Source organism: Carboxylicivirga sediminis (assembly GCF_018156225.1).
GTDB classification, from domain to species: Bacteria; Bacteroidota; Bacteroidia; order Bacteroidales; family Marinilabiliaceae; genus Carboxylicivirga; species Carboxylicivirga sediminis.
This window is the reverse complement of the sequence record NZ_JAGTAR010000001.1, coordinates 115,344-173,014: the sequence shown is the minus strand read 5'-3', so window position 1 is coordinate 173,014 and position 57,671 is coordinate 115,344. Positions and strand designations below refer to the sequence as shown.

At 40.3% G+C, this 57,671-nt stretch carries 42 protein-coding genes (2 of these 42 cut by a window edge); 37 read left to right on the top strand and 5 right to left on the bottom strand.

Annotation, left to right across the window (positions count from 1 at the left end; all coding sequences use genetic code 11):
* From KDU71_RS00680 to KDU71_RS00650, 7 genes are all read left to right on the top strand, one after another.
* Positions 1-791: the final stretch of an IPT/TIG domain-containing protein gene (locus KDU71_RS00680; RefSeq protein ID WP_212187965.1), read on the top strand. Its footprint begins 1,498 nt before the window's first position; only the last 791 of its 2,289 coding nucleotides appear in the window; the start codon falls outside the window, past its left edge; the stop codon is at positions 789-791.
* Positions 792-970: 179 nt separating this feature from the next.
* Positions 971-2,377, top strand: a complete 1,407-nt coding sequence (locus tag KDU71_RS00675) for a glycosyl hydrolase (RefSeq protein ID WP_212187964.1) — start codon at positions 971-973, stop codon at positions 2,375-2,377.
* Between the two features lie 26 nt (positions 2,378-2,403).
* Positions 2,404-3,804: a sialate O-acetylesterase gene (locus tag KDU71_RS00670; protein WP_212187963.1), complete on the top strand. Its 1,401-nt coding sequence runs from the start codon at positions 2,404-2,406 to the stop codon at positions 3,802-3,804.
* Positions 3,805-3,817: 13 nt separating this feature from the next.
* Positions 3,818-5,020 carry an AGE family epimerase/isomerase gene (locus tag KDU71_RS00665; protein WP_212187962.1) on the top strand — a complete coding sequence of 401 codons (1,203 nt, stop codon included), beginning with the start codon at positions 3,818-3,820 and terminating at the stop codon, positions 5,018-5,020.
* 10 nt (positions 5,021-5,030) lie between these two features.
* Complete coding sequence (locus tag KDU71_RS00660) at positions 5,031-6,245, top strand: glycoside hydrolase family 27 protein (RefSeq protein ID WP_212187961.1); 1,215 nt, start codon at positions 5,031-5,033, stop codon at positions 6,243-6,245.
* Positions 6,245-7,249 (top strand): cellulase family glycosylhydrolase, encoded by a 1,005-nt coding sequence (locus tag KDU71_RS00655; RefSeq protein ID WP_212187960.1) that lies wholly within the window; start codon positions 6,245-6,247, stop codon positions 7,247-7,249. The genes KDU71_RS00660 and KDU71_RS00655 overlap by 1 nt, the downstream gene beginning before the upstream one ends.
* 172 nt (positions 7,250-7,421) lie before the next feature.
* Positions 7,422-8,798 carry a cellulase family glycosylhydrolase gene (locus KDU71_RS00650; RefSeq protein ID WP_212187959.1) on the top strand — a complete coding sequence of 459 codons (1,377 nt, stop codon included), beginning with the start codon at positions 7,422-7,424 and terminating at the stop codon, positions 8,796-8,798.
* A gap of 975 nt (positions 8,799-9,773) precedes the next feature.
* On the opposite strand, the gene KDU71_RS00645 is transcribed toward KDU71_RS00650, so the two are convergent.
* Complete coding sequence (locus KDU71_RS00645) at positions 9,774-9,977, bottom strand: hypothetical protein (RefSeq protein WP_212187958.1); 204 nt, start codon at positions 9,975-9,977, stop codon at positions 9,774-9,776.
* A 333-nt stretch (positions 9,978-10,310) separates the two neighbouring features.
* On the opposite strand from KDU71_RS00645, the gene KDU71_RS00640 reads away from it, so the two are divergent.
* The 8 genes from KDU71_RS00640 to KDU71_RS00605 all read left to right on the top strand — a co-directional run bounded on the left by KDU71_RS00640 (position 10,311) and on the right by KDU71_RS00605 (position 17,888).
* A complete protein-coding gene (locus KDU71_RS00640) occupies positions 10,311-11,066 on the top strand; it encodes a hypothetical protein (RefSeq protein WP_212187957.1) in 756 nt (251 codons plus the stop codon).
* A gap of 87 nt (positions 11,067-11,153) precedes the next feature.
* Positions 11,154-11,348 carry a hypothetical protein gene (locus KDU71_RS00635; RefSeq protein WP_212187956.1) on the top strand — a complete coding sequence of 65 codons (195 nt, stop codon included), beginning with the start codon at positions 11,154-11,156 and terminating at the stop codon, positions 11,346-11,348.
* A gap of 386 nt (positions 11,349-11,734) precedes the next feature.
* Positions 11,735-12,208, top strand: coding sequence for a hypothetical protein (locus KDU71_RS00630; RefSeq protein WP_212187955.1), 474 nt, complete (start codon positions 11,735-11,737; stop codon positions 12,206-12,208).
* 292 nt (positions 12,209-12,500) lie between these two features.
* Entirely contained in the window at positions 12,501-12,956 is a 456-nt protein-coding gene (locus KDU71_RS00625; RefSeq protein WP_212187954.1) for a DUF5675 family protein, read from the top strand.
* A 386-nt stretch (positions 12,957-13,342) separates the two neighbouring features.
* Positions 13,343-13,564 (top strand): helix-turn-helix domain-containing protein, encoded by a 222-nt coding sequence (locus KDU71_RS00620; RefSeq protein ID WP_244828026.1) that lies wholly within the window; start codon positions 13,343-13,345, stop codon positions 13,562-13,564.
* Positions 13,561-13,887: a HipA N-terminal domain-containing protein gene (locus tag KDU71_RS00615; RefSeq protein ID WP_212187953.1), complete on the top strand. Its 327-nt coding sequence runs from the start codon at positions 13,561-13,563 to the stop codon at positions 13,885-13,887. The genes KDU71_RS00620 and KDU71_RS00615 overlap by 4 nt, the downstream gene beginning before the upstream one ends.
* 191 nt (positions 13,888-14,078) lie before the next feature.
* Entirely contained in the window at positions 14,079-15,065 is a 987-nt protein-coding gene (locus KDU71_RS00610) for a type II toxin-antitoxin system HipA family toxin (RefSeq protein ID WP_212187952.1), read from the top strand.
* Between the two features lie 1,608 nt (positions 15,066-16,673).
* Complete coding sequence (locus KDU71_RS00605) at positions 16,674-17,888, top strand: glycoside hydrolase family 117 protein (protein WP_212187951.1); 1,215 nt, start codon at positions 16,674-16,676, stop codon at positions 17,886-17,888.
* A gap of 160 nt (positions 17,889-18,048) precedes the next feature.
* Here KDU71_RS00605 and KDU71_RS00600 read toward each other — a convergent pair whose 3' ends face one another.
* Entirely contained in the window at positions 18,049-22,173 is a 4,125-nt protein-coding gene (locus KDU71_RS00600; protein ID WP_212187950.1) for a two-component regulator propeller domain-containing protein, read from the bottom strand.
* 292 nt (positions 22,174-22,465) lie between these two features.
* On the opposite strand from KDU71_RS00600, the gene KDU71_RS00595 reads away from it, so the two are divergent.
* From KDU71_RS00595 to KDU71_RS00535, 13 genes are all read left to right on the top strand, one after another.
* Entirely contained in the window at positions 22,466-25,552 is a 3,087-nt protein-coding gene (locus tag KDU71_RS00595; RefSeq protein WP_212187949.1) for a SusC/RagA family TonB-linked outer membrane protein, read from the top strand.
* An 18-nt stretch (positions 25,553-25,570) separates the two neighbouring features.
* A complete protein-coding gene (locus KDU71_RS00590) occupies positions 25,571-27,397 on the top strand; it encodes a RagB/SusD family nutrient uptake outer membrane protein (RefSeq protein ID WP_212187948.1) in 1,827 nt (608 codons plus the stop codon).
* A gap of 19 nt (positions 27,398-27,416) precedes the next feature.
* A complete protein-coding gene (locus KDU71_RS00585) occupies positions 27,417-28,985 on the top strand; it encodes a hypothetical protein (protein ID WP_212187947.1) in 1,569 nt (522 codons plus the stop codon).
* 64 nt (positions 28,986-29,049) lie between these two features.
* On the top strand, positions 29,050-31,257 hold the full coding sequence (locus KDU71_RS00580; protein ID WP_212187946.1) for a T9SS type A sorting domain-containing protein: 2,208 nt from the start codon (positions 29,050-29,052) through the stop codon (positions 31,255-31,257).
* Between the two features lie 12 nt (positions 31,258-31,269).
* Positions 31,270-31,995 (top strand): hypothetical protein, encoded by a 726-nt coding sequence (locus tag KDU71_RS00575; RefSeq protein WP_212187945.1) that lies wholly within the window; start codon positions 31,270-31,272, stop codon positions 31,993-31,995.
* A 163-nt stretch (positions 31,996-32,158) separates the two neighbouring features.
* Positions 32,159-33,172, top strand: a complete 1,014-nt coding sequence (locus KDU71_RS00570) for a zinc-dependent alcohol dehydrogenase (protein ID WP_212187944.1) — start codon at positions 32,159-32,161, stop codon at positions 33,170-33,172.
* A gap of 82 nt (positions 33,173-33,254) precedes the next feature.
* Positions 33,255-34,019 (top strand): SDR family NAD(P)-dependent oxidoreductase, encoded by a 765-nt coding sequence (locus KDU71_RS00565; protein ID WP_212188175.1) that lies wholly within the window; start codon positions 33,255-33,257, stop codon positions 34,017-34,019.
* Positions 34,020-34,114: 95 nt separating this feature from the next.
* A complete protein-coding gene (gene aldA / locus KDU71_RS00560) occupies positions 34,115-35,572 on the top strand; it encodes an aldehyde dehydrogenase (protein ID WP_212187943.1) in 1,458 nt (485 codons plus the stop codon).
* Positions 35,573-35,672: 100 nt separating this feature from the next.
* Entirely contained in the window at positions 35,673-36,764 is a 1,092-nt protein-coding gene (locus KDU71_RS00555) for a mandelate racemase/muconate lactonizing enzyme family protein (RefSeq protein WP_212187942.1), read from the top strand.
* A 70-nt stretch (positions 36,765-36,834) separates the two neighbouring features.
* Positions 36,835-37,881 carry an aldose epimerase family protein gene (locus KDU71_RS00550; RefSeq protein ID WP_212187941.1) on the top strand — a complete coding sequence of 349 codons (1,047 nt, stop codon included), beginning with the start codon at positions 36,835-36,837 and terminating at the stop codon, positions 37,879-37,881.
* A 93-nt stretch (positions 37,882-37,974) separates the two neighbouring features.
* Positions 37,975-38,976 carry an L-rhamnose/proton symporter RhaT gene (locus tag KDU71_RS00545; protein ID WP_212187940.1) on the top strand — a complete coding sequence of 334 codons (1,002 nt, stop codon included), beginning with the start codon at positions 37,975-37,977 and terminating at the stop codon, positions 38,974-38,976.
* Between the two features lie 54 nt (positions 38,977-39,030).
* Positions 39,031-40,131 (top strand): sugar kinase, encoded by a 1,101-nt coding sequence (locus KDU71_RS00540; RefSeq protein ID WP_212187939.1) that lies wholly within the window; start codon positions 39,031-39,033, stop codon positions 40,129-40,131.
* A gap of 82 nt (positions 40,132-40,213) precedes the next feature.
* Positions 40,214-40,885 carry a bifunctional 4-hydroxy-2-oxoglutarate aldolase/2-dehydro-3-deoxy-phosphogluconate aldolase gene (locus KDU71_RS00535; protein WP_212187938.1) on the top strand — a complete coding sequence of 224 codons (672 nt, stop codon included), beginning with the start codon at positions 40,214-40,216 and terminating at the stop codon, positions 40,883-40,885.
* A gap of 968 nt (positions 40,886-41,853) precedes the next feature.
* Here the strand turns inward: KDU71_RS00535 and KDU71_RS00530 are convergent.
* A complete protein-coding gene (locus KDU71_RS00530) occupies positions 41,854-42,675 on the bottom strand; it encodes an AraC family transcriptional regulator (protein ID WP_212187937.1) in 822 nt (273 codons plus the stop codon).
* A 178-nt stretch (positions 42,676-42,853) separates the two neighbouring features.
* Here KDU71_RS00530 and galK point away from each other — a divergent pair, with 178 nt between their 5' ends.
* The 9 genes from galK to KDU71_RS00485 all read left to right on the top strand — a co-directional run bounded on the left by galK (position 42,854) and on the right by KDU71_RS00485 (position 56,376).
* Complete coding sequence (gene galK, locus KDU71_RS00525; protein WP_212187936.1) at positions 42,854-44,020, top strand: galactokinase; 1,167 nt, start codon at positions 42,854-42,856, stop codon at positions 44,018-44,020.
* 16 nt (positions 44,021-44,036) lie between these two features.
* Entirely contained in the window at positions 44,037-45,050 is a 1,014-nt protein-coding gene (locus tag KDU71_RS00520; protein ID WP_212187935.1) for a uroporphyrinogen decarboxylase family protein, read from the top strand.
* Between the two features lie 45 nt (positions 45,051-45,095).
* Entirely contained in the window at positions 45,096-45,764 is a 669-nt protein-coding gene (locus tag KDU71_RS00515; protein WP_212187934.1) for a cobalamin B12-binding domain-containing protein, read from the top strand.
* Position 45,765: 1 nt separating this feature from the next.
* Positions 45,766-47,124, top strand: coding sequence for a uroporphyrinogen decarboxylase family protein (locus KDU71_RS00510; RefSeq protein ID WP_212187933.1), 1,359 nt, complete (start codon positions 45,766-45,768; stop codon positions 47,122-47,124).
* Positions 47,125-47,176: 52 nt separating this feature from the next.
* Positions 47,177-48,091 (top strand): CobW family GTP-binding protein, encoded by a 915-nt coding sequence (locus tag KDU71_RS00505; protein WP_212187932.1) that lies wholly within the window; start codon positions 47,177-47,179, stop codon positions 48,089-48,091.
* The gene (locus KDU71_RS00500; RefSeq protein WP_212187931.1) at positions 48,091-48,813 is read left to right on the top strand and encodes a vitamin B12 dependent-methionine synthase activation domain-containing protein; all 723 of its coding nucleotides are present in this window, start codon (positions 48,091-48,093) and stop codon (positions 48,811-48,813) included. Before KDU71_RS00505 ends, KDU71_RS00500 begins: the two co-directional genes overlap by 1 nt.
* A 166-nt stretch (positions 48,814-48,979) precedes the next feature.
* Complete coding sequence (locus KDU71_RS00495; protein WP_212187930.1) at positions 48,980-50,362, top strand: T9SS type A sorting domain-containing protein; 1,383 nt, start codon at positions 48,980-48,982, stop codon at positions 50,360-50,362.
* A 185-nt stretch (positions 50,363-50,547) separates the two neighbouring features.
* Positions 50,548-53,061 (top strand): glycoside hydrolase family 2 protein, encoded by a 2,514-nt coding sequence (locus KDU71_RS00490; RefSeq protein WP_212187929.1) that lies wholly within the window; start codon positions 50,548-50,550, stop codon positions 53,059-53,061.
* Positions 53,062-53,394: 333 nt separating this feature from the next.
* Positions 53,395-56,376, top strand: coding sequence for an FG-GAP-like repeat-containing protein (locus tag KDU71_RS00485; protein ID WP_212187928.1), 2,982 nt, complete (start codon positions 53,395-53,397; stop codon positions 56,374-56,376).
* A 79-nt stretch (positions 56,377-56,455) separates the two neighbouring features.
* Here KDU71_RS00485 and KDU71_RS00480 read toward each other — a convergent pair whose 3' ends face one another.
* Both KDU71_RS00480 and KDU71_RS00475 read right to left on the bottom strand, forming a co-directional pair.
* A complete protein-coding gene (locus KDU71_RS00480; protein ID WP_212187927.1) occupies positions 56,456-57,514 on the bottom strand; it encodes a glycoside hydrolase family protein in 1,059 nt (352 codons plus the stop codon).
* 3 nt (positions 57,515-57,517) lie between these two features.
* Positions 57,518-57,671: the final stretch of a glycoside hydrolase family 2 TIM barrel-domain containing protein gene (locus KDU71_RS00475; RefSeq protein WP_212187926.1), read on the bottom strand. 2,390 nt of this gene lie beyond the right edge of the window; the window shows 154 of its 2,544 coding nt (coding positions 2,391-2,544); its start codon lies beyond the right edge, outside the window; it ends in the stop codon at positions 57,518-57,520.

Sequence of the window (57,671 nt, the reverse complement as noted above, 5' to 3'; positions counted from 1 at the left end):
CAGTAGGTACAGATGTTGGCGATAATAAATTAACCTTGGTATCAGGTACTACCAATGTGGATTACACCATCAAAGTAGAAGCATCTGGTTTAGTTGAAACCGTATTGTACAACACGCCTGTTGAGCTGGCCAACTGGAGTGCTAACTACGAGTTGAATGTTGACTTTTCGAGTGCACCTGCTGATTCATATGTGCGCATTCGATACACCAAAACCAACGACGAACCGAAGATGAAGGCGTTTAATGGTCATTGGGAACAGGTATATGATGGAGCTGACAATGCAGATAATGCAGCAATCATAGCTGCTTCTGATTATATCGATTTGCCAGTTTCGTTATTCCCATATAGCGATTGGGGTTATTCAATTATCCTTCAGGGTGACGGTATGATTATTTCATCTATCTCATGGGTGAAGGATTTCTCGCCGCCAACACCTATTTGGGAAGGTTCGGCTCAAGTATCGGGTTGGAGCACGTCTTTTACTGCCTTAACCTGGGGAGGATACGATTTCAGCGGATTACAAGTAGGACAAACAATGTATGTATACTATACATCTGAAGCTGGAGGCGATATGCGTTTGGGTAACGGCAATTGGGCCGCTTTACCATCAACCATTGCCATTGCCACTGATTCGGGCGACGATTCTGGCGAAGGTAATATCAAGATAACTGGTGGTTCTTCGGTTGTATCGTTTAAACTCACAGCCGACGATATTGCTTCTATTCATAACAATGGTGGTTTTGGAGCTTATGGCGGTGACTATACTGTTACTAAAGTGGCTCTTAAATAAGTGGCTAGTTTTCTAATAGCTAAAATAACAAGGGAGGGTAATACCTCCCTTTATAAAATTTTACACAGAAGATTCGCTAAGAATATTATTTAAATAAAGATGAGGGTGTTCGAAAACGTTGTTTGCTCTTTAAGAGTGCAGCTTATGTTTTGGATACTCCTAGCTATAAAAGAGGTTTCATGAAGAGATTATGGATAGGTCTATTGGGATTTATATTAACCATTGGTGCTTGTAGTGAGAGTGAAGATAGTGGAGTTGTGGATACCATTCCGCCGGAATTTGTAAGTTGCAGCTTTCAAAATGCAACAGAAGTAGAGAAAGGAGAAGCAAGTGTAGAAATTATCTATAATCAAAACCTTATCCTGCTTAAACCGCATGGAATCACATTGAATGATCTCCCTGTTAACGATGCTTCAGCTGCTTATACAAAACTAATGGTCAGGCTTACCCTTGAAGAAGCGACAGAATACAATTTAAAGATTCCCGCCGGTGTTATTCAGGGACCTGATGGCAGCACAGCCGATGAAGTTGTTATTTCGTTTAAAACGGAAGCGCCTGTTTTGGTGAGTATTGATGCTGATTTGGTGGTTGATAATCCATCACCACAGGTGGTCAAAGTATACAACTTCCTGAAAAACAACTATGGTATTAAGATATTGTCCTCAACAATGAGTAATGGTGCAGTGGATACCAATGAAGCAGAATGGGTCAAGCAACATACGGGTAAATACCCGGCTATGATTGGTATTGACTATATCTTTTTAAACTGGTCGCCTGCTAACTGGATTGATTACAATAATATTGACGTACAAAAAAACTGGTGGGCTAATAACGGCCTGATTAATGCTACCTGGCATTGGAATATTCCGCCCAACGAAACCATTACTGACCATACAAAATTTACCTTTCGACTCGAAAACGAAGATGGTGTTAAAGTAAACTTCCAACCGTCGAATGTGCCCATAGACGGAACTTGGGAAAATGAGGTGGCCAAAGCTGATTTTGATGAACTGATTGCCTACATCAAATTGCTTCAGGACGAAAATATACCATTGATTTGGCGCCCTCTACACGAAGCAGCTGGTAATATTTATGAGTACAACAATGGGCAAGCTTGGTTTTGGTGGGGTATGGAAGGTGGAGATGCTTATGTTGAGCTTTGGCGGTTTATGTTTGACTACTTTCAATCAAAAGGCGTTAATAACCTTATTTGGGTGTGGACTACTCAAACCAAGGATGATGATTTTTATCCGGGCGATGCTTATGTTGATATTATAGGAAAAGATGTCTATAATAATACCAATATTGATGAATTAGCTGAGTTATTTTCATCGCTTCAGCAAAAATATCCTACTAAAATGATAACACTCAGCGAATGTGGAAATGTTACTGATGTTTCCAAGCAATGGAATAAAGGTGGAAAATGGTCGTGGTTTATGCCCTGGTGCGATCACGAACGCACCAACGATGTGAATGAAGCTGACTTTACATCAACAGAGCATGAATTTGCCAATGCAAACTGGTGGATAGACGCCATCAACCACGATGATGTGATAACGCTCGATGAAATGCCTGATTTAAAATAATGATTCTCAAAATGAAAAAACGGACAATGAGACCAGCGAAACGCCTCCTTACTTTTTTAAGCTTTATATTCATTATAGGTACAGCTAAAGCCAATGTTTCACTACCTGAGTTTTTTAGTAGCCACATGGTGCTGCAGCAAAACTCTGAAGTAAAACTATGGGGCTGGGGCAATCCTACCGAAAAAGTGGCGGTGACTACCTCGTGGAGCACTGATACATTGCACACTGTGGCCAGTAATCAATGTAAATGGTCAGTGGTGCTTTCTACCCCTTGCGGCAGCCAACAAGCGCATACCATTACCATACAGGGTTATAACACCATCATTCTTGATGATATTTTAATGGGTGAAGTCTGGTTGCTTTCTGGTCAGTCAAATATGGAATGGTGTGCTCGCTGGGGCTTTAATAATGCCGATGAAGTGGTGAACAATGCCAATCGCCCTAATATTCGATTGTTTACGGTTTCTAGACGTACAGCCGAAAACCCCATTATGGACTTAAAAGGGAACTGGAAAGCTTGTTCGCCGGAGACGGTACTCGATTTCAGCGCCATTGGTTATATTTTTGGTCGAACACTGCAAGATTCACTTGATAACGTGCCTGTTGGTTTAATTAATACGGCCTGGGGGGGATCGCCAATTGAAATTTGGGTGCCGGAAGAAGAAATTACTCAAGATGAATATTTACTTGAGGAATCGAAAAAATTAGAGGACATGGCCTGGACTGCCCGCGAACCTGGTCGTGCGTACAATGCTATGATTGCACCTTTAATGCCGCTTAATATCGCCGGGGTGTTATGGTACCAGGGTGAAACCAATGCAGCTAATCCTTTGGCTTATGCTGAAATGTTGCAAAATCTGGTTGAGTCATGGCGCGAAGGTTTTCAAAAAGATTTTCCGTTTTATTATGCGCAGATAGCCCCGTGGAACGGCTATGGACCTGCAGCAGGTGCACAGGTTAGGGAGTCGCAACGTAGAGCATTGGACCTGATCCCTGATGCAGGTATGGTTGTGGTCAGTGACATTGGTGATACTGTAGATATTCATCCGCGTAATAAAATTGATGCCGGTATTCGGTTTGCTAATTTGGCATTGAATAAAACCTACGGCAAAGAGGAACTGCCTACCTCAGGTCCTTTGTATCAATTTTACTCAGTTGCAGATAAGAAAGTGACCGTAACTTTTGAGCATGGCGAAGGCTTGTACGCCGACGGACCAGCTCTTTCACAATTTGAAGTAAGGGATAGTACCGGAACCTGGTATCCGGCCAAGGCAAAAATTAAGAAGAACACTGTTGAGGTTTATTCAAAAGCAGTGAAAAACCCAAAAGGTGTGCGCTTTGCATGGAGTAGTACGGCAACGCCTGGGTTATTCAATAAAGACCATTTGCCGGCATCGTGTTTCACTACTTCCGAAGATATGAAATAACAGCTTTTAACGAATGACAAACGAAAATATACAGCCATCATTAACCAACGAACTGGAGCATGAACTGAAAGCTATTTTGGATTTCTGGATGAACCAAACGCCTGACAGTACATATGGAGGTTTTATTGGTGAGATGGAGCAGGAAGGAAACAAGAATAATACAGCTGATAAAGGCGGTGTGTTAACAGCACGCATACTTTGGACCTTTTCGGCTGCATACATTTTTTTTAAGGAGCCGGGTTATTTAGAAGTTGCGCATAGGGCTTATCATTACCTCATTAAGCATTTTTGGGATGATAAAAATGGAGGCTTGTATTGGGCTGTGAATTACAAGGGTGAGGCCGTTAATGTTCGAAAGCAGGCTTATGCACAAGGTTTCGGAATATACGGGTTATCCGAATATTACAAAGCTTCAGATAATCAGGAAAGTCTCAATTATGCCATTAAGTTGTTTGGACTGATTGAACAGCATTATAAAGATGAGCAGTATGGTGGCTACATCGAAGCTTTGGCCGATAACTGGCAGCCTCTCGAAGATATGCGCCTGAGTGAAAAGGATGCCAATGAGCCCAAGTCGATGAATACGCATCTGCACATTATCGAGCCTTATACTAACCTGTATTGTGTTTGGCCCGATGAAACTTTACGTTCCCGTATTCAGCATCTGATTACCATTTTCAGAGATCGCATTATTGACCCGCAAACTTTTCATTTTAATCTGTTTTTTGATATGGATTGGTCGCCTAAATCTGATATTATCTCATATGGTCACGACATTGAAGGCGCCTGGTTGTTGACTGAAGCGGCTCATTTTATCCATGATGAAGAGTTGCTTGCTCAGATGCAGAAGATGGCTGTTAAAATGGTAGATGCGACTATAGCTGATGGCTTCGATAAGGATGGAAGCTTGTTTTATGAGCAGGAAAATGGCCACCTGGATTCCGATAAACATTGGTGGCCGCAAGCCGAAGGTATGGTCGGGCTGATGGAAGTTTATCAAATTACAGGTAACGAAAAATACTTTACAGCCATGATGAACCTGTGGGAGTTTATTAAAGGTAACATCATAGATAAGAAATATGGCGAATGGTACTGGAAAGTGGATAGAAATGGATGCCCTGATTCAGTCCCTCCTAAAGTGGGCTTTTGGAAATGTCCTTATCATAATTCAAGAGCATTAATGGAACTTATAACTCGAATAAAATCAATTAACTAAATACACAAACATGAAATTAGGAATAAGTTTAGTTCTAGGCTTGTTGCTGTCCTTTTCTGTGATGGCACAGAAGGCTCAAAACCTGGCATTGACACCTCCAATGGGGTGGAACAGCTGGAATACTTTCGGAACAGATATTAATGAGCAGTTGGTAAAAGATATTGCCGATGCATTTGTGAAACTGGGTTTAAAAGATGCCGGTTACGAGTACATTGTTTTGGATGATGGCTGGATGGCTATGGAGCGTGATGATAATTACAACCTGGTGCCGCATCCCGATAAGTTTCCCAACGGCATGAAGGAGGTTGTTGATTATGTGCACAGTAAAGGTCTGAAATTTGGCATTTATAATTGCGCCGGTGCCACCACTTGTGCTGGTTATCCGGGTAGTCGCGGTTTTGAATACATCGATGCTAAATTATATGCCGAGTGGGGAGTTGACTTTCTTAAATATGACTGGTGCGATACCGAAAACCTGAATGCGAAAGGAGCTTACCAAACAATGCGTGATGCATTGCAAGCCTCCGGTCGCCCTATTCTTTTCAGTATTTGTGAGTGGGGCGATAATGAGCCATGGAAATGGGGTGAAGAAATGGGACATATGTGGCGTGTGACCGGTGATATTATTAACTGTTGGGATTGCACTGTGGGGCATGGCACCTGGGCCTCATTGGGTGTTTGGCCTATTATTAAATTACGTAAAGACATCCGTAAATATTCGGGACCCGGTCATTGGAACGATTTTGACATGATGGAAGTTGGCAACGGCATGACACCGGCCGAAGATCGGGTGCATTTCGCTATGTGGGCCATGTTGGCATCTCCATTAATCATGGGTAATGATTTGCGTAGTGCGTCTGACGAAACTATAAAAACGCTTACCAATAAAGAAGTGATTGCCATCAATCAGGATGCACTTGGCATACAAGCCTATTGTCATACTAATGAGGGCGATATGGAAGTGTGGGCAAAGCCACTAGCCAATGGGGAATGGGCTATCGCTTTCATCAACATGGGGCAGAAACCCCTTCAGCTCGATTTTGATTGGGCATGGCATCCAGTGAAAGATGATTTATCGGGCCGGGAAATGTCGGTTAATACCATTGAATACACCATAAGAGATGCATATGCTCACAAAGACCGTGGAACAACTAAGGTGAATTTAAAGGGCGAGATAGGTGCACACGACATCATGCTGCTACGTTTAACACCTAAAAAGGAGTGATGATGAAGCTGAGTGTGTCTACATGGTTGGGTTTAGGAATAATAACTATAGTATTGTTGTGCAGTTGTGCTTCAGAGAACAAAAGCACAACATCTAATGGTTTTACAACCACTGCCGGGCGCTTACTTGATGCCAACGGCCAGCCTTTTATTATTAGAGGTGTTAATGTGCCACATGCCTGGTTTGAAGAGCCATCCTATGAGGCCTTAAGAGCCATTGCGGCTCATGATGTTAACTGTGTGCGCATTGTATGGGAAGCAACGCTGCCACCTGCTAAGTTGGAGCGCATTATTCAGCGTTGTGTCAATTTGAAAATGATCCCTATGCTGGAACTACACGATGCTACCGGTGATACATCCGCAATGAAGCTATTAAGTCTGGCCAGGTATTTTACATCCGCAGAAATGTTGCAGATGCTAAAAAAATATGAGCGTTATGTGCTGGTGAATATTGCCAACGAGTGGGGCGATCATTCAGTCACTGGAATTTTTTGGTCCGAAGCTTATCAAAAATGCGTTAGCCTCATGCGCGAGGCCGGCTACACATCTACCATTGTGATTGATGCTCCTGGATGGGGCCAGAATATTCAGCCCATTATTGACTATGGGCAGCAATTGGTGGAGTTTGATTCGCAGCACAACCTGTTGTTTTCCATTCATATGTATGGCTCGTGGAATGATGAGAATGTAATTGAGCGAAAGCTGAATGAGGTGAGTGCGGCTGATCTGCCGCTTGTTGTAGGTGAGTTTGGCTATTGCTTTAATAGTGGTGACAATAACCTGGGCTGTAAGGTGAACCACCGTGAGATAATGCAGTGTTGCGAAGATTTGGACATGGGGTATCTGGCTTGGTCATGGACCGGAAATAATGCCGAAAACAGGTGGTTGGATTTGGTTGAATACACCGATTGGAAGACGCTTACCTGGTGGGGCAAGGAGGTCTTTTATTCGCCGCATGGTATAAGTAATACTGCCGTTAAAGCGAGTGTTTTTACGGAAGAGTGATATTGGGCATTGTAAGACGGCCAGATGCTTTGGTGGTATCTCCAAAAAATTCAGGGACGCTGCCGGAAGCCTTGTCGGTATCTCCTGTGATTAGCAAATAGCCAGCAGTTTTGTAAAGTAGCAATTCATTATCATACATTTTTAACAATTCATTGATTTCAACAATAAACCTATGAAGATTTTAAGCAGACTAATATTATTAATGGTGATGCTGCAGGTGCTTTGTTCTTCCTGCGGAAAGACAGCCGAAGCGGCTAAAGCGGCACCGGTTTTTAAATCTAGTATTCCGGCCCACGAAGCAACAGATGTGCCAGCTTCAACAGCTATTGAGGTTGTATTTGACGAAGTTATTTCGCTGGCAATCAACCATGGAGTAACCATTAATGATGAACCGGCTAACGTAAAAGCCAGCTTTACTAAGTTGATGTTTTCCGATGAACTGCAGTCTAATACAAATTATACCATAATCATTCCTAAAGGTGCAGTCATCAATAGTTTTGATGTACCACTGGAAGAGGCCATAGAAATAACATTTACCACTAAAGAGGAGTATGTGCCTAATACGGAAACTATGCAATTTGTTGCTCAAATGGGCGTGGGGTGGAACCTTGGCAATACACTCGATACTAAAGATGCTGATGAGACCATGTGGGGTAATCCTCTAGCGCAGAAAGAATTGATTGATGCTATCCGGGCAAAAGGATTCAAAACACTACGCGTACCTGTTACCTGGCAGTACCATATGGGAGATGCACCTGATTATATAATTGAAGAATCATGGCTTAATCGTGTGAAAGAGGTAGTTAATTATGGTCTCGACAATGATATGTATGTCATCGTTAATATTCATCACGATGAAGAATGGGTGATTCCTGCTTATGATCATTTGGATGCAGCTAAAGAACAGCTTGCTAAGGTATGGACGCAGATTGCCAATCATTTGAAAGCCTATGATGAACATCTGGTATTCGAAACATTGAATGAAACGCGATTGAAGGGTTCGGCCGAAGAATGGACGGGCGGAACAGCTGAAGGGCGCGATTGTATTAATCAGTTTCATCAAGTGGCTGTTAAGGCTATCAGAGCTACAGGCGGTAATAATTCTGAACGTTATATAATGATTTCACCCTATGCGGCATCATCGTCCGAAGTGGCGCTAACTGGCCTTGTTCTTCCTGCAGATAAGAATCTGATTGTTTCGGTACACAACTATTTTCCATATAAGTTTGCATTGGCCGAAACGGACTATGTTACCAGTTGGGGTACTGATGCCGATAAACAGGCCTTGGATGCTGAGTTAGACCGGTTGGTATCGCTTTTCATCAACAAGGACATTGCTGTGGTGATGGGAGAATGGGGGAGTCTTAATCATGACAACCTAACTCATCGGAAGGTGCATGCTGCGTACTTTGCACAAGGTTGTTTAGAGCGTGGAATCTGTCCGATTTGGTGGGATAATGGCAGTAGCGATTATTTTGGCTTAATCGACAGACATACTTATCAATGGGTCTTCCCTGAAATTGCCGATGCCATCATCAATGCACAATAATTTTGCGCTTAACCATCATATATAGTTTGAAAGTATTACTGTTATTGGCATGATTAATTCGTCCATCCTTGTTAAGCGCATTCTGCACCACCCGTTTGAGGCAAAAACACAAATGCGTTTCAAGGTTTCTAAAGGCCATTAGCAGGCTGGTCTAACTGCATATTGCACCAACGAAAATCACTATAAACTATTGAAAGATAACAAGTCGCTTGTGCTTATCAAATCATTTAAATGGCAGGCAAGTGAGATGGTAAGAGTGCCCTATTTGAATACAAAGGCATGGATTAATTTCTCAGTTTGAAAAGGCAGCTTGATTCATAATTTTAATATAGTGTGTCTTCTTTTTAACATGTTGAAACTATAATCGCCTAAACAGGCTTGCAAAGCGTAAACTTAATAAAAAGTATGGGATAGTTGTGGTAGTGAAGTTAATCTTACAATCCTCCAAAATTAAAGTCATTGTACTGTATGACAGACCTAAAGAGGGCCAATTTTGTTAAAGGTAGTTTAGTATCAAAACGCAAATACCTCTAGGTGCGCTTGTATATTTAGGTTGCACCTTTTTATACTAATGTGTCTAGTTAAAAAAGATAAAGCACTCTGTAAAAGAGTGCTTTATCTGTATCTGTCGGGATGACAGGATTTGTGTCATCCTCTGTAAATCTCTTATAACCAGCATGTAGTAAAAATCAATACGACATGATTCCCGAATGACTCCCGATTCAAATGATTGAATTTGAATGCGTTTTATATCCTTTGATAGTGATAAAGTTACGAAATTAAACTCCACAAATTGTATCAAAACCGACTAAAATTTGTGAGTAGTCAGTAGTAAGATATCGTTAAATATGGGTTGTGCGAGGAAGGGTTGAATATAGATGATATCGAAAGATTGCAGCGATGTGTTTCAGATTAACTCAAATTGATTGGGAACCGGATATAATGCTGCTGAAGGCAATAACGGGAGTGTGTGAATTAATCAACCAGGTATTCGCGGACGAGGTTGGCATCGATGCCGGTGTAGATGGCAAACTCCTCGCTTGTAATAAACTGGTGCTCCTTCTTTCCCAATACTCCTTTGATGTTTTGCAAGATGCGCCGGCTTGACTTTTCACTCTTACCGGTGATGCGCTGCACATCTTTGGGGTATATGCATAGCCTTGTTAGTGCTTTAGTCATTGCTCTATGATGAATAAAGTATCATTGAAGATTAATATAGAGGAAAAATGGGTATAAATCATGAAAAGTAGGTAGATTCTTAATCATTTCAGGGAAAATAGGTATTATAATGAAAATGATTTATGAGTTTTTGATGTAATCAATAGGCTATTTTACTACTGTATCTATACTTCATCTATGCATGAAGAGTACTTAAGCAATACCCTATCTAAGGATAACAAATAAGGAAATTTACGGACAAAAGTTACCAACAGGGACAAGTCGGACTCTCACATTTGAATTGCTATTTATGGGATTGTACTTTGAGCTTATTAACCCATAAAAATTGAAGTTATGGCAAGGCAAAAAGGAGTGATTAAGTTGGAAGGTCGTGTTGGTGATTTGTCGTTTTACAAAAGCAATGGCCAGTACATGGCTCGAGAAAAAGGTGGTGTGGATGGCGATCGTATCAAAAAGGACCCTGCGTATGCCAGGACACGTGAAAACGGTGCTGAGTTTGGTCGTGCCGGCATAGCAGGTAAAGAGCTGCGTAATGCTTTAAATGAAGTGCTGGTAAGAGCAGCTGATAAGAAGGTTTCGAACCGATTAGCGGCTAAGATTCTGAAAGCTATCCAGGCGGATACGACCAACCGACGCGGTGAGCGTAATGTGTTGGATGGTGATTTGACCTTACTGAAAGGTTTTGAGTTAAATGCAGCGGCTCCATTAGAATCAATTTTAAAATTGAGCCACACGATTGCATTTGAACGTGCAGCCGGTACTACCCAGTTGGCTATTGATGCTTTTAATCCGAGTGAAGAGATTCCACAAGTGGAGGGAGCTACACATGTTCGTTTCATTCTGGCGACAGCTGCGGTTGACTTTGGCAACCAGAGCTACGAAGTGGATGTGAAAGATAGTGCAGATGTGGAATTATCTGCATTGGAGCAGGCCGATATCAATCTGAATAGTGCGATTTCTGCTGATTCACCTCATCCGGTATTTATTGTGGTTGGCGTTGAGTACCATCAGGAGGTGAATGGTCATATGTATCCGATTCAGACGAAAACGCATAATCCAATGGCGATTGTGGAGGTGGATAAGGTGTAACCACCTTATAGAGATGAGACCGCGATAGTTATCGCGGGAGCGATGAGAAGTGAGTTGAATTGCAGCTTGGCTTAAAAAAGACTTAATATGAGTGAGGCTTCATTGAATGGTAGTGGAAAGGTTGGTTTCTTGGGCGGTACGCTGATTAGTGTGCTGAATGGGATAACGTTTGAGGGTGTTGTGGAAACGGTGTTTTATACGATACTAGGAACGATGGTGAGTTTTGGGGTGTCGTGGCTGCTGAAGTATTTTTTGAAGAATCACTCAAAGAAAGATTCATAGTTTTATCGATTAGGTTTCCCGATTAAATTCATCTAAGATTTTGATAACAAAATCAAGATTCTCGAACTCGGGACAGGTTGGTTTTGGCGACAACGGTCGTTGATAAAGTGTGTGTTGGAGGGCTCTTGGATTTTTTGGATTCAAGAGCCCCTTTTAATTATTCTTAATCGCTCAAGCCGCGAGGGCTCAAACTTTTTCCTTGATGAAAAAGTTGACAAAAAATCATTGACTGCAGCACTCGCTGACCCACTAATGATTTGCTTCGGAGAAGATTTAATGATTTACAGCTTGGGACCAAATCTTCTTATCCTCCGCTAATCAAGTGGGTACCCCAGCTGCGTTGCTGAGGTCGGGTGGATTTACATGAGGTTCAAAAATAATTGGTTATGAAGTTTTTAGAGAAGGTGACGGCTTTGTTGGGAAATAGTGTTTTTAAGGATGTGGGTGACCTCATCGATAGATTTGTGACGACTGGTGCGGAGAAGCAGGAAATAAAAAAGCAGTTGATAGAGTTGCAACACCGGCATGAGGTGGAGGCTGTGAAGTTGTCACTGGAGGCGGAGCAGGAGTTTAATCAGCGTATAAAAGACCTGGAGGGTACAGCTAAGGACCTGCATCAATCGGGGTGGTTGGGTAAGTTGGTGTTGTTTATGCGTGGTGCTCAGCGGCCTTCGTGGGGTTATTTTGTGGCGTATATGGATTATATGGTGTTTGCGGGTAATTGGTCGTTGAAGGGTAATGAGAAACTTGAATCGGCATTTTGGATTATCAATTTTCTAGTGTTGGGGTTCTTGTTTGGTGAACGGGCGGTGAAGAATGTAGCGCCGTTGGTGAGTGAAATGATGGGTAAAAAGAAGTGAGACCGCGATAATTATCGCGGGAGTAGTGAGTAATGAGATGATTTACATGATGTTATCTTGTCAGACTGATTTGCTTGAGCCGCAATGGCTCCAACTTTTTTCTACGGTCAAAAAAGTTGGCAAAAAGTCCGCTGATTACACCATTCGATGACCCACTATGCAAACGCTACAGGAAAAATTTAAAGGATTAGCAGCTTGGTATCAAATTTTTCTTCCTTTCGCTTTTTCCAGTGAGGCCCCATCTACATTGGTGATATCAGAGTTGATTTACAGGATGGCTAAAAACTACATTATGGAATTAAAAGTTGTGAGATATAGTAGTTCAGAGGAGAGTACTTTGGGGCTTTTGTTTATTGATGGGGTGTTCGCTTGTTATACGTTGGAGGATGAGCACCGGGCTATAAAGGTAATGGGCGAAACACGAATGCCGGCCGGGCGATACCGGGTTGAGTTGCGAACTTTTGGTGGACACCATTGGCGGTACCTGAGAAAATATGGTGTGGATTTTCATAAGGGGATGCTGCAGATTATGGATGTGCCTGGTTTTACAGATATACTGATTCATAAAGGCAATGACGATGACGATACGGCTGGATGTTTACTTGTTGGGGATAGTGCTAATAATAACCAGGTAAAGGATGGTTTTATCGGGAGTAGTACGATGGCGTATAATCGGGTTTATGCTGTTATGAGGGATGCTCTAATTAATGGTGACTCAGTCTATCTGCAAGTTTGTGATATTAATTGAAACTTGAATACATCTAGCCTTAAACCCTTAAACCACCTTTTTTACAGCCTGGCAAATAAAGTCAAGGTTGAGAGCGTAGCCCGAACCCGCAGGGCCTGACCTTTACTATTTGTCAGGCTGGGAGACTTTTGTTTAAGGATTTGAAGGCGGGTACTGGATGTGAGATATACGATGTTAGATTTATGATGTTCGGTGTGAGGTGCTGCTGGGGAGTCAGGTTGAGATTGAAGTGTGATGGTTTATTTTTTCTTTTAGAAGTGTAGTTTATTGTACTTTTATACCGGAAAATACAATTAGGAATGCGAAATCATATAAATAGTGCAGTTTAGTGCTCTTTTATTGTGTGTAATTAAATTATTCTCTATTTTTGGCATAAATAGAGCATTATGTTGCACTTTTCGGAATTAATAAAAACCATTAAAGCCCGTAGAGAAATGCTGCAGGTCAACCAGGAAATGCTAGCAGAACTATCGGGTGTAAGTCTTAGAACAATAAAACAGTTTGAGAGTGGGAAAGGCAATCCCACATTGCAGACGATTAGTAAATTAGCTGATGCACTAGGCTTAGAACTCACATTACAAGTAAAACAACTTTATCCTGATAAATGAGACAAGCTAAGGTTCTTTATAAGAATGAGGAGGCAGGTTTGCTTACTCAACTGGATAATGGAACATTTGTGTTTCGTTACCATGATGCATGGTTTAATGCGACGGATAAACCACCTATAAGTCTTACGCTGCCTAAAAATCAGCAAGAATATCAGTCTGAGTATTTGTTCCCGTTTTTCTATAATATGTTGCCAGAAGGGACTAATAAACAAATTGTTTGTCATGCCATGAGAATTGATAAAGAAGACCATTTTGGCTTATTACTAACTACTGCGAGCTATGACACCATTGGTGCCGTTAGAATTATTAAAGAAAACTCATAAAGTCACCTATCCCCGAGGCAAGCCTATGAAGTATTTCGGTGACTTTATTTCTGCTATCGCAGAAAACCGTGTTTTCTTTTATTAACCCCTCTGACCGATATAAATCGGCCATCTCCCCTGAAATTCAAGGGAGAAAAAAGCGGACCCCGAGGCAAGCCTCGAGGAATCATATTGATTAAAACTGATAATACATGAGTTTATCTGATATCCAAAATTGCCCAGGCACATTGAAAGAAGGTTATAAAACCTATTCATCAACCGCTTTAAAACGAGTTTTTAAAGGGAAGAAGGTCAGTCATATACTACCTTATGAGTCGCCAGCTACCAACGAAGTAACAGATGAACTGTTTGAGGATAATCGAAAAAGGATGTCTATCTCAGGAGTACAAGAAAAGTTCTCTGTTCTGTTGGACAAAAACAAATTACGCCTCATTAACCAAGGTGAACAAGGACAATACATTCTGAAGCCTCAACCAGGTGCAGGTAAGCATCCAGACATGATGCCTGCCAACGAGCATTTAACGATGCAGATAGCCAGGCAGGTTTTTAATATAGAAACTGCTGAGAACGCACTCATTTTCTTCAGGAATGGAGAGCCAGCATATATTACAAAACGATTTGATGTTAAAGATGACAACACGAAGTGGGCACAAGAAGATTTTGCTTCGTTAGCACAAAGAACACCACAAACACATGGCACAAATTATAAATATCTGGGTAGCTATCTTGAATTATTTGAGATCATGAAAAAATTTGTTCCAGCCTACCATATTGAAGCTCCTAAGCTCCTAAAGATTATATTGTTTAATTACTTGTTTTCAAATGGAGATGCACACTTTAAAAACTTTTCACTCATACAAACTGAGTTCGGAGATTATAAATTGAGTCCGGCTTATGACTTACTAAATAGCCGCATCCATATTGAGGATAAAGATTTTGCACTAGACGATGGCTTGTTGCCTCCTGCCCAAGCGAAGGGAAAAGTGAATGAGCAGTTTTATAAGCTTGGGCAAATGGCTGGAATAACGGCAAAATTGATTGATGAAATTATTAATCTATTAACGTCAAAAAAGCATGAAGTCCTTCGTTTAATTAGCCACTCTTATCTGTCTGATAAATTGAAACGCAACTACGAACAGGCGTATTTAACCCGATTAAAAAAACTAAGCCGGAAATAACTGTAAGATTGCAAAAGACTTATAAAGTGTTAAGTACAGCGTGTTAATAATCAGGCCAATTGATGTGGGTTTAATACATCGCTATCCTTTCTTTTAACAAACGAATTATGTCGCATTTTTAGTAAATATTTGCGACATTCCAAGTTTCATTACGAATAGGGACAAGCGCCTGCGGCTAGCGTGGGGATGGAAGCGCAATGAACGAATGAAGTTGACGTAGTGGGACGCTACGCCTAACAAAGGAGTGGTTTGCGGTGGAATGGCGGGTCGAGCCGACTGCGAGTGGAGCAAGGGTGGCAGGTTGAGAACGACTGAAAGAAGTGGAAACTGGCATAGCTTGGCAGTGGAGGTACGGAACGAACAAGCCGAGGGCTGGCGGATTATTTGCTGTGAGACGTAGTAAATACGGAGCGTGCATTGGGGAAATAAGGGGCGTGAGAGATTAGAAGTGAGATATGAGAGGTGAGATGATTTGCAACTTGGTTTGACACCCCTCTGCCTACGGCATCTCCCCTGAAGGAGAGAATAATTTAAAGCTTGGTTAGGTGGTGTCGAATTGGTTAAAGTGAAGTTTAAAAGTTGAGGAGTTTATCAGTTGAATAGGAAACGAATGCGCCTTATGTGGGGTGGCGAAGTTGCTGAGGTGAGTGAGTGGTTACCAGGTGAAGTATGAGCCGGGTAAATGCGAATGAGGTGAGGCGACTGCAGGCACTGGGGAGTGGAGTGTGAATGGAGGCCAGCGCAAATAATGTGACAGCCCGATGCCCGCCGCGACTAGCAGGCGAGCCAAACACTGGCAGCGGTTGTGGTGAGGGTTTATTGGCAGAACAGACGTAGCGTGACGCTACGCCCAACGAAGTGGCGGAACGCCAGGCTGAGATGACAATGTGCCCGAGACACAAGGAGAGCTGCCGTGAGGAAGACCGTGGGAGTTGCAAAGGGCATGACAGGCTCATCTCGACTCCGCTCGATGACCGGGTATTGTCGGTTAGAGCGAGGAGAGTGACTTTAGTGAGCAGCGCTATTTGAATACCTTAAAAGTGGACACTGAAAATAGGGCTGCGAAAGCCTGGCATGAGCTTTTGCTGACAAGGGATGACTCACACCGATGAACCGGGTCAAAGGATTTGAGAATTATGACGTGAGGATGTTTAGTGTGGTGATTGCGTTAAGGATTGGAGCATTTGTTTGAGCTCTTGCGGCGATAGACGGAAAGCGAGTGCGAAAAGCCTGACCGGAGGGAACGCCCAGACGCAAAAAAAATGTTGTGCCCAATTGTACCCCTTATCAATCTTACTTGATAAATTGACTAATACAATTAGCCTAATTGTATTGATAATCGAATATATTTAGAGTATGTTACAAAAGTAGTCTTTAATAAAAATTACAACTTCAATGTGTTTTTATCGAATAATGTGGCGGTTGTTGTTTACTGCCTACGGCTGATAAACAGTATTTTAGATGATGGATATATCAAACACCCACGTTATTGTATACTTTTACACCCCAAGAGCTGCTATGTTAATGGCTAGTTTTGTGACAACAACTATTAAATAAGCAAGCAAACTTCAAGTTCGACCTAAAAGAAATAACTTAGAGAAAGAATTTATGAAGTGCATAAGAAAGATATTGCCAATTGGTTTGATGGTATTGAGCTTAGTTGGCTGTAATGAGTCGGAGAAGGATACCGGGTGTTGCAAGGATGATTATAGCCAAGTAACCGATGCAGAACTCGACCATTTGGGAATCACAAATCGTGAGTATTTAAGTGCAGCATCGAAGCGGGCACTTAAGTGGCCTAAACATGGCAACGAGTGGTTTATCGAGTTTGAGGTGTATGACCTTAAAGGCGATTTGGCCTACGAAGAAGGTGTTGTACGCCGCGACCCAAGTGCTATAATAAAGTACGATGGCAAGTACTTTGTGTGGTATTCGCGCAGTACAGGTGAGGTTGATGGTTTTGCCGGCGATATTGAAACAGAAAAGGTATTTCCTTGGGACAGATGCGACATTTGGTACGCCACTTCGGAAGATGGTATAACCTGGAAAGAAGAAGGACCAGCGGTGTTACGTGGTGCTAAAGGTGAGTACGACGACCGCTCGGTATTTACTACCGAGATTATGGTGCATGATGGCAAGTATTATTTATGCTATCAAACAGTTAAGTCGCCATATGTAGTGCGTGTTAAGAATCAGGTTGGTTTGGCCTGGGCCGATTCACCTTACGGACCCTGGACAAAGTCGAAGGAGCCTATTTTGAGTCCTGCTGATAATGGTGTGTGGGCTGGCACCGAAGACAATCGCTTTAATGTGGAGAAAAAGGGGGATTTTGATAGTCATAAAGTACATGACCCATGCATTATCCCATATAATGATAAGTTTTACCTTTACTACAAAGGAGAGCAGATGGGTGAGGAGATTACTTTTGGTGGACGCCAGATTCGTCATGGTGTAGCCATTGCCGATAACCCTAAAGGACCATATGTAAAATCGCCTTACAACCCTATTAGTAATAGCGGACACGAAATTTGTGTATGGCCTTATAATGGAGGTGTTGCTTCGTTGATTACCACCGATGGACCAGAGAAAAACACCATCCAATGGTCGACCGATGGTATTAACTTCGAAATTATGTCATCTATTCCAGGAGCACCCCATGCCATTGGTTTAAATCGTACGGCAGATAATGAGAAGGAACCAACCGAGGTATTGCGATGGGGATTAACACACGAGTATAAGGATTATAACTGGCAGTATATACGTGGTTTCCGTTCATGGCGCAAAACAAGTCATACCGCTATTGGAGAAGAAAGTGGAGAGTAATTGTTTTTTATAGAATTAGATGTATGTAGGAAGTAAAAAAGAGGCCGTGAGCCTCTTTTTTGTATCTATAGATTTTGTTAACTGCAGAGTCAGTAAAGTATTGGAGATAAATGGTAGATAATAAATCTAAAGGATAATAAAGTGTTAATAGCAACTACCACTACTCTTTATACTGCTTTGCATATTCCGACGGACTCATCCCAAATTTCTCTTTAAAACGTTTTCTGAAGGTTCGTAAGTCATTGTACCCTACTTTCCAGGTGACTTCGGAAATGTTGAGTTTATTTTGTTTAAGTAGTTCGGCAGCATGTTTCAGGCGGATATTTCGCATAAACTGGTTGGTGGTTTCTCCGGTAAGCGCTTTTATTTTGCGGTTTAGGTAGATGCGCGATACACCATAGTCTTCAGCCAATTGTTCAACGGAGTATTCTGATTCTGATAGATTTTCTTCAATTTTAGTTAGAATTTTCTCAAGGAATCGCGTATCAGCAGGTGTATTGGAAATAATCTCAGGGTTAATCTCAATGTCTTTCTGGAAACGTAAGCGCATTTTCTCACGGTTGTCCATTAATGATTTAAGCCTGGCCTTTAGTACATTGATGTTAAAAGGTTTTGCCAGATAGCCATCGGCGCCAATTTCATAACCATCTACCCGTGTATCATCGGTGTTTTTGGCGGTTAGTAATAAAACAGGAATATGGCTGGTAGCTTCATCTTGCTTAATATGCTTACACATTTCAATCCCATCCATCTCAGGCATCATCACATCGCTGATAATTATATCAGGTTGCTGCTGTATACATTGTTCAATACCAATCTTTCCGTTGTCAGCTTCAATTACAAGGTATTCGCTCCTGAAAATGTCCTTTAATTGTTTTCGAAGCTCGTAGTTATCCTCAACAATCAATAGTTTGTGTTGACTGGTTTGAGCACTATTTACTTCCTCTATATCAATGGTTTTCTGCATCGTCTCATATTCAGGCATCAATATTTGTTGGCTTAATTGTTCAGAGGTCAGCGCTTCTTGAGGCAAGTGCTCATTACCGGCTTTTATCTCAACAAAAAAGATAGTGCCCTGAGGATTATTCGCTTTAAAACCAATCTTTCCTTTGTGCAGGTCAACAATACCTTTTGAAAGTGCTAAACCAATACCAGTGCCACCTACATTACTCTTGCCACTTGACTGGTAGTAGCGTTCAAAAATATGCTCCGATTCATTAGCCTGAATGCCTGAGCCTGTATCTGAAACGCTAATTGTATATAGTTTTTTATCTGTATTAATATCTGCTTTCAATATGATTTGACCGCAATCCGGTGTGAATTTGAAGGCGTTGGATAAGATGTTATAAACCACTTTTTCCATCTTTTCAACATCAATCCATATATCGGTCATTGAAGTAATAGATTTATACTGATAATTGATGTTTCGCTGTTTGGCCAATAGCTCAAAGGCCGAGAAAATATTCTCCAGAAAATCGTTAATATTCTGTTTCGATGGTTTTAAACGCAGCTTATTCTGGTCTAGTTTTCTGAAATCAAGCAGTTGGTTGACAAGCCTCATCATCAGGCCGGCGTTGTGTTTAATCACTTTAAGGTTATACTCTTGTTTGTCTTCAGGCATTTGCTTGCCACCAGTTATCAATTGCTCTAATGGTGCTGAAATCAGCGATAAAGGTGTTCGGAACTCATGAGATATGTTTGTAAAGAACTGCAGTTTTGCCTTTGATATCTCTTCTACCTTGTTTTTTTCAACATTAGCCAGCAGGAGGTCGCGCTTACGCTGTGATACGGTTTTAGCTATCTTATAGGTAAAAAAGGCTAAAAGACCAAGCAGCAAGGTATAAAGAGCAAAGGCTTTGTTGCTTCGGTAGAGTGGTGGATTGATCCGAATTTTAATTTCAATGGGCTGACTGCTCCAGATATTATCGCTGTTTGAGCCCATTACTTTGAATGTATAGGTTCCGTCTGGTATGTTGGTATATTTAGCTATACGGTATTCGGGCGAGGCCTTGTACCATTCCTTGTCGAAACCTTCTAGCATATAGCGGTAATTATGTTTTTGAGGTGCGTTGTAGTGCACACCAACAAAACCAATTGAGAAACTATTGTGCTTGTAATCAAGTTCAATCTCTTTTGTATATTCAATTTCTTCGTTAAGGATTATTTTATTACCAATTGTATCACCGCTATTAACCTCTTGGTTCAGAATTAAAAAGTCGGTAAAGAAAAGTTTGGGCTCTGTTTTGTCAATATCAAATTGTTTGGAGTAGAATGTGTTAAAGCCATTAATGCCACCAAATACCAGTTCACCATTTTGTCGTTTTAAACCAACAATTTCTGAAAATTCATTTTCTTGTAATCCATCGCTCTTATCAAAATTGATGATACTACCATCGGCGGGATTATATTTCGATAAGCCTTTGTTGGACGCCAGCCATAGGTTGCCTTCTTCGTCCTCGACAATTGATTTTATAGAGTTATTGGGCAAACCATCCCGAGTTGTAACCGACGAAAAGGCATAATCACCACTATTAGGGTTTTCATTGTATTTAATCAAACCGCCACCCATAGTGCCAATCCAGATAATGCTATTGTCGGCCTCCATAATCTGTAAAATATAGTCGTGGTTCAAATGTTTCTCGTCGTCCCCTGATGTATAGATTTCTATAACAGGATTGTCTTTGTGCGTTTCGTTATGTGGTATTTTATTCAGGCCTTTGTCAGTTCCAATCCAAATGTTGCCTTTACTGTCTTTTAGTATGCTACGGATAATAAAGGAAGAAATGGCCGATGGTGTATTAGGCGTGAAGTTTTGTCGATGTTTGATAACACCCTCTTTATCAGTTATAAAGCGATATAAACCATTGTTGTATGTGCCTACCCAAAGGGTAGAATCATTTTCTACTTCAAGCGAAAACACAAAACCAATGTCGTTAATGGCTCCAGGAAATGTGATGGGTTCAAGGGTTTGAGGGTTAACAGCAACAAGGTTAATAGGATAGCTGGCTCCTAACCAGATGATGCTTTTGTAACGGGTTGAATGAGGAGTTGGCATTTCTTCAATGGCATACACCCGGTTTTCGTGGTTGGTGTTATTTACCCGAATGTGCCTAAAGCCGTTGCTATAATTCTGATTATTAGGCAAAACACTAACTCCATTTTCTTCTGTTCCAATCCATAGATTTTGGTAAGAATCTTCATAAATGCTTCTTGTCAGGTTATTAGCAATTGAGCCTTTGTGCGGTGTATGCCTGTAATGTTTAAAACGCTCTGGCTTTGGGCTGATAATATTCACACCACCTCCACGTGTTCCTACCCATATCTGGCCTAAATTATCTTTTGTCAGCCAAGTAATAATATTACTGCTAAGTGTTTCTTCTGAAAAGTTATGGGAGATTCGTTTTACACTTGTCCAAATATTATTATTATTCTTTTGTAAGCATTGGATGCCATCACGGTGCCCGGTCCAAATAGTATTATTGTGGTAGATAACCTTGATGGCTTCTGATTGGTTAATTGGCTTTAGCTCATGAGCGTTAGTTGTTTCATTTTTTACAATGGCATTTAAATTAAGCCCTGCTGCAATAACACCATTCTCAAAATCACTTATATCATCAGCTTTACATCCAAATACATCAAAATCTTCTTGAGAAAGATTCCCATAGGGAGTTTTGCAACGATAGGTATAAATGTTGGTGCCAATCCAGATATTTTGGTCTTTATCCTCAAAGATTACTTTGGCACCTTTGTCAGTAGGAGTATCCTCCTGAAGCAAATCAAGAGGTTTAACTTCAAGAACGTACTCCATCTGATCATCCATCTTAACCCGGGAGGCTCCCATCCAGTTACCTACCCATATATAATCATTGCTATCAACCAATAGTGCTGAAATATCATTGGTTATGTTATGATCGTATTTATCTTCTGAATCAACATAGTTGGTAAATACCTCGGTGCGAGGGTTGAGTTTGCAAATGCCTTTGCCATAGGTTCCTATCCAGATATTGCCTTGAGAATCTTCATCAATGGCAATAATCATATTACTGCTAATGCCAGAATTATCAATGCGGTAGGTTTTGTACGAATAGCCATCGTAACGATGAAGACCGTCCAAAGTACCAATCCACATAAAGCCTTTAGAATCGCTATATATACAATTGACATCATTCTCAGGGATATCAACCAGATTGCGGATTTTAAATTCGGAGAACGCAGTTGCTTCAATAGGTATAATATCTATTGAAATAAACAGGAAGATTAAACCAATAAAAGGACGTAATTGCACGTTAATTAATTTAGGTTCGTAGATAATTTCAATAACTGATTTGTTGACAGCATAAAGATAATGTACTTGAGCGAAGTTTCCTCATGTAAAGGAACTTAAGATAGTTATCAAATATGCACTCTTTGTTTTCAAATGCCAACATTGTATACATTTGCGTACCTTTAAATGGATTATTCACCAACGGTAAACTCGTTTTTGACACTATAGATTTGTAAGTGGTTGTTTGGAGTTGCTTGCTCCTAACAATAGTTGTTAAAAAATCTTACTAAAGAATAACTAAAACTAAAGTGCAATGAAAAAAATGAAAACAAATGCATGGCGGATAATGCTGATACTTGCATTGCTGTTTTCCACAGGTAACATTCTGTTAGCGCAGCAAACTGTGAGTGGTACAGTGGCTGATGCCGAAACAGGAGAAGCAATACCTGGGGTAAGTGTATATGTCAAAGGAACAACAACGGGTACTATTACCGATATTGATGGTAATTATTCTATCGCAGCCGATAATGGAACAGTCGTTGTTTTTTCTTTTATCGGGTATATTAGTCAGGAAGTTGAAGTAAGCGGTGCAACTTTGAGTGTATCGTTACAAGCCGATATGGTTTCTTTGGATGAAGTGGTAGCTGTTGGTTACGGTGTTCAGAAGAAAAAAGAATTAACAGGTGCAGTTGCTCAAATTAAGTCAGAAGAAATGGCCAAAGTGGTGGCATCTGACTTTACCAAAACATTGCAGGGACAGGTAGCTGGTGTTAATGTAACTGAGAGCAGTGGTCGACCGGGTGACCAGGCTAATATCCAGATTCGAGGTTTAGGTTCGATAACCAGTGATACACAACCATTATATGTAGTTGATGGAATTCCATATAACAGCAATCCAAATATTGCATCGGAAGATATTGCAACGGTTGACATCTTAAAAGATGGCGCAGCTGCGGCTGTATATGGTACGCGAGCATCAAATGGTGTTATTTTAATTACTACTAAAAGAGGTAAGGCTGGACAAACAAAAGTAAGTTTCTCATCGTACTATGGTATTCAAAATATTACTTCGGGTACGCCTCTGTTAACTACAAAAGAGCACCTTTATGTTGATGAGCAGGTACAATTAGCAGCTGGGGGCGATGGTTCACCAATCTTATCGTTTAACCCAAATGCTTTGGATTACGACACTGATTTTGTAGAGTCTATACAGAATGATAATGCTGCAATTCAAAACTATAATTTAACACTTTCGGGCGGTAAAGATGATTTAACCTTTAATTTAAATACTAACTATTTTAGTCAGGATGGTATTTTGCGTCAGTCGGGTTACGACCGTTTTACAACACGTGCCAATGCCACCTTAAAAAAAGGTAAATTTAGTGCTTTTGCTAGTGTCGGTATTATGCATGCCAATAAAGAGGTAGAACCATGGGGTTTATACGAATTCGCTATGTTCCAGGGGCCTTACCGACCACCATTGGGCGATCTGCCAACAAATGGAAATAGTGTTCAGGTACCCGGAAATAACCCTGATCACGTAGGTTATTTATCTAAATTATTAACACAAGAAGATGACCGCGTCGAAAATAGTTATAATGTTTCGGCCAATCTTAAATACGAAATTATCGAAGGCTTAAGCTACCAGCTTAACCTGGGTATGAACTACTGGAACTACAAGCGTAACTTTTGGCAGCCCCAATTATTGGTTTATGACCAAGATGGTAACCTGAATGAGTTAGGTAGTCGTCAGGAAGCCATATTGCGCAACGACTTTAACAACAGTCTTAAATATACGATGGAGAATGTTGTTAATTATACAAAGACTTTTAATAAGCACACCGTTTCAGCTTTATTAGGTTACACGATTGAAACAACCGATAGTGAAGCCGTATCTACTGAAAAGCGTGACTTTATTGATAACAGCATTAAGGTCTACGATGGTGGTAAGACCATGACAGCGATGACAGGTCGCAATACCGATCACCGCATTGTGGGTAAATTGGCAAGGGTTCAATATAACTTCGACGATCGCTATTTATTTAGTGCAAGTATTCGTCGTGATGCATCGTCTAACTTTTCTTCGAGCCATCGCTATGCTAATTTTCCAGGAGCTTCTGTGGGTTGGAATATCAGCGAGGAGAGTTTTATGGAAAATGTCACTTCAATCGATAACCTGAAGTTAAGAGCTAGTTATGGTGAAGTGGGTAACCAAGGAATTCCTTCGTATTTGTATCAAACGACTATCGACCCAAATATAGATTACATATGGGGTAGTGAAGATGATGATGAACTAGGAGCAGGAGCTATTCAACGCGGTTATGCCAACCCGGATGTTAAATGGGAAACGAATGTATCACGTAACATTGGTATTGATTTATTAATGTTTGGTGGTAAGTTTAGCTTTACAGCTGACGTTTATCAAAACGATAAAAAAGACATGTTATTAGCTGTGTTGTTGCCTCCTTCGGCTGGTACTAACGTAGCACATGATTACTCAGGAAGATATAAGTCAAAAATGAGTAACGTGGGTAACATGGTGAATAAAGGTCTTGAACTTGCAGCTACCTACAAGCACCGTACCGCTAGTGGTTTTAACTGGTCAGTAACAGGTACATTCACCAAGAATGTTAACGAAGTGACTGATCTTGGTTTAATGGATGAGATTGCTTTACAAGATAGTAAACCTGGTAACTGGAGAGCAGTGCAGCAAGATGTGACAACGTATATGCGTCCGGGCTACGAGGCAGGAGCCTTTTTCCTGATTCCAACCGATGGCATTATCAAAACCCAAGAGCAGTTAGATGAATATCGTAACTTGGTTCCAACGGCACAACTGGGAGATGTTCGTATGTTAGATGCCCATAAAGACGGTGTGATTGATGATAATGATAGAGTCTATCAGGGGTCGGGTATGCCAGACTTTGAAGCAGGTATGATCTTAACTGCAGAATATAAGGGTTTTGATGCCTCATTACAACTATATTATTCGCATGGCAATGAGGTTTATAATGGTGCAAAACTATTTGCTTACTCAATGAACCGCCACAAAGATTTATATTATATGTGGACACCTGCTAATTCAAACTCTGACATTCCATCCGGTCGAGTAGGTTCTGAGCATGATAACTGGAGAACTAGAACCGATTATTTTCTTGAAGACGGAACATTCCTGCGTGTAAGGAACTTTACCCTGGGTTACACTGTGCCAAAGCGTGTACTTAAGGGAAAAATGGATAATATCAGATTTTATGTAACGGCACAAAATCCTTTAACTTTTACTGGTTACGAAGGATATGACCCAGAGGTTGGTGGAAACGGTATTTCTACTCGTGGTATTGATAAAGGAACTTATCCGGTTACTCGTAAGTTCTTAATGGGAATACAAGTTGACTTTTAATCAATTAATTGTAGAAAAATGAAAAGTTTATTAAGATATACAATTGCGTTATGCTTTTCAGCTTTATTGTTTACGAGCTGCGAAGACGAACTACTTGATCAGTCCAATCCTAACGCAATTACAACAGATACATTCTGGCAGACAAAGGCTGATTTTGAAAAAGCGCAAAATGCAATGTATAGTGCCTTACAATTTCACAACGTAAGTGGAGGTGGCATTGTTATGAATATGATGCGTTCTGATTTGGCTGGCTCTGAGAGCTGGTATGCTATCCATAGTGCCTTCTCAAATATGCAATGGACCAATGCGCATGATTTTGTGGTCAATCACTGGTCAAATCTCTACACAGGCATTTACCGTGCTAATCAAGTGATATACTACACTGAAGCAACAGATGTTTTAACAGAGGGAGAGAAAGACCTGATTTTAGCACAGGCTCGTTTTGTAAGAGCTATCTGCTATTTCTGGTTAAGTAACTCGTATGGTGATGCAGTATTGCACGATCAGTTGGTATTTGACGATGTGGAGTTGCACAAAGGATTAAGCTCGCGCGAAGACATTGTCGCATTTATTATTTCTGATTTAGAATATGCTATGACACACCTTCCAAAAAAATGGGAAGATGCAGGTGATTTAGGCCGCGCAACCTGGGGGGCAGCAACCGCCTTACTAGGTAAAGTATATCTATACGACAAAGCATGGAACAAAGCGGCTCAATACTTTAAAATGGTAATTGATGAGGCCGATGATAAAGGATTATACGCTTTGGTGGATGATTATATGTCAAACTTTACAACCGAAGGTGAATTTAATTCAGAGTCAATTTTTGAGGTAGCCTTCTCTGATAATTATAAAGTAGGTACACCAGGTGATCGTCAGGATGATGTAGGTGACGTAGCAGGTTCTGAAGCCACCGCTATAGCAGGTAATTTTTCTAGTATATATGCAGGTGGATACAACACTTGTTTGCCAACCTATTGGTTGCAGGAGCTATATATCGTAGGAGATTCAATGGATGTTTCTAATCCATCTAACCTCGGACGTTTTGTATCACAACGCACCTATGCTTCGGTGGTAGTACTTAATGAGCGTGATGGTAATGCCAATTGGGATACCGATGAAACCTATTATAATGCTCCACTAGTTAATAAAGTTGATGAGAACGGAGATGAGATTAAAGCCAAAGCAAATATGGCTTTTGGTCAGGGGGCAAAAGTTAAAAAGTATACGAATTGGTACAAATCCAATGCAGAGGATTCAGAAAATGCAGCACGTACAGGTATTAACTTCCGTCATATCCGATTGGCTGATGTGTATCTGATGTATGCCGAGGCTGTATTGGAAGATGCAGGTAACACAAGCGAAGCATTAAAATATGTTGAAAAAGTAAGAGAACGAGCTGGTGTTTTATCATTGCAGCATTACATCGATAATATGGGGGGTATTCCACAATTACACATTTCGCGTTATGCTAATAATTTAGCTTCACATCCGGTAGAAGCATTATCTGCCGAAACTTTGCTGCGTCATATTCGCATGGTAGAGCGTCCGTTAGAGCTGGCTTTTGAAGGTCATCGCTGGTATGACCTGGTTCGCTGGGGCATGATGGGTGACATTATTAGTACACGAGCTGCTGACGAAGCAAAATTGACAGATAAAATGATGTACTATGATGAAGCAGAAGCTAAATGGAAAATGAAGCCGGAAATAGAGCGTACTTATCCATTGTATCTGAATGAGCGTGTACGTCCAGATTGGCAAAAGCCATTGTCTAACTACAGCAGTGCTGAGCATGATTACTTACCAATTCCAAATCTGGAAAGTCAATCGAACAAAAATTTATAATCAATTAGTTTTCTGAATTATGAATAAGATATTAAAATATATAGGAGGTTTTATTGGAGCAATGGCACTTACTTTAAGTGCTTGCGACGATAGCTACGAAGCTCCAACGTCCGATCCAAGTCATGCGTATGTTACTACATCATTTGGATTAAAGAATAAAACCATGCAAATCAATAGCGAAATGACATTGATTGACCTTTCAAGAGGTGTTGTAACGCGTGAATGGTCCTTTCCTGAAGGAACCTTGGATTTAAACGGTAATACCATTACTTCATCTAATGAAGATGTAGTGTCGGTTATTTTTACAAAGCCTAATGATTTTACCAATGTTGAGTTGGCACAAATATACAACAGTAATGTATTTGTTGGCGATGAGGATACTGGAAGTAAAGAAAAGCAAAGCACCATCACTATTGAAGTGCGGGATAGCGTTAAGGCCGGTTATGTAGCTTATCGCACCGAGGATAGTTCTCCTTTAACCATGGAAAATGGTGCGGCAAATGAAGTAGAAGCTGGTCGTTTTATCACTTGCGAAGCCGGTGACTACAGCCTGGGAAAACCTGATACTTACCGATGGCAATTGGTAAAACCCAATGGAGCAATGCGCGAGTATAAAGGCGATCCTATCGACATACGTGTAGGAAGTGTTGGCAATCATGATTTGCGATTGATTGCTTCCAGCGAGTTTGGTATGGATACCCTATTGTATACTGATTTAATTAATGTTTTACCCACAGATGATCCGGTTGAATTGATTGGGTTAACCAGTGAATCGGCTCGTAACAAAGAAATAATGTTAGAGTTTAGTCGTGACCTTAAAGACCCATCTGCTTGCAACCCTGCAGCGTTTACCATTGACATTGTAAATAAAGGTAATGTGGTTGATATTCCTATTAAAAAGATATCATACGATGCTTTGGATAATAATGTGGTGATTATTGAATTAGCGAGTCGTTTGTACAATACCGATGAAATAAAAGTAAGTTACGATAGTTCAATAGGCACCCTTGAAACAGCTGATGATGTCATTGTTGAGACATTTGATGCATTAGATGTTCGGTTTGTTGGCTTAGCTAATATTATGCCTAAGACAGATTACGATTATAGTTTTGAAACATCCACATCAGCCGATTGGCCGAACCTATGGTGGGGTGGCTTTGAAAACTTTACTTCGGAAGTAACAAATGCTAAGGCCTACGATGGAACTAAAAGTTTATACATTGACATGGTGAATGGCGCTATTTTCAATTATCAGAAAGGTGGTGCACCGGTAACATTTAACCTGGAAGGTGGTAAGGCTTACGAAGTTGGTATCTGGATTTACTTTGAGCAAAAAGGTAATGCTGATACAGGTGACGGATGGGTGCCGGATTTACGTTTCTATCCAGACAACTGGTCTGCAGAGCTGGCTTATTTCTTCGATGAAAATTTCCCGGAAGGTAAATGGACGTATGTGAAAACCATTTGGAATGTAGGTGATACGCGCGATTATTTCTTCTTTATTAGGGGATATAACAATAGTAGTACCGTAAATTCTCAGTTTTATTTAGATAACCTGACCATATCTGAGCTTGAAGCCAGACCGTAATTAATACAAGGAGGCTGTAATAGGCAGCCTCCTTTCTTTTTTTTGAATCCAGAAACTCAAGAAAATGTTTAGTAAAAGATACATAACAGGATTAGCCCTGCTAATCATTGGCTGGTCGCTTTATGCCCAAACATACGATAAAGTGGTGGTGGATGTTAACCTCGATATGAAACACACGGTTGGTGATAATTCAGAGTTTGACCGTAGTAAATTTGTATGTATTCATGCCGATATTACAGAGCAAGAGTGGGATGGTGATAATGAATTGGCAGATTTGCGAAGTGATTTTCTTAAAGGTTATGACGTTTATATGGGGCGTAATACGGGTGGTATTACCTGGTGGCTCAATAACCAGATTAGCGAGGATGCTTCACGTCCTGGATTTGCAAATCCAACAAGTATCACTAATAAAGGTGATTACGTTAAAAATCAATTTGCCAGTAAGACTAGCCTACATGTTTTTGAGCAATATAATGATCAGGTAATGTGTGCTCAATTACATCCGTTTTGGCCCGATGGACAAAACACTCAACTTGGCTGGGCATTTTCTCAAACCGATACCGAAACTGAACCTTTTGGAACCGCCACAGGTGAGTACATGGGGCGCTTTATAAGAGATTTTTTTGGGGCAGGCGGTGTCACAGGGCAAAAACGTCCTAATTACGTAGAGGTTATAAATGAACCGCTTTGGCATTTGGTTGATTATGGTAATGAGCAACCAGAAAAAGTATTTCGCTTTCATAATGCGGTGGCTGATGAGATTAAAAAGTACAACGATATCATTGAAGTTGGTGGTTATTGTGTGGCGTTTCCCGATTTGGAAAAAAACAACTTTCAGCAATGGGAAGAACGGTGGAAGTTATTTATGGATATTGCAGGTGAAAAGATGGATTTCTGGAGTATGCACTTTTATGATTTTCCAGCTTTTAATGGTAAGCAGCGTTATCGTAAAGGAGCTCAGATGGAAGCAACGCTTGATATGATCGAACAATACAGCTATCTGAAATTTGGAGTTGCAAAACCATTTCTAGTATCTGAATTTGGAGCGCAGATGCATGATTTCGATTCAGAATGGACACCGTACCGCGATTGGTTGCATATGAAATCAGTTAACACCATGATGTTGCAGTTTATGGCCCGTCCAAATCTTATGACCAAAGCCATCAATTTTCTACCGGTAAAGGCAGAATGGGGATACGATGCATCAAAAAATCAGGCATATAACCATCGTTTGATGCGAAAGGCAAATGAGCCTGCAAGCTACTCAGGCCAGTGGGTTTATACAGATATGGTTAAGACATATCAGCTTTGGTCTGATGTAAAAGGAACGCGTGTTGATTCACGACCGAACCATCAGGATATTATTAGTGACTGTTATGTGTACGGAAATAGAGCGTACATTATTGTTAATAGCCTTGATTTAGAGAAGAAGTTTAATGTAGAACTCAATTTTGAAGGTATTGCACAAGTTCCAGCAGAGGTTAATGTAAAGCATTTGTACTTGAGTAATAACCAGCCTGTATTGGATGCTGAAACACATGCTCAAATACCTGGTTTGTTTGAAATAGGCATAGAAGGTACCCTTATTGTCGAATGTGTATATCCACAAGATATTGCTGTTTCAGAAACATCAGACGAAACGAAATATTACGCTACTGAACTATTGAAACCAATTGTTGCCAATGCAGATATCGAGTATAGTTTTAACAATATTGAAGCAGTAACAGAAGGAGAAGCAATACTACGCATCGGCATTGGTCGTGCGCTAGATAAAGAGGTGTATCCAACGGTTCTTTTTAATGGAACGAAGGTTAATGTGGAGGCCAATTATCGAGGCGATGACCAGTTGCAACGTGAATCCTTTTTTGGCTTACTTGAGGTTGAGGTGCCAGTGGATTTGCTGCAATCAATAAATACCGTTACCCTTCAGTTTCCAGATAACGGAGGATATGTATCGAGTGTAGCCATGCAAGTTTATGAATTTAGTCGTAAAGTTAATCGCAGTGGACGATATGTCGGTTTACCGTCGATTAGTGCGTCTCAATTTCGTCTTTCTCCTAACCCAGCAAGTGGTAAGTTTCTCGTTCAAACAACTCATTCGCAGGTACAAGGGGTAATAGAGTTATATGATATATCAGGCCGAATGCTGCTAAATCAGCCAATAATGAGTCAGCAGCAGTATATTACTGTTTCTCACCTTAAGCGTGGAGTGTATGTGGCTGTGATAAAAGAAGGTGAAGAACGCTATAGTCAGAAGTTAGTTATTGAGTAAAAAGTATCCACAATGGACTTATTCAAAAAGAGAAAAACGATAGATGGCCAATTATTGCTGTTTATGACATTGGCTATATTATTGTCGTGTAACAGTGATTATCGTTTTGATAGAGACATAGTATTTGGACAAGGATGGACTGTTGTGGCTACAAAATCTGTTGATAACAATAGCACTATTTACGGCAAGCATTTTGATTTAGAAATAGACTCAGAAAAGATATATCTTTTAACATTTGATGATGGTTTACATCTTAGCTCATTGAATGTTAATAATCATAAAGTCGTTCAAGGCACTTTTGCCGATGGAACACTTTATTTTAACCTGACACCATTTTTGAATGAGTCAGGGCTTGCCAATAACCTGGAACTTTGTATCAAAGATGCATCAGAACAAGAGCAGTGTAAGAGTTTGTTAAGGGGCTCTAGTTTATTGTGTGTTAATAAACTATTTATGTCGAGCATCAAGTATGGTTCAGTATTTCATATGGCCAACAGAAGCATAGATATTGTTATTCGTAATAGTTATGATACTGAGCGACAAGGTATATTAAAATACTCATATTTTAAAGATGAAAAGATTGTCAAAATATACACAACGCCGGTTTTTATCTCTGCCAATTCAGAAAATCTCTATCAACATACTATTGCAGATGAAATACCTGACCTAACAACTGTCGAATGTGAACTATACAGTCAAGGTGCTTTAATGGACAAGCATGAGGTGGTTATCAAATAAACCCCATAGGTTATCATCTAAGTCAATCAGTAAGCCAAATTATATTTCACCCCTTTATTTAGCATTTTTCACCACCCTATGTCTGGTAAAGCTCAAGGTAAATTTGAAGCGATAAAGAACCAATTACCAGAATTTTAGTCAGAAAACAATATTACATAAAACTATGAAAGCAACATTATATGAAGGTAATAAAACCTTCGCTGTAGTAGAAAAGGAAAATGAAACTCCGGCAGCCGGAGAGGTTAGAATCAAAGTCGCTTACTGTGGTGTTTGCGGTACCGATGTTCATATCTACCATGGTATGATGGATCAACGTGTAAATATTCCTCAGATAATCGGACACGAAATGTCTGGTACGGTGGATGCAATAGGCGAGGGTGTAACAGGTTTTGAAGTGGGAGAGAAGGTGACTGTCCGTCCCTTGGATAACCGACTGGAAGCAGAATCAGACAAGGGCTTTGGGCACATTGCCAAGAAATTGAAATTCATTGGTATTGATAGTCCTGGGGCGATGCAGCAATACTGGAATGTACCAGCTTTTACACTTCATAAGTTGAACCAGACAACCGATTTGAAATTGGCAGCCTTGGTAGAACCATTGGCTGTGGCATGTCACGATGTGCGTCGTGGTCGTTTGCTTCAGGGTGAAACAGCTGTTGTACTGGGAGGTGGACCAATTGGTTTACTGGTTGCCATGGTAGCCAAAAGCAAAGGCGCTAATGTTGTCATTTCGGAAGTCAATGATATTCGCATTAAAATGGCCGAAGACATGGGCTTCGAGGTAGTTAATCCTGTTAAAACGGATTTGGTAGCGTATATTGAAGAAAAGACCAACGGTGGTTTGGCCGACGTAGTGTTCGAAGTAGCAGGTGTTCAGCCATCGTTAGATGTGATGACCGAAGTGGCTGGCATACGTGGTCGTATTGTGATGGTGGCTATTCATGGTGAGAAAAAGCCGGTGGATTTATTTAAATTCTTCTGGAAAGAGCTGGAATTGATAGGTGCACGCGTTTACGAAGGAGAGGATTATGAAGAGTCAATTGACCTGATTACTAAAAATGAACTGCCATTCGAAACACTTATCACTGCTGTTGAACCACTGGATAATATACAGCAATTGTTTGAGCAAATCGATACCAATCCCAATGGGATGAAGTATTTGGTGGATTGCCAGTAATGGTCTCATCAAGTGACATATCGAGGACATCAAAACAATAAATGATCAAATAAGCAAATCAACAAATAGTATTAAAATGAGCATCTTAAATAAATTTTCATTAGAAGGCAAAGTAGCCTTGGTTACAGGTTGTAAAAGAGGTATTGGTATGGGTATGGCAGTGGCTTTGGCTGAGTCAGGTGCCGATATAATTGGTGTTTCCGCATCTTTGGAAAAAGAAGGTAGTGCCGTTGGTAAAGCGGTTGAAGCAGCCGGTAAGAAATTTACTGCATACACCTGCGACTTCAGTAAACGAGAATCGTTGTACGCATTTATTAAAGAAGTTAAGGCCAACCATCCGGTGGTGGATATATTGGTAAACAATGCAGGAACCATCCTGCGCACACCCGCAGCTGAGCATCCTGATGAAATGTGGGATAAAGTGATTGAGGTGAATCAAAACGCTCAGTTCATCCTTACGCGTGAGTTTGGTAAAGAAATGGTAAAGCGGGGTTCTGGTAAAGTGGTGTTTACGGCATCGTTACTAACATTTCAGGGAGGTATTACAGTGCCAGGTTACGCAGCCAGCAAAGGTGCTGTTGGTCAGTTAACCATGGCTTTTGCTAATGAGTGGGCTTCAAAAGGTGTGAATGTAAACGCGGTGGCTCCAGGTTACATCGACACTGATAACACAGAAGCATTGCGTAATGACCCTATTCGTTCGGAGCAGATATTAGCACGTATTCCGGCTGGTCGCTGGGGTAAACCAGAAGATTTTGCAGGTCCTGTCGTCTTCCTTTGTTCTGAAGCAGCAGCCTATATGCATGGAAGCATCGTTTTAGTCGATGGTGGCTGGATGGGACGTTAATTTCAAATGTAGAGACTTAATGAGAATTGAGCAAAAGCAAGCGACTCATATTTCATTTCGCAACACTCAATGTTTCATACTAAAACTTAATAATTATGAATACCACCAATTTAAATTTCAAGCAATACATAAATGGGCTTTGGGTTGAGCCTTCTAATGGCCAAACAGCCGATGTACTTAATCCATCAGATGATAGTCTGGTGGGAACAGTGGCCAATGGCAATGAAGAAGATGCCATAAAAGCATTGGAAGCTGCCGAAGCAGCGCAAAAAGACTGGGCAAAGATACCTGCACGTAAGCGTGCAGAGTTGTTATATGCATTTGTAAAAGAAATAAAAGCAAACAGAGAAGAGTTAGCAACTGTATTGACCAAAGAACAAGGGAAGCTTTTTAAGGTTGCCCGCTTTGAGGTTGATGTATGCTGCTCATTTATTGAATATGCCTGCGAATGGGCCCGTCGCATTGAGGGAGACATAGTGCCTTCCGACAATGAGAACGAACAAATCTGGATTCAGAAAATTCCACGTGGGGTGGTAGTAGCTATCACAGCGTGGAATTTTCCTTTAGCATTGGCAGGTCGAAAGATAGGTCCAGCTTTGGTAGCTGGTAATACCATGGTGATTAAGCCAACTACTGAAACACCCATTTCGACACTAATGTTGGGCGAGTTAGCAAAAAAAGCTGGCATTCCAGACGGTGTATTAAACATTGTTACAGGCCCTGGGCGTACTATGGGAACAGCCCTTTGTAAACACGAAATTACTAAGATGGTAACCATGACGGGTTCTACACCTGCTGGTCAGGCCATCTTTAAAGCGGCATCTGAAAATCTGGCTCATGTACAGCTAGAGCTTGGTGGTAAGGCGCCTTTCATCGCCTTCGAAGATTGTGATATTGATGCTGCGGTGGAAGGTGCTCTACACTCACGTTTCGACAATTGTGGTCAGGTATGTACGTGTAACGAGCGTATGTACGTGCATGAAGCTATCTATGATGAGTTCATGGCCAAATTCATGGCCAAGGTAAAAAATATCAAAGTGGGTGATCCGTTCGACGAGGCCTCTGATATGGGAGCCAAAGTTAACAAGTCGGAATTGAAGCACATGCAGGAGTTGGTTGATGTCAGCATAAAAGAAGGAGCCACATTGGCTTATGGCGGAAAAACACCAGACGGAGCAGAGTATGAAAAAGGAAACTGGTTTATGCCAACTATCCTGACGGATGTAAAGCAAGATATGACCATTGTTCATGAGGAAGCATTTGGACCCATATTACCGGTTATTAAGTTTAACGATTTTGACCAGGTAGTAGAGTGGGCCAACGACTGTGAATTTGGTTTGGCAGCCATGGTTTATACGAATGATATGAACCGTGTGATGCGTCTTAACAGCGAATTGGACTTCGGTGAAATCTATATCAACAGAGGGCATGGAGAATTGCATCAGGGCTTTCACAACGGCTACAAAATGAGTGGAACAGGTGGTGAAGATGGCAAATATGGTTTTGAGCAGTATCTGGAGAAGAAGACCTTCTATGTGCGATTTAAAGCGTAATAAGACACAAGATGTAAGACATAAGTATTAAGACTAAGGGTGATTAGTAAAGTAATAAATCACCTTATGTCCTGATACTTGAATCTTGATATTAAGACTAATGACAAAGATTAAAAACATACATACCCAACTCTTCAAAGTTCCATTAAAAGAGGTGTTGTCGGATGCCAAGCATGGCGACCATTTTCATTTTGAACTCATAACGGCGACCGTAACGCTTGAAGATGGCACGGAAGGAACCGGTTATACTTATACCGGAGGAAAAGGTGGTCATGCCATTAAGGCAATGATAGATTTCGATTATGCACCTGCTTTACTCGGTAAAGACGCTGAGAATATTGAAGACCTGAATGATATGATGTGGTGGCATGCTCATTATGTGGGGCGCGGCGGTATTGATGCTTTTGCAATGGCGGCTGTTGATATTGCTTTGTGGGATATCCGTTGTAAAAATGCAGGTGAACCACTGTGGAAAGTTGCTGGTGGTACCAACAATACGTGTAAAGCTTATTGTGGAGGTATCGATTTGATGTTTCCATTGCCAAAACTACTGGATAGTATTCAGGGCTATCTAGATAGAGGTTTTAATGCGGTTAAAATCAAGATTGGTCGCGATAACCTGGATGAAGATATTGAGCGTATCAGGGCGGTGCGTGAATTTATTGGCCCAGATGTGACGTTTATGGTAGATGCCAATTACTCCATGAGTGTTGAGAAAGCCATTGAAGCAGCTAATCGCTTTAAACAGTACGATATTTACTGGTTTGAAGAGCCCATCATACCCGATGATTACAAAGGTTACGCTGCAATCGCAGAAGCCACAGGAGTACCTTTAGCGATGGGAGAGAATTTACATACGATTCATGAATTTGAGTATGCGATGGCTGATTCTAAGTTGTCATTCGTTCAGCCCGATGCATCTAACTGCGCAGGTATCACCGGATGGTTGAAAGCGGCAAAGTTGGCTGCTGAAAATAATATTCCGGTTTGTTCACATGGAATGCAGGAATTACATGTAAGCCTGGTTTCATCACAGCCTAATGCCGGATGGATTGAGGTGCACAGTTTCCCCATTGATGAATATACACATCGACCATTGGTGGTGGAGAATCATCGTGCTGTTGCGCCTGATACACCAGGTATTGGAGTTGAATTCAATTGGGATAAACTAGCACCATATAAAGAAAAATAGTAGTCATTAGTCAGTGGTCAGTAGATGTTGGTTTACTACTGTCTGCTGACTGTTTTCTAATAATTAAATCATGAAATCCACAACTCAACTTTTCGGACAATTCCAAAATCAGGATATTCACTTGTATACTTTGGAGAATGATAATGGTATGCTAGTGAAGATGATGGATTTTGGTGCCACCATTACATCCATAACAATCCCGGGTAAAGATGATAAGCCTGTTTCTATAGCATGTGGTTTTGATTCGTTTGACGAATATTTTGCTGATGTTTATAAGGCCAATGCGCCCTACTTTGGATGTACAGTTGGGCGTTACTGTTCGCAGATAAAAGATGCAAAGTTCTCGTTAAATGGAGTTGACTATCAATTGGCGGCCAACTGTGGCGATAACAACTTGCATGGCGGAATGATTGGTTTCGATAAAAAAATATGGAAAGCCAAACCAATAGGAGGAGTTGGGAAGGTGGGTGTAGTATTCACCTTAATTAGTGATGATATGGAAGAAGGCTTTCCGGGAACCGTAAAAGCTGAAGTGACCATCGAGTTGAGCAATGACAATGAATTAATTCTCAACTATAAGGCTGTAAGCGATCGGGATACACCTTTATCCATGACAAATCATACTTACTTTAACCTTTCAGGATTTGAGCGAAGCGTGGAAAGATTTAAAGTACAAGTGTTATCCAATAAACGATTGTTAAGTGATGATACGGGCGCTTGTTTAGGTGAAGTAACTGATGTAACAGATACTTTAGAAGATTTGCGCAATGGGCGTATTATTAAAGATGTTCACGAATCCATTGGGGATGGTTTCGAACATTTCTATCTGTTTGATTATGCAGAAGAAACCTTGAGTAAAGTGGCCCGGGTAAGCGATGAACAGTCTGGTCGCACATTGGAAGTGTACTCAACGGAGCCATGTATGTTGTTTTACACCGGCAAATACACATCCAATGAATTGCAGCGGTCTGAATCTGAAAAATACGGGAAGTATCAGGGTTTTTGCTGCGAAACACATCGTTGGCCCAATGGTCCCAATATTAGCGGTTCGCCAAAGTCCATCACCAAAGCCGGAGAGGAGTTTAAGAGCACAACAGTATTTAAACTAAGATTCTAGGAGCTAGCATTGGGTCTCTTTTTGATAATAGTTAACTAAAAAATAAGTGCACTGTGCATAATGCATTGAGCACCGAATAAAAAATCTAAAGTTATGATTGGAATTCTATTTGCCATATTTGCAGGCGTTATGCTGGGCTTCTATGCCATGCCCGAGAAATTTGTAAAAAATTATCAATTCGAAAATACATGGGGACTTTGTTTTCTCTTTATGTTGTGGATTGTGCCTGCTATACTGGCCTTTTCTATGATTGATGGATTTGCCCAGGTTTTGAGTGATGTGGGGGCGCCAATTTTATTGAAAATGCTTATTCCTAGCTTCCTATGGGGCGTTGGCATGTTGCTTTGGGGAAAAGCCATTAATCACATTGGCCTGTCTTTGGGATTTTCCATTTTCATCGGTACCATTGTTTTTATCGGGTCGGTTTTACCATTTTTTATTCATGGGTTACCTGCAACCAATATTCTTGTTGCAGTGCTGATTGGGATTGTAATAATTTTGATAGGTATCATTATGAATGGCCGGGCAGGTATTCTTCGAGCAGGTGAAAATAAAAAAAATGCGGGTAGTTCATCAATGGCAACAGGTATCATCATAGCTGTGGTTGGAGGATTGCTTTGCACAGGTTTTAACGTAGCTAATGAGTTTGGAAAGGATGCCATAGCAGCTGCCGTTCAGAACAATGGCAACGAAAGCTGGCTGACTTCAGTAGCTTCAATGTTTATTGTATATGTATCTGGCGGATTGTTTGTGATTCCTTATTTCGTCATTCAGATATCCCGCAAAAAAATGTGGGGTAGTTTTAAAGTGGCTGGAGCCAACAAAAATGTATCGTTAACAGCGTTGATGGCTGCATTAAACTTTACAGCTTCTGTATTATTTGCCTACTCTGCCTTTGTATTAGGGAAAGCAGGAGGCACCATTGGTTATGCCATTTTTAATACCATGTCGGTGGTTGTAGCCGTTGTTGGAGGAATTGTTACTAAAGAATGGGTGACAGCACCGGATAAAGCCAAAACGGCACTTTATATTGGATTGGCCGCTATGATTATTGGAGTTGTCATTATTGCGTATGGTAACGGACTAGCAGCCTAAAGCTTATCTTCATAAATTATATAAACTCACAATTCAATCAATAATAAAACAGCAATGAGTAAATTGATTATTAAACCGGCATCAGAGTGTGCGTACGATTGTATTTCATTAGGTGAAGTAATGTTAAGACTCGATCCTGGAGAAGGACGTATACGCACCACACGCTCCTTTGCTGTATGGGAAGGCGGTGGCGAGTATAACGTGTCACGTGGTTTAAGAAAATGCTTTGGTAAGAAAACCGCTATTGTAACGGCTTTGGCAGACAACGAAATTGGTGCTTTAGTTGAAGATTTGATGTTACAAGGAGGGTTGGATACGCAATTTGTCAAATGGGTTGATTATGATGGCTGCGGACGAAGTGTTCGTAATGGATTGAACTTTACCGAGAGAGGGTATGGAATTCGTGGCGCAAAAGGTGTATCTGATCGTGGCAATACAGCCGCATCACAATTAAGGCCTGGAGATATTGATTGGGAATACATTTTTGGTACTCTTGGCGTTCGCTGGATGCATACCGGAGGTATCTTCGCTGCTTTATCTGAATCGGCAGCCGAAACGGTTATTGAAGCCGTTAAGGTGGCTAAAAAATATGGAACCATTGTTTCTTACGATTTAAATTACCGGCCATCCTTGTGGAAATCCATTGGTGGTGAACGAAAAGCTCAGGAAGTAAACCGGGAAATTGCCAAATACGTTGACGTAATGATTGGCAATGAAGAGGACTTTACTGCTTGCCTGGGTCTTGAAATTGAAGGAAATGATCAGGATTTGAAAGAACTTGACATTGAAGGTTACAAGGTAATGATTAAGTCAGCTATTGAGGCTTTTCCTAATTTCAGTGTTATAGCCACAACATTACGTACTGTAAAATCGGCAACCATCAACTCATGGGGAGCCATCTGTTATGCGGATGGTAAGATTCATGAGGCAATACATCGTCCAAATCTTGAAATAATGGACCGTGTGGGAGGAGGCGATAGTTTTGCATCAGGTCTTATTTATGGTTTTATGGAATACAACGATGGCCAAAAAGCTGTTGACTATGGTGCTGCACATGGCGCATTGGCGATGACAACTCCTGGTGATACAACCATGGTAACGCTACCCGAAGTAGAAAAAATTATGGGCGGTGGAAATGCACGGGTTGATAGGTAATTAGTATTTATAAGTAATTAGGTAGTGGCAAAAGGAGGTTGAATAATTCTGCCTTTAACACTTCCTTCTGACTCAGTTTTATATGTCAAGATATACAAGAATAGAGGTTTATCAGGCAATGAAAGACACAGGTGTAGTACCGGTTTTTTATCATGCCGATATTGAAGTTTGCAAAGCCGTTGTGAGAGCTTGTTACAATGGGGGTATTCGCGTGTTTGAGTTTGTTAATCGTGGCGATTTTGCCCATGAATTGTTCACAGAGCTGAATAAGTATGCCTTAGCTGAATTACCAGGTATGATTCTTGGTGCTGGCTCTATTGTTGAAGAGGGAACAACAGCGTTATATATTCAGAGTGGTGCCAATTTTATTGTATCGCCATTGCTGAATGAGACAATGGCAAGGATCTGTAACCGCCGAAAAATAATGTGGGCGCCTGGTTGTGGTACTATATCTGAAATTAATAAGGCGCAAGAGCTGGGTTGTGAAGTGGTAAAGGTTTTTCCGGCTTCCGAAGTTGGAGGACCTTCATTTGTAAAAGCAGTTAAAGCACCAATGCCATGGACCGACATCATGCCAACAGGTGGTGTTACTTGCGATAAGGATAATTTGGAAGATTGGTTTTTGGCAGGCGTCACTTGTGTAGGCATGGGTTCAAATCTGTTTCCGAAAGAGATAATGGATAAGAAGAATTGGGAAGCATTGGAAAACAAGGTGAGAGAATTGGTTGCAACAATTAAGGCAGTTAAAGTCTAAATTATTCTTGATGAATTAACGAGTTATAATCTTATAGCTATTGACAGTATTAATTTTTTTCTGTCAAATCACAGTAACGAACTATTATACTGATTGTTTTATCAGATGATGACAGTTGTCCTGACTTTGGTTTTTTAGGGTAGAGAGTTTTTTAAAACGCCTCATTTTGATAAACTTGCCAGCGAAGGTGTAGTGTTTAAGCAGGCTTATGTGGCCGTTGCAGTATGCTGACCTTTGCTGGCAGGAATGTTAACCTGGAATTGCTTGCAATGTTGTGTATATGAGGACAATAATGTGTAAGTAAGCATGGATAATAATGCATTCTTAAGTGATGATTAGATGGGCTGGCCTTTTGTTCGATACACATTGGTGACTGTATGAAAGATCTAGATTAAGCAACAAGTTACTTTGGAGCTTCTCTGACAGGCTTGGTGAATTGAATGATTTAAGTAATTATCGGAGTAAAATAATCTGGCAGACAAGTTGCTTGAAAAGCTGAAGATTCTATACAAAAAACTCTTTGAGTGGGAATGCACACTAGTGTGTTCCAAGTGGATGCTGAAGCTGGAATTTGAGAAAGATGCAATAGAAAGAATGGATAAGTAACAAAAAAAATATTATTAACCTGAGTTCGATTTAAATTTTACAACTCAGTTCTTTATCCAAAGCTTGTTAATTCCACTTACAAACAGCAATTTTCTACTTGTAACAACTTAAAATAGTCCGGTATTCTTTCGTTGATATACACTTGAAACTTACTATTTGTAAGCGTTCTGAGTTCAAAATTTCACGTCGAACTCAGTACCCCATGCGCCATTGCGCAATATTCAAATATCTAACAAATGCATAAAAAGCTGTTTGTCAATGATATGGGTGTTTTGTTAGATAGAAGGTTATTAGCATTGATGCCAAAATTTTGGTTTATAACTTTTTATAGTTTGACCGATACTCCAAAGGTGATTTTCCACTTATTTTTTTAAAGCACTGGTTAAATAGGCCACAGAACTGAATCCACATTCAAAGCCTATTTGATTGGATGATAGATTAGTGTTAATGAGTAGTTGCTGTGCATAATCAATGCGCGTTTCTTTTACAAATTGGGAAAAGGTTCTGTGCGTTAGCTTTTTAAAGAAACGGCAAAATGAGCTAACATTCATTTCAACCAGTTCAGCTGCTTTTTGAACGCTAATATCTGCCATGTAATTATTCATTACATACTCATGTATTTTCTTTATTCGGTCAGAGTTGGTAATCAACAAGCTATTGAAGTATTCTTTGGATACGATGGTTTCATAATGGCCTTTCTGAAACAAATCAAGAACTTTAATCAGTTTAAGTAGTCGGTCAACGCCTTGGTAACTAGGGAAATTACATATCAAATTAATAATATCCACACAATCATCACCGGGTTCATATTTTAATCCATACTTCGCATTGTTTAATAGTAGGTTGACTGCTTGCATTTCGGGTAAGCCAGCAAAGCGTGTACCAAATATAGAGCGGTCAAATTGGATGTAAATCGACTCGCATTTCTCATTATTATCAGGCTCAAAAAACACTGTGTCTGAAAACCATGCGTGAGGAACGTTGCCACTTAACAAAACCAAATCACCTACTGCAAAAGGACTAGTATTATCACCAACCACACGGGTGCCATAGCCTTTGGTTATTAACAGTAATTCAAACTCATTATGGTAGTGCCACGAGCGTTCAAAGTATTTGGCCGAATAGGTTCCAACATGAAATGAGTGCCCTTTGTCCAGTTCTATTTTCTCAATATTTGGCCTCAACGTGTAAAATTTTGCCAGTTATACCAATGAAGAGCAAATATAGCTAAATGATTGGTAACTGTCTGAAAAATTATACGCTGCTCGTCATCTAATTTTGAAGTTGACAAAGTGAAGCATTTTTCAAGCCATTAATAAGGGCTTGAGAAAAGCATAATAAACAAATTAAATCCAAAGAAATATGAATACGAATGTACTCAAGGATTTTAGGCAACAATATGGAGATACGCCGCAATTTAAGGCTTGTTCGCCGGGGCGAGTTGATTTAATGGGGAGCCATACCGATTACAATATGGGCTTTGTTGTAACCATGCCGATTAACCTCCTAATAGAGTGTGCTTTTTCAAATACGGATGATGGTTTAATTCGCTTGTACTCATGTAATCTTGATAGTACGGTATCTATCGATGTAAAGACAGGTGAAATGGTTAAAGGCGATGATTGGGGAAAATACATCAGTGCGGTAGCCAAGGTACTAATTGATGAAGGATATGAATTGAAAGCGATTAAAGGAGCCTTATGTAGTACCATTCCATTGGGTTCAGGATTGTCCAGTTCTGCAGCACTTGAAGCAACTACAATGGCCATGATGGCACATGCATCAGGGTTTACCATCGATATGAAGACGATGGCTTTGCTAAGTCAGCGTGCCGAGAATGTTTATGTAGGTGTTAATTGCGGTATTCTCGACCAGTATTCAGTTGTTTTTGGCGAAAGACATAAGGCTATTCAATTGGATTGCCGTGAGTTGTCACATAAGCAGGTGAGCTGGCCAAAGGATATCATGGTGGCCATTTGCAATACTAACAAAGCTCGCCAGCTGCATGGTTCAGAATACGACGATCGTCGTGCGCAATGCGAAGAAGCTGTGGCTGAGTTTGCAAAAGTAGATGCATCCATCAATGCGTTGCGTGATGTGAGCATAAATTTCTTCCATAAGCATAAACACCTGTTATCAGAAAATGCAGCCAAGCGTGCTCAATTTATTATCGAAGAAAATGATCGTACACTAGAGTTAGAAGAAGCATTGACTAATAATGAAGTAGGAAAGCTTGCAGACATCTTTGACCGTTCATTTCAGGGTGCTAAAGATTTGTTTGAGATTTCTGTTCCACAAATGGAAGCTATGTATAAAGCTATGCGAACAGCGCCGGGTTCAGTTGCATCCCGACAGGCTGGAGCTGGATTTGGTGGTTGTATGGTGTCTTTGGTATATAAGGATAAGTTAGAAGAGTTTAAGAAAGGCGTATTTGATACTTACAAAGAATTAACAGGTATTGAGTGCCAGGTGTATGGAGTAAAAACAGCTCGAGGAACACACATTGAGCAGTGTAAAGAATTGGTTTAAAGTACAGGCAAATATTATGACAAAAAAAGAGGTAATAAAGATGGTGCTTGATGGTAAACAACCTCCTTATGTGCCATGGGACTGTAAATTTACCATTGAAGCTTTAGATAAAATGAAAGCACACTATGGTGATGATGTTGATGTGGAAGAGTTGGTAGATAACCATTTTATTAAACTGGGTGCATCAAGTGGATTTAAAATTAATATCGGTAACGACCGTAAGAAAGATATCTTCGGTGTTATCTGGGATATGACTCACGAAAAGGATATTGGTAATGTTGAAGGTTTAGTACTTCCTGAACCAACATTAGATGGCTATGAGTTTCCTGATCCAAATAATCCGATGTTGTATGATGGCATGGAGGAAAAGATAGCTGCCAACAAAGATAAATTTATTCTTTACAGTATTGGGTTCAGCCTGTTTGAGCGCTATTGGACTTTGCGGGGTATGGAAAATGCATTTCTTGACTTTATGATGTATCCTGATTTTGTTAAAGACCTGATGCGTAAAATTGCTGATTTCAACATTGCTGTAATCAAAAACGTGTGTGAACGTTATCCTGAGGTTGACGGTATTTACTTTGGAGATGATTGGGGGGCTCAAAAGAAGCTGATGATGGGTAAAGATGTATGGATAGAATTCATATATCCTGAATTGAAACGCATGTATGCCAATACCAAAGCACATGGAAAATACCAATTGATTCACTCGTGTGGCGATATTGAAGAGATTATTCCCGAATTGATTGAAGCAGGAGTTAATTGTATTAATCCTTTCCAGCCCGAAGTGCTGGATGTTGATGATTTGCTAAATACATACAGAGGAAAAGTAGCTTTCCACGGTGGGTTATCAACCCAAAAAACACTGCCCTATGGTACCGTTGAAGATGTGGTTGCTGAAACCAAACACCTGCTGGAAATGGGTAAAGACGGTGGCTATATCTTTTGTCCATCGCATGCTACCGAAGGTGATACTCCAATTGAGAACATTGTGGCCTTCATCGATTTGATAAAAGCACAAAAGTGCTAGTTGAAGTTTGCTAAAGCTATTTGGTACGATTAAAAAATAGATAAAATGGAAGAGTTATTTGAGCAATTAGCCTATTGTATAGAGTATGGCAAAATAAACAAGCCATCGCCATTTCCACCCGATATGAAAGATAAGGATGGGGCCGATGAAATTACTCAACAACTGCTTAATGAAGGCATTTCTGCAGATGATATTCTGCAAAAGGCATTGATTGTTGGCATGGAAAAAGTAGGCGTGAAATTTCGTGAAAACAAAGTGTTTGTGCCACAGGTATTGATGTCGGCTAAGGCAATGGATGCGGCCATGGCGCATCTGAAACCTCATTTTGCTAATAGCCCGGGTTCACAAAAAGGCACATTCATTATTGGAACGGTAGAAGGTGATTTACATGATATAGGTAAAAATCTGGTGGCCATGATGGTGGAAGGTAACGGCTATGAAGTAATCGATTTAGGAACTGATGTTAAGGCTGAAAAGTTTATTGAAGCTGCTGAACAATACCCGGGAGCTGTTATTGGCCTTTCGGCACTGTTGACCACTACTATGAATAACATGGAAGAAATAACAAAAGCCATCAAATCGCATAATCGCAATATAGCTATCTGCATTGGTGGAGCACCTGTTAATCAGGATTTCTGTGATAAAATAGGTGCCGATAGCTATAACCCGGATCCACAAGGCGTGGTTGAGTTTTTAAATAAAACAGTTGAATGACATGAAAGGCATAGAATTAATAAAAAAAGCAATGCGCTTAGAAGAAGTAGAACGCATTCCGTGGGTGCCATTTGTTGGTTCTCATGCAGGTGCATTGCTAGGAATGACAGCCACTGAGTATTTGCAGTCGAAAGACAACATAGTTAAAGGGGTTAATGAAGCCATCAAATTATATAATCCTGATGGAATACCTGTGGCGTTTGATTTACAGATTGAAGCAGAAGCCTTAGGGTGTCAATTGGTTTGGGCTGATAACAACCCCCCGGCGGTAGTTTCACATCCTCTAAAAGATGGAGTAAGTCTCAATGATTTAAAAGTGCCATGCCCTTGCAAAGCACGTATCCCTTTGGTGATGGAAGCGACACGTGAACTACGCGAACAGCATCCTGATATCGCGCTTTATGGCTTGATAACAGGCCCTTTTACACTGGCGCTTCACCTTTTGGGTACCGACATTTTTATGCAAATGATGATGGAGCCGGAAAAAACGCATCAATTAATGCGGTTTACCACCAACGTTGCCTTGATGATGGCCGGTAATTATATCGAAAATGGCGCTGATGTGATAGCCATTGTCGATCCGATGACCAGTCAGATTGACCCAATGAGCTTTGAAACCTTTGTGTCTCCATACATCAAAGAGGTTAATGAATTTATTCGTGAGGCCGATGCATTAAGCTCGTTCTTTGTATGTGGTAATGCCAAGCAAAACATTGAAGTGATGTGTCAGACCAATCCGGATAATATTTCCATTGATGAAAATATTCCCCTGGATTATGTGCGTGATACTGCTTTAAAGCACAAGGTGAGTTTTGGTGGTAACATCAAGTTAACGGTGGTACTCTTAATGGGCGATGAAGAGGCGTCGCGTCGTGATGCGCTCGAATGCATGGATATTGGTGGAAAGAAAGGATTTATTCTGGCACCAGGTTGCGATTTAGCCATGGAAACGCCGAAGGAGAATTTGGTGGCTGTTTCGGAACTGGTGCATGATGAAATGCTGCAAGGCGAATTACGTGCCTCTGAAGCAAAGCAAATGGATTTAGAAAAGCTGGACTTGAGTAATCACTGGGATGATTCGAAAGTAGTTATCGATATTATCACTTTAGATTCGTCATCATGTGCGCCATGCCAATATATGGTAGATGCAGTTGATCGTGCTGCAGCTGATTATGGCGATAAAGTGGTTTATAAAGAACACCGTATCAAAGAAAAAGAAGGTGTTCAGATGATGATGAGCCTTGGTGTTCAAAATCTTCCTACAATAGTGATGGATGGTAATATTGAGTTTATCTCACAAATACCACCAATTAATGATATCAAAGGGAAGATAGAACATTATCTAAGCAATAAGAATTAAGTTCTATTCACCTGGCAGGCTTTAGTGAGTCTGCCGGGTTTATATCTGTTATATGGCCAAATTCAATTTAATAACTGGTTTTTTGGGAAGTGGAAAAACTACATTGTTGAGTCACTTGCTTGCTGAATTGAGTGTTCAGAAACGTATTGCTGTCATACAAAATGAATTTGCCCCAACTGGTATTGATGGCAAAGAACTAAAGCAAAAAAACAATGGGTTTAAACTGGTGGAAATTAACAATGGTTCTGTGTTTTGTGTTTGTCAGTTGAATACTTTTATCCAGAGTTTGGAGCAGTTAATGGCCAGTTTTCAACCCGAAATAATCTTCCTGGAGGCATCAGGTTTAGCCGATCCGATTAGCATAGTGGAGTTATTACAAAGTGATGGTTTAAAAGATAAAATCACTCTGGATAAAATAATCAGTGTTGTTGATGCACAAAACTTTTACAAAGGCCTAAACACATTGGTGCGATTTAAGCATCAGATAATGATTGCCGACCAGATAATTATCAATAAAACAGATTGTCTGCAAGGTAATATTTGGGATATACAAAAAGATTTGAGAAATCTGAATCCATTTGCAGAGATACAAAGTACTACGTATGGACGCGTTGATTGGCTTTCGCTTGAAGGAAGCAATGCAAACAAAAATGAGGCTGCAGTGCAGTTTATTGGCAAAGAATCAGCAGGACGACCTGATATGAATTCTTGTGTTTTACGTACTCACGATAAAATCGCAGAAACCTCGTTATATGCCTTAATTAAAGAATTACAACAACAATGTCCTCGTATTAAGGGCTACTTAAACCTGAGTGATGGACAGGTGATGTCGGTTCATTCAGTATTTGAAACAGAAGAATATAAAATACTGAAGGGTTACGAAGGTCCAACGGAACTTATTGCATTTGGCAATGAGTTAAATGTGGTTAAGCTACGTCAACTTTTTAAACAATATAAAGAAAACTAATGCAATCGTTGATTTCAGATAATATTGTAAGAAAGCGCTTTAGTGTTGAGGAACTTCAAATTACTGCTGAAGAAGTTGAAAGTTTAGCTCGTATGGATGAGAATTTGCCTTCATATGCCGGGTTTATTGAAGATGAGCTGCTTGGCAGGTTAAAAAATGCTTCAATACAAGGGGGCTATTTAATTGAACCGGCTGAAGTTGTGGATGAAACAATAATCATCGAAGGAAATAACTTTGAAGTCGGACCAACAATAGCAGGAGCATTATCCAATAGTGAGCAGGTAGCTTTTTTTGTATGCACTGCAGGAAATGAAATAAGTGAGCGCGTAAACGAATTAAATGCCAAAGGCGACTGGCTCGAAGCTTACCTGGTGGATGTAATGGGTTCTGTTATGGTAGAGACGGCCATGGATAAGCTACAAGCAATCATCGAAAATGAGTGTGTAGCCAATGGACTGAGAATAACTAATCGTTATAGCCCGGGTTATTCGGGTTGGAATGTAAAAGAACAAGCTCTGCTGTTTTCTTTCTTTCCTGAAAAATTCTGTGGCATCACATTAAGCGACTCCTGCCTGATGCATCCGGTTAAGTCTGTAAGTGGGTTTATTGGCATTGGTACTAAGGTGCGTTACCGAAAACATGCCTGTAGCCAGTGTAATGCGACTAATTGCATCTATAGAAACTCTAAAAAACATTGCGATTTTAGTCATCTGAATGGATAGGGCAAGTTAATTGTTACTTTAATTGATTTAAAAAAATCTGTGAATAGCAGTTTTGTTCGAGAAATTATCATTTACACCCCCATTAAAACACGTTCTGCAGCCTCTATTGAAAGTCATAATAGCCTATTCTTGTAGTGTGAAAAATTTGATTTAAAAGATGCATTATATGAAAAGGTTAGGGTTTATATTGGGCTTAGGGTTGGTTGCAAATTTTAGCGTGGCTCAAGACTGGAAGGATTATCAGGTGCCGGCCAATGCTGGAAAAGGAAATGTTTGGGAATTACAAGCTGATATATCTGACGATTTTAACTATCAGTTTGATGCCGTTACAGAGAAAACCACATTTGCAGATAAATGGACAAACTTCTACCATAACCATTGGGATGGGCCAGGCACCACTTATTGGAAGTATAATCACGTATCGGTCGATGGTAGTGATTTGCTATTAAAAGCGTCGCGGTGGTATCAATCTAGTGAATCCGCACCCATGTCACCATGGCCCAATAAAATGGGTAAGCCCGAAGCCGGGATAAATGCTGGTTGTATAACTTCAACTAAAACTGTTCAATATCCTGTATTTGTTGAGGCCGCTGTTAGTGTTGCAAATATTACTCTTGCATCCGATGTGTGGCTTTTGAGCTCTGATGATTGGCAGGAAATAGACATTATTGAATGTTATGGCGGAGCAGATAATGGTAATGCCTATTTTGCAGAATTTATTCACCTGAGTCATCACTCGTTTGAGCGTAGTGATGATATTATAGACTATCAGCCACGAGATCGTAACAGCTGGTGGGCACGTAGCGATGTTGATAGTTGGGGCGAGTATTGCTGGAACAATGGCGACAGAAAGTATGTACGTGTTGGCGTTAACTGGATAAGTCCATTTCACTTTGAATATTATGTAGATGGTGAATTGGTGCGTGTGTTGTATCATAAGGCTTTTGCTACCAAAATAGGCAACACCTGGTATTATACCTATCCGAGTATGACAAATGGTGATTTGGATATGGATGGAGGTTATCAGAAAGTGACTCAATATGCAACGAGTTCTGCATATTCTTTCGAAACACTTGAAGCAGCCAGTAGCATATCTACAACCAGTGTGATTGACCCTTATAATCATCAGGGTGGCAGCGGTATGAATAAAGCTATGGATATTATTATTAATGTAGAGTCGCAAGATTGGCATGTGGATGCCAATAGGACACCAACGGATGCCGATTTGCTTGATGATGCCAAGAATACGATGAAAGTTGACTGGATTCGTGTTTATAAACCGGTGGAAGGAACAGGTATTAATGATGTCGAATCACAAGGAATCAGTGTTTATCCTAACCCCAATAGCGGACGTTTCACCATCCGTTTTCCTAAAGAAGTGGAGAATCAAACTGTTTATATATATACAGTTCAAGGGCGACAGGTATTTGCCGGGGTTATTTCCGGTAATCAACACGAAGTGGTATTGAATACGCAAAATAAGGGTGTTTTCTTTTTAAGGCTCAACTACAATGGAAAGTCATTGCAAAAGAAACTAATGATAATATAACCTATTCTTGAAGGATGAGTAAAAGTGCGTCGAATATACTTTTTCGGGCTTTTTTGAATCATTTTAATTCCTTTTTTGGGTGTTATTGTATGATTGACAAACTAATATCGAAAGCTTTAAACGCTCTGTTTTGTAATTATTAGCTGATATCAAAAAACCGAAATCTAAATCAAAGACAGGAAGAAATGAAAAAATTAGCTATTGTCCTATCGATATTGTTACCAACTTTGCTCTTTGCACAGCCCAATACAATGGTGTCTCATAAAGAGAACAGTCAGTTGGTACGTGACTTAAGTAGTCAGAAATGGACTATGAAAATGATGTTGCCCGGTGAGGGTGTTAAAATGGGACTCCACAATTTGCCTCCCGAAGACATTGAAACATTGGTTTGGAACTACGCCAAAGTACCCGGTGATGTTTATACTGATTTGTGGCGAGCCGGGGCTATTGACGATCCATATTTCGGGCGGAATAGTGTAAAAGCTCAATGGGTTCAGCAGTATGAGTGGTGGTATGCTACACAGTTTCATGTGAGCGAAGAGATTAACGGTCAGGTTGTGAAGATTGAATTCGATGGTGTTGACTATGCTTGTGATGTGTGGTTAAACGGTCATTATCTGGGTAGTCATGAAGGTGCATTTTCAGGTTTTTCTTTTGTCGTAAATGATGCTCTTCGTATCTCAAAGCATGACTTTTTGGCCAGTACCAATATGTTGGTTGTGAAATTAGCACCTCCTCCGCGCGTTAATGCTTTAGTAGCAGGTAAGAAAACACCTTGGTTTGGTGATTACTGGCGTGATGTTATCCCCTTTGGTATATATCGTCCGGTACGTATGGTATCCACTGGTAAAGTCAGGTTTGAAGATGTGTATGCTAACAATACGGTTAATAAAGATGGCTCTGCTGATGTAAAACTGGAGATGACAGTTGAAAATACAGATAATCAGGCTAAAGAAATGACTTTCATCGCGTCACTGGAAGGGAAAAACTTTGCGATGAAGGAAAAAACGGTGGAGTTTACGCAGGTGATTAAGCCGGGGGTGCATATGGTTGAGAAGACGATACACCTTAATGAACCGCAGTTGTGGTGGCCATGGGATATGGGTAAGCCTAACCTATACAAGGCACGTATCTCTGTTAAGAATGGTGAGATTAACCATGATTTTAATGAAACAGTTTTTGGAATTAGAAAGGTAACTTCAAAGTGGAATCCTGGCTTTAAAAAGGGCGTAGATGTAAGTTTCCCACGCTCTACCTATATCAACGGTAAATTTCATTTTATCCGTTCAGCATGTTGGGGCGGGCCACCCGATATTTTCGTCGGACGTACATCCATTGACGAATATAAAGAGTTGATTCGATTGGCCAAAGAAGCCAACCTGAATAACATTCGTATATTCGGATGGCACCCGCCTGAAATACCCGAGTTTTATCAATATTGTGATGAAATGGGTATGACCGTTTGGCAAGATATGATTCCATTGGGGACAGGTAATATTCCGGATGAGGAAGAGCGCTTAGCAGAGATTTTTAATGAAGGCGTGAGAGTTATTAAGGAGCGTCGTAATCACCCATCGTTGATTATGATGGAAGGAGGTGAAGAGATGTTATTGCGCACACGAGATCCACAATTTGGACGTCGTTTTCTTGAGCGATTAGGCGATTCGTTACAAGCCTATGTCAAATTGCCTTATGTGCCCGATTCGCCTCTGACTTGCCATGTATCAAAAGCTGCTGGATACAAGCCAAAAGAAGCGGTACATGCACTACGTTATTTCTACGATATGGGTAAATGGTTGCACGAAGACTGGTACCAGACTTTGGAATTTCCGATCGTGCCCGAATTTGCAATCACATCTGTTCCATCAGTTGAAAGCCTGAAAAAGTTTATTCCAGAAAATGAAATGTGGCCTCCGGGATTAAGCTGGGGACACCACTGGGCTGATTTAACACGTCTTCGAATGCAAAATTGGGATGTTTTTGATAGCGAGATGACTGGTTCATTGGAAGAGTTTGTAAATGCAACACAAGATGCACAGGGGATTATCTTTCAAAATGGAATAGAATATTTCCGCCGTCAAAAACCTAACTTAAGTGGCATTGCCCTTTGTCACTGGATAACCTACTGGCCCGATATGAAATGGGGTATTGTTGATAATTATCAAAAGCCTAAGCGCTCCTATGATTTTGTGAAGAAAGCCTACCAGCCATTGCTTGTTAATTTTGATTTTAAAAAGCGCCGCTGGAGCAACAACGAGCCTTTTGTTGGGGACATTTGGGTGGTAAACGACATGTTTGAAAGCTATAGTAACTGTAAACTTAAGTTTGAAATAAAAGATGATAACGGAAAAGTACTGGTAGCTCATAAATACGATATTGCCAAGGTGGAAGAGAATAGTGCTAAATCCTTTTTTAAGGTTGAAGAAAAGGTTCTAAAGAGCGTGACCAAGAAGTTTTATGTGACTTTGGAACTAACCAATAAGAAAGGGCATGTTCTAAGTAGCAACGATTACTTTTTCTTAATTGGAGACCAGGTAAAAGCAAAGGAATTCTTTAATAACTGGTGGGATATTCGTAGGCAGCACGAAGCTAAATACAAATATGGCAATTACTATCAGTTTTTTGACGAACTGCTAGAGGAGAATGGAAAGAAGTATGAAAGTGATACGGAGACACCGCGTGCTGTTGGTTATGAGTAAAGTTTAGTTCGAGTCGTAATAATTCTAAAGGGAGAAATGGCATTGCTGTTTCTCCTTTTTTTGGACCTTTTATTAATGTGCTTGGGTTTTACTATTGTCGGCTTAGTTTAATTTATAATCTAAAATGCACCAAAAAACGACTCTAAATTGTCACTTCCACCCCCCTATTTAAAGCCAACTGTTTTTGATATTAGTGATTATTCTTTAAGCATTAAATATTATAAAAAAATGAGAAGAACTTTAATTAGTTTGTTGATATCGTTATTCGTGTCTGTTTCGATATTCAGCCAAATAATTTCTAAGCCAATACGGGTTACTTTAAATAATCATCAGTTGATAACATACAAGGTTGAAGGCAGTTTAACTAAAATTGTACAAATTAATCTGGCAATCCAATCTGATTACGCCAACCTGAGTCTATATGAGAATAACAGGTTATTGTTAGATAATATTGATATTCCGGAATCGGGAACTCGAGTTATATCTGCATTAGTACAATTTACATCGTTGGGTGAAATAACCTTGATGTTAAAAGCTGAAAATGGCGACATTACAGTTAATGAAATCATTTTTGAAGACGTTTCAAATATTAATCTGCCTCGGTTTGCTGATATATCAGAGAGGGCCGGAATGGATAGGGTTGAATCAATCAAATACGGAGGGCCATGTATTGCCGATATTAATCAAGATGGGCATTACGATTTTATTGTGACCAACCACAATGCCGAAACCAATAAGTTGTACTGGAATAATGGCGATGGGACGGTGACTAAGCACAATCAGGATTTATCACGATGGTACATGCAGGATTTGCACGGTGCTTCATGTGCCGATTTTGATAATGACGGGGATTTAGATGTCATACAAACAAAGGGAGGCGGTAATGGTAAAAATCCATCATTACCCGACTTATACAGAAATGATAATGGAAAACTGACTCTGGTTACACTGGATGCCGGAATAACGGTAGGTGCAAGAGGGCGAGGAGCCATTTGGTCCGATATGGATAACGATGGCTGGCTGGATCTTATGTTGGTAAATGCGAAAGGTATACAGGGCGAAACACCGCAGCATAATTTTTATAGAAATAAAGGCGATGGTACTTTTGAATTAGTACAAGTAGAGGGAATTGAAAATGCTGATGCACAAAGAGCTTTGGTAAGCGATATAAATAACGATGGCATTGATGATATTGTGCTATACGATCCAACCAATACTATTTGGCTGGGAAATGGCGATTTTACGTTTACAGATGCTACTAAAATGTTACCTGAAGGGTTTAAAGAACTTGGTAATATGATGGGAGTAACAGATGTAGATGTCGATAATGATGGATACTCTGATTTGTATTTTGCACGAGGAAATGCCTTTGGCGTGGGAAACAAACCATCTTTTGACTTTTGTCCGGTACATATGAGTATGGATATTAAAATCCGTGACAAAGGTTGTTTTGAGTTAGCAATAGAAGCCGATAAGGATATTGATTTGCATAATTACGACTTTGTAGGGCGCAATGGATTTAATGGCGAGGAGTTTCCAATATTCTTAGGAAGTTCAAAAAGCACAACATACCTCACTAGAAATGGACGTCTGTTAATTAATCAGCAAGATGCAGCAGGATGGCCTGAAGATATCACAGACGATGGAATTTATTTTGGTCATGTTGGTAAAGAACAATGGCGCTCTGCTGTGGTTATCAACGGTGATATTTTTTGGAATGTAGGTTTTTCTTTAAGCGGTATAAAAAATGCCAGTCCCGAGTTTGTTCGTTTAAACAGAAACCCGCATGATGTGCTGCTTCAAAATGTCAATGGAAAGTTTGTAGATGTTTCAAAAGACTGGAATGTACCTCAATTTGGTAATCATTCAGGCGTGTCGGTTGGCGATTTTAATAACGATGGCCACCAGGATTTATTTTTACATCGATGGGGGCAACTGAAGCGAAAATATACCGATTATATGTTAGTCAATACAGGTAGTGGCCGCTTTGAACCATTTACCGGACATGGTGCCCATGGAGAGGAAGAGGAAGGTCATGGCGATATGGGACAAGCTTTTGATTTTGATAATGATGGAAGGTTAGACTTACTTAACGGTAACGATGAGTATGGAATGTGGTACCTTTTGAATAATGTTAGCAAAACGAAAGCTAATTATGCTACGGTACGAGTTGGTTATGCGCCCAATTCGTTTATTGATGCAACGTCAGCTGTTGTCATACTTGAAACGCCTACAAAAATATATCGAAAAAGGGTTGGTTCTTCCGGCATGATATTTTCTCAGAGCATGCTGAATATGATACACTTTGGCTTAGGAAAAGAGGATGAGGTAAAGAATATTAGAGTTATTTGGCGAAATGGTGAGCAAGTGGAATTTAATAACAAAAAAGCAAATCAAATATTTGATACTGATAATGTTGATCCTACTTCTATTACAATAAACAGCAGTATTTCCAAAATCAGAAAAGGAGTATCTTATAAGTTATTAACCGACATAAAGCCTCAAAATGCTAATCAAAACCTTCTCTGGACATCTTCCGATAGTTCAGTGTTAAAGGTTGATCAGGCCGGATGGGTAACTGCTGTTGGAAGGATTGGGCAATCTGCAATTATTACGGCAAAATCTGTAGTAAATGGATTAGCAGTTTCTCAGAAACTTAAGATTTCGAGGTGGAAGCCGATACCAGTCAATAAGATAGAGATGATAATGACGGATACTCTGGTGTACGTGGGAAATCAGCTACAATTAGCATACAAGTACAGTCCTAATCATGCAGATGTTCCCCAAATTATATGGGAATGTGATAATGAATCTGTTGCAACAATTAATTCAAATGGTGTTTTGAACCCAATAAAAAGCGGAGAAGTTACAGTAAAAGCTTACGAACAGAATAATATGGATGTTATAGATATTCGGAAAATAAATGTTTTACCATATATACAGCCATCTATTGAAATTGAGCAAGAAGAAGAGTTACGAAATACGGCCTATAAAGTCGGTGATAAAATAGAATTAACTGTAAATTATCATGCAGGATCTGGAAATACAGTAATGGCACGAGATATGGGAGGTGTAAAAGTATGGTTTCGCTCCTTAAATAAACGATGGATGGCCGATGGTAATTTTGAAATGATTGTGGATGAATCCAGTTTAGGTAAACAATCAGGAACGATGAAGGCTATTATAGATTTGAAAAACAGGGTGCCATCTTCTGAGCTTGCTGAAGGAAGTATTTATTACATATATGTCGGTATGGCATCATCTGATGGTATGCTCTATACCAAAGAAATATATCCGATTAAAGTTGTTAAGTAGAGGAAAAACTAAAGGGATGTTCATTCAGAGCATCCCTTTAGTTTGTATGATTCCCAACTGTTTTTACGATTATTGCCGCTTAGCTTTGCTTAAGCGGAATAAAGAGTGAATAAGATTCACCATTGTCTAGCTTAATTGAAACAGACAGTACTTTTGGTTTATCATTTTCAAGGTAAACAAATGGACGTTCCATGCGGGCTACTTTAATAGTTCTCCCATCTTTATGTTGGTATTCGAGGTCACTCACTTTGTAATGTTTAGCTTTTTGCCAGTTTAGTCCATCTTCAGAAGTAATTAAACCCAGATAGCCAAAGGCATGATAAATGCCATAATAGCGGTTTCGATGTTTATCGTACCAAACAGCCGGATCTTCTGCATTTAGGTCGCCAACTGCTGCAATGGGCTGGATTTTCCATGGGCCTTCTGGCTTATCAGACAGGGCAATAGCTTGGCTGCGAACCAGTTCATTTACATTCGGTTTGTCCCCTCTGACAAGCATTAGAAATCCACCGTCGGGTCGTTGCGTAACAGCAGGATTGCATGTGATTGTCTCAATAGGACCTGCCGGTTCAACAATGGGTGAATTCAATCTTTCCCAGGGCCCATATACACTTTTTGAAAAGGCAAGTCCTATGCGTTGATTTTCACGCACTAATGCTCTGTATTTGTTATCTATCCATTGATGCCTCGCCTGATCATACTCATCTGTAGACAGGGTTTGATTGTTTAAATTGGTTGAAATGTAGTACAGGTAATAGTTATCGCCATACTTTTGTATCCATGGGTTATGCACAGTATAAGGATCCCAATAATCGGGACCGCGCCCTTCAAGCACGGTGTTCAAATGCATGTAGGGACCAGCCGGGGAATCCGCCACTGCATGAGAAATAACCCCATCTGTAAGCCATGACTTAAAACCATATTTGCGTCGCATTTGAGAATAAAAGGCATGGTATTTTCCATCTTCACCCTTTACAATTGATGCCCCCCAATTGAAATTCTCCGTTGAGTCGTATAAAATATTTTGCTGATCAACCGGGAGCAATAGTTTTGAAAAATCCAGATCATCGGTGTTTCGCTTTTTTGAACTACATGCTATTAAAAGTAATAGCGTAATGCATAGTGTTAATGCTCTCATGTCTTAGTTGTTAAGAAGTAATTCAATAGATGCAACAGGGCTGTTTTTAAATGAAGCACTTACTTTGGCCCTTTTACCTTTTTTGTTTGACTGAACGATTAGCAATGCGCGGCCATTAGAAGTCACTACTTTATCTGATTGGTATGTTTGCAGGCTG

Bases quoted from the DNA above. Each gene is read 5' to 3' on its own strand.
- KDU71_RS00675 (WP_212187964.1), top strand. From the start codon at position 971: ATGAAGAGATTATGGATAGGTCTATTGGGATTTATATTAACCATTGGT.
- KDU71_RS00670 (WP_212187963.1), top strand. From the start codon at position 2,404: ATGAGACCAGCGAAACGCCTCCTTACTTTTTTAAGCTTTATATTCATT.
- KDU71_RS00665 (WP_212187962.1), top strand. From the start codon at position 3,818: ATGACAAACGAAAATATACAGCCATCATTAACCAACGAACTGGAGCAT.
- KDU71_RS00660 (WP_212187961.1), top strand. From the start codon at position 5,031: ATGAAATTAGGAATAAGTTTAGTTCTAGGCTTGTTGCTGTCCTTTTCT.
- KDU71_RS00655 (WP_212187960.1), top strand. From the start codon at position 6,245: ATGATGAAGCTGAGTGTGTCTACATGGTTGGGTTTAGGAATAATAACT.
- KDU71_RS00650 (WP_212187959.1), top strand. From the start codon at position 7,422: ATGAAGATTTTAAGCAGACTAATATTATTAATGGTGATGCTGCAGGTG.
- KDU71_RS00645 (WP_212187958.1), bottom strand. From the start codon at position 9,977: ATGACTAAAGCACTAACAAGGCTATGCATATACCCCAAAGATGTGCAG.
- KDU71_RS00640 (WP_212187957.1), top strand. From the start codon at position 10,311: ATGGCAAGGCAAAAAGGAGTGATTAAGTTGGAAGGTCGTGTTGGTGAT.
- KDU71_RS00635 (WP_212187956.1), top strand. From the start codon at position 11,154: ATGAGTGAGGCTTCATTGAATGGTAGTGGAAAGGTTGGTTTCTTGGGC.
- KDU71_RS00630 (WP_212187955.1), top strand. From the start codon at position 11,735: ATGAAGTTTTTAGAGAAGGTGACGGCTTTGTTGGGAAATAGTGTTTTT.
- KDU71_RS00625 (WP_212187954.1), top strand. From the start codon at position 12,501: ATGGAATTAAAAGTTGTGAGATATAGTAGTTCAGAGGAGAGTACTTTG.
- KDU71_RS00620 (WP_244828026.1), top strand. From the start codon at position 13,343: ATGTTGCACTTTTCGGAATTAATAAAAACCATTAAAGCCCGTAGAGAA.
- KDU71_RS00615 (WP_212187953.1), top strand. From the start codon at position 13,561: ATGAGACAAGCTAAGGTTCTTTATAAGAATGAGGAGGCAGGTTTGCTT.
- KDU71_RS00610 (WP_212187952.1), top strand. From the start codon at position 14,079: ATGAGTTTATCTGATATCCAAAATTGCCCAGGCACATTGAAAGAAGGT.
- KDU71_RS00605 (WP_212187951.1), top strand. From the start codon at position 16,674: ATGAAGTGCATAAGAAAGATATTGCCAATTGGTTTGATGGTATTGAGC.
- KDU71_RS00595 (WP_212187949.1), top strand. From the start codon at position 22,466: ATGAAAAAAATGAAAACAAATGCATGGCGGATAATGCTGATACTTGCA.
- KDU71_RS00590 (WP_212187948.1), top strand. From the start codon at position 25,571: ATGAAAAGTTTATTAAGATATACAATTGCGTTATGCTTTTCAGCTTTA.
- KDU71_RS00585 (WP_212187947.1), top strand. From the start codon at position 27,417: ATGAATAAGATATTAAAATATATAGGAGGTTTTATTGGAGCAATGGCA.
- KDU71_RS00580 (WP_212187946.1), top strand. From the start codon at position 29,050: ATGTTTAGTAAAAGATACATAACAGGATTAGCCCTGCTAATCATTGGC.
- KDU71_RS00575 (WP_212187945.1), top strand. From the start codon at position 31,270: ATGGACTTATTCAAAAAGAGAAAAACGATAGATGGCCAATTATTGCTG.
- KDU71_RS00570 (WP_212187944.1), top strand. From the start codon at position 32,159: ATGAAAGCAACATTATATGAAGGTAATAAAACCTTCGCTGTAGTAGAA.
- aldA (WP_212187943.1), top strand. From the start codon at position 34,115: ATGAATACCACCAATTTAAATTTCAAGCAATACATAAATGGGCTTTGG.
- KDU71_RS00555 (WP_212187942.1), top strand. From the start codon at position 35,673: ATGACAAAGATTAAAAACATACATACCCAACTCTTCAAAGTTCCATTA.
- KDU71_RS00550 (WP_212187941.1), top strand. From the start codon at position 36,835: ATGAAATCCACAACTCAACTTTTCGGACAATTCCAAAATCAGGATATT.
- KDU71_RS00545 (WP_212187940.1), top strand. From the start codon at position 37,975: ATGATTGGAATTCTATTTGCCATATTTGCAGGCGTTATGCTGGGCTTC.
- KDU71_RS00540 (WP_212187939.1), top strand. From the start codon at position 39,031: ATGAGTAAATTGATTATTAAACCGGCATCAGAGTGTGCGTACGATTGT.
- KDU71_RS00535 (WP_212187938.1), top strand. From the start codon at position 40,214: ATGTCAAGATATACAAGAATAGAGGTTTATCAGGCAATGAAAGACACA.
- galK (WP_212187936.1), top strand. From the start codon at position 42,854: ATGAATACGAATGTACTCAAGGATTTTAGGCAACAATATGGAGATACG.
- KDU71_RS00520 (WP_212187935.1), top strand. From the start codon at position 44,037: ATGACAAAAAAAGAGGTAATAAAGATGGTGCTTGATGGTAAACAACCT.
- KDU71_RS00515 (WP_212187934.1), top strand. From the start codon at position 45,096: ATGGAAGAGTTATTTGAGCAATTAGCCTATTGTATAGAGTATGGCAAA.
- KDU71_RS00510 (WP_212187933.1), top strand. From the start codon at position 45,766: ATGAAAGGCATAGAATTAATAAAAAAAGCAATGCGCTTAGAAGAAGTA.
- KDU71_RS00505 (WP_212187932.1), top strand. From the start codon at position 47,177: ATGGCCAAATTCAATTTAATAACTGGTTTTTTGGGAAGTGGAAAAACT.
- KDU71_RS00500 (WP_212187931.1), top strand. From the start codon at position 48,091: ATGCAATCGTTGATTTCAGATAATATTGTAAGAAAGCGCTTTAGTGTT.
- KDU71_RS00495 (WP_212187930.1), top strand. From the start codon at position 48,980: ATGAAAAGGTTAGGGTTTATATTGGGCTTAGGGTTGGTTGCAAATTTT.
- KDU71_RS00490 (WP_212187929.1), top strand. From the start codon at position 50,548: ATGAAAAAATTAGCTATTGTCCTATCGATATTGTTACCAACTTTGCTC.
- KDU71_RS00480 (WP_212187927.1), bottom strand. From the start codon at position 57,514: ATGAGAGCATTAACACTATGCATTACGCTATTACTTTTAATAGCATGT.